This is a genomic window from Streptomyces sp. DH37, assembly GCF_029813835.1.
In the GTDB taxonomy this organism is placed as follows: domain Bacteria; phylum Actinomycetota; class Actinomycetes; order Streptomycetales; family Streptomycetaceae; genus Streptomyces.
This window is the reverse complement of record NZ_JARVKV010000015.1, coordinates 1-56419: the sequence shown is the minus strand read 5'-3', so window position 1 is coordinate 56419 and position 56419 is coordinate 1. Positions and strand designations below refer to the sequence as shown.

Here is a 56419-nt window from a genome sequence, read left to right as displayed (position 1 = left end):
CACGACGACCGCGCTGCCGGACAGCGCAGCCGCAAGCTTCTTGTTCACTCCGGACCGATCCCTTCGTGGGTGTTCGGCCCGGAACATACACGCAGGAGGTTCACCGACCGTGAGCCAGGAGGGTGAATCGGCGGCTTTTGATGCGGTGTCCGCCTGTTTGGGTCGAGCGCATCTCACATCGTTCGCCCCGGCGGACAGCGGACGGCGGACGGCGGCGGGCGGCGCACCGGCCGCGCCGCCCGCCGAACCGGTCCCCGGGTCCTCCGGTCCCGCTACGGGGCCGCCACCGGGGCCCCCGGCTCCGACGGTCCCGGGGAATCCGGCGAGCCCGACGATCCCGACGAGCCCGACGCCCCGGACGTACGGCCGGCCGCGCCGCCCGCGCCCTCTCCCGCCTCTCCGTCCCCCTCGCCGCCGACCGCGATGCCGCGCCGCTTGGAGACGTAGACCGCGCCGACGATGACGGCGAGGGCGAGGCCCGCGATGACGGCCCGCACGCCGGCGCTGGCGTCGTCGCCGTAGCTGAACTGCACCACCGCGGGCGCGATCAGCAGCGCCACCAGGTTCATCACCTTCAGCAGCGGGTTGATCGCGGGGCCGGCGGTGTCCTTGAACGGGTCGCCGACCGTGTCGCCGATGACGGTCGCGGCGTGCGCCTCGCTGCCCTTGCCGCCGTGGTGGCCGTCCTCGACGAGCTTCTTGGCGTTGTCCCAGGCGCCGCCGGAGTTGGCGAGGAAGACCGCCATCAGCGTGCCCGCGCCGATGGCTCCGGCGAGGAAGGAGCCGAGCGCGCCGACGCCGAGCGCGAAGCCGACGGCCATGGGCGCCATGACGGCCAGCAGACCGGGGGTGGTCAGCTCGCGCAGCGCGTCCTTGGTGCAGATGTCCACGACGCGGCCGTACTCGGGCTTCTCGCTGTAGTCCATGATCCCGGGCCGCTCGCGGAACTGGCGCCGGACCTCGAAGACCACCGAGCCCGCCGACCGGGACACGGCGTTGATCGCCAGCCCGGAGAAGAGGAAGACGACGGAGGCGCCGAGGATCAGGCCCACCAGGTTGTTCGGCTGCGAGATGTCCAGGCTCAGGCCCAGCTCCCCGGCCCTGGCGTTCACGTCCGCCACGGCGCCGGCGATCGCGTCGCGGTAGGAGCCGAAGAGGGCGGAGGCGGCCAGCACCGCGGTGGCGATGGCGATGCCCTTGGTGATGGCCTTGGTGGTGTTGCCCACGGCGTCGAGGTCGGTGAGCACCTGGGCGCCCGCGCCCTCGACGTCCCCGGACATCTCGGCGATGCCCTGGGCGTTGTCGGAGACGGGGCCGAAGGTGTCCATGGCGACGATGACGCCGACGGTGGTGAGCAGGCCGGTGCCCGCCAGGGCGACGGCGAACAGCGCCAGCATGATGGAGGTGCCGCCCAGCAGGAAGGCGCCGTAGACGCTGAGCCCGATCAGCAGCGCCGTGTAGACCGCGGACTCCAGGCCGAGGGAGACGCCGGAGAGGACCACGGTGGCGGGTCCGGTCAGCGAGGTCTTGCCGATGTCGCGCACGGGCCTGCGGCTCGGCTCGGTGAAGTAGCCGGTGAGCTGCTGGATCAGCACGGCGAGCACGATGCCGATGGCGACCGCGACCAGCGCCAGGACGCGCGGGTCGCCGGCGTGGCCGGAGATGGCGGTGTCGGTGACGCCCTCCAGCTCCCCGTAGCTGCCCGGCAGGTAGACGAACACGGCGACGGCGACGAGGACGAGCGAGATCACCGCGGAGATGAAGAAGCCGCGGTTGATGGCCGTCATGCCGCTGCGGTCGGCGCGGCGCGGCGCCACCGCGAAGATCCCGATCATGGCGGTGACGACGCCGATCGCCGGGACGAGCAGGGGGAAGGCCAGGCCGTAGTCGCCGAAGGCGACCGTGCCCAGGATGAGCGCGGCCACCAGGGTGACGGCGTAGGACTCGAAGAGGTCGGCGGCCATGCCCGCGCAGTCGCCGACGTTGTCGCCGACGTTGTCCGCGATGGTGGCCGCGTTGCGCGGATCGTCCTCGGGGATGCCCTGCTCGACCTTGCCGACGAGGTCGGCGCCCACGTCGGCGGCCTTGGTGAAGATGCCGCCGCCCACGCGCATGAACATCGCGATCAGGGCGGCGCCCAGGCCGAAGCCCTCCAGCACCTTGGGGGCGTCGGCCGCGTAGACGAGCACCACGACGGCCGCGCCGAGCAGGCCGAGGCCGACGGTGAACATGCCGACGACCCCGCCCGTACGGAAGGCGATCTTCATCGCCCGGTGGGAGACGTCGGTCAGGTCCTTCGCGGGCTCTCCCTCGCCGGGAGTCGCCTCCCGCGCGGCGGCCGCGACCCGTACGTTGCTGCGCACGGCGAGCCACATGCCGATATAGCCGGTGGCCGCCGAGAAAGCGGCACCGACCAGGAAGAACACCGAGCGGCCAATTCGCTGACCCATACCGTCGGCCGGGAGCAACATCAACAGGAAGAAGACCACGACGGCGAATACGCCGAGAGTGCGAAGCTGCCGTGCGAGGTAGGCATTCGCGCCTTCCTGTACGGCGGCGGCGATCTTCTTCATGCCGTCGGTGCCCTCACCGGCCGCGAGCACCTGGCGCACCAGCACCACGGCGAGCACCAGGGCCGCTACGGCGACGAGCGCGATCACCAGCACCAGGCCGCGGTTGCCGCCGGTGAGCACGGCGTCGGCCAGTTGCAGGCGGTTCTGGGAAGGGATGTGGTGCCCCGCCATTCGTCCTCCTTGACGTTTGGCACATGGGCGCGCGCAAGCACGCTCAGGCATCCTGCTGCAAAGATGTGGACGGATTGTAGGGAGCTGCTTCGGATCACAACAGAGTGCGGTATTCGCTATTGGTCCGCACCCGCAGAGATCGAATAGCGGGCACCCGGATAATTCCCCTGAACGGCCGAGTTACTCCTTCGCCGCGGTATAAGGAAAACGATCTCGGAATATCCGGCGGTCTCCTGGTCAGGGCAGGTGGACGCGGATACCGGCGGGCGGGGTGCGCCCGTGCGGAGGGCGGGCCGGGGGCCGTCCGGGGAGAACGGGAGAGAGGCCGCGAACAGTCCGGAAACAGGCCTGTGGGCGGGCCGGAAACAGGCCGGGGAAGCCGGGGAGGGGCCGGAAACAGGCCGGGGGCGAGGTCCGGGCGGGCGACGGCGCGGTGCCGGCGGCGGGGTGCGCGGTGCCGACGGCGGGACGGAAGCCGGCGGGGTGGGAGCCCGCGGGGCCGTTGCCGGGCGTGAACGAGGCGCCCGGGTGAGGGGCGCCCGGGGCCGTTCGGGGGACGTGCGGGACCGGCCGTGCGGCCACTCCGCGCGGAGCGGCTAGACGAGCGGCTCCGGGCTGGTCGGCCAGCTCATCCGGATGAGGCCGCCGTGCCCGTCGGCGATCACCTCGACGTCGTCCACCAGGCCGCTGATCACCGCGAGTCCCATGTCGACCTCGTCGTCGCCCTCGGCGCCCTCCCCGTTCGCGGAGGAGCCGTGGACCGGGCCGTGCGCCGCCCTGGGGGCGTCGTCGCCGACCTCGATGCGGAAGGCCTTCTCGTCCTCGGTCAGCGCCACCCGGACGGGCGTGTCGAGACCGTGGCCGATGTGGAGGCCGACGGCTCTGCTGCACGCCTCACCGACCGCGAGGCGCACCTCGTCCAGTACGGCCTCGTCGACACCGGCCCGGCGTGCGACGGCGGCCGCCACCAGACGCGCCGTCCTCACGTGCTCGGGCAGCGCGCTGAAGCGCAGTTCGACGGTAGCCATGCATCCCCCTCGATGGTGCGCGCGGTCACCCGGTGACCCGCTGCCTGACGGCCCTCCAGGGGCACCGGACCGACGCGTGCGGGTCCGGCGCCCCTGGAGGCCGTGTACGGGCTTGTTCGGACTCGACCCTCAGTCGGTGGCCGCCACGGCCTCGTCGACCGAGGTGTGGATGGGGAACACCTTGGTCAGGCCGGTGATACGGAAGATCTTGAGAATGCGCTCCTGGTTGCAGACCAGGCGCAGCGAACCCTCGTGGGCACGCACGCGCTTGAGTCCGCCGACGAGCACACCGAGGCCGGTGGAGTCGAGGAAGTCAACGCCCTCCATGTCCACGACCAAGTGGTAGCTGCCGTCGTTCACCAGCTCGACCAGTTGCTCACGCAACTTGGGCGCGGTGTATACATCGATCTCGCCACCCACCGAGACGATCGTGCGATCGCCGACGGTACGGGTCGACAGGGACAGGTCCACGGATCCTCCAGCACCTTGCTATCGAGCGGTCCGCCCCCCTTGGCGTCTCCCCACCGAAGGTGGGGACGGGGTCTTCCCCACCGAAGGTGGGGATGTGACTCCCCGCCGAAGGTAGGGGACGGATCGGCAGCCGCAGAAGCATTCAATCACTTACCCGGGGGCCTGCACGACGCCTTGCGACCATTGTCCGTCGCGCCGGTGACACACTCGATTCCGATGGCCACCGACCACCGCGCGGCGTCTGCAGGCGCACGCCCCTCGCCCCCGTCTCCCCGAACGGTCCTCGAAAGCCTTGCCGCGAGGGCGGACCGGGCCGTGCGCATCACCCATGTGGAGCACTTGCCCCCACGGAACGGTCGCCATGCGGACTGGCCTGGTCAGATTCGGCCGGAAGTGGTCGACGCCATACGCGCCGCGGGCATCGGCCGTCCGTGGGAACACCAGGCCCGTACCGCCGAGTACGCCCTGCGCGGCACATCGGTGGTCGTCGCCACCGGCACCGCGTCGGGCAAGTCCCTCGCCTACACGGCCCCGGTGCTCAGCGCGCTGCTGGAGGGCGCGCGGGCTCCGAACGGGCGCGGCGCCACCGCCCTGTACCTCGCCCCGACCAAGGCGCTGGCCGCCGACCAGCGGCGGGCCGTGGGCGAGCTGGCGGCCCCGCTGGGCAACGCCGTCCGCCCGGCGGTCTACGACGGCGACACCCCCTTCGAGGAGCGCGAGTGGGTACGGCAGTACGCCAACCACGTGCTCACCAACCCCGACATGCTGCACCGCGGGATACTCCCCGCCCACCCCCGCTGGTCCTCCTTCCTGCGCGCCCTGCGCTACGTGGTCGTCGACGAGTGCCACACCTACCGCGGCGTGTTCGGCTCCCACGTCGCCCAGGTGCTGCGCCGGCTGCGGCGCGTGTGCGCCCGCTACGGCTCCGAGCCGGTCTTCCTGCTGGCATCCGCCACCGCGGCCGAACCGGGCGAGGCGGCCACTCGCCTCACCGGCCTGCCGGTCACCGAGATCACCGAGGACGCCTCTCCGCGCGGCGAGGTGGTCTTCGCCCTCTGGGAACCCCCGCTGACGGAGATGCACGGCGAGCGCGGCGCCCCGGTGCGGCGGACCGCCACCGCCGAGACCGCCGACCTCCTCACCGACCTCGCCGTACAGGGCGTACGGACCGTCGCCTTCGTACGCTCCCGGCGCGGCGCCGAGCTGATCTCGGTGATCGCCCGGGAGCGGCTGGCCGAGGTGGACCGCGTCCTGGCCGGTCGGGTCGCCGCCTACCGCGGCGGCTACCTTCCCGAGGAGCGCCGCGCCCTGGAGCGGGCCCTGCACTCCGGCGAACTCCTCGGGCTGGCCGCCACCACCGCCCTCGAACTCGGCATCGACGTGTCCGGTCTCGACGCGGTGATCCTGGCCGGCTATCCCGGCACCCGGGCCTCGCTGTGGCAGCAGGCCGGGCGGGCCGGACGGGCGGGCCAGGGCGCCCTGGCCGTCCTCGTCGCCCGGGACGACCCGCTGGACACCTACCTCGTCCACCACCCCGAAGCGATCTTCCGCCGCCCCGTGGAGTCCACCGTCCTGGACCCGGACAACCCCTACGTCCTCACCCCCCATCTGTGCGCCGCCGCGGCGGAGATCCCCCTGACCGAGGCCGACTTCGAACTGTTCGGACCGGCGGTGCCCGAGCTGATGCCGCTCCTGGAGCGGCGCGGGCTGCTGCGCCGCCGGGGAACGGGCTGGTACTGGACCCGCCGCGAGCGGGCCAGCGACCTCACCGACATCCGCGGCCAGGGTGGACGGCCGGTCCAGGTGGTGGAGGCCGCCACCGGGCGGCTGCTGGGCACCGTCGACGCCGCGGCCGCCCACACCGCCGTCCACGACGGCGCGGTCCACCTCCACCAGGGCCGCACCTACGAGGTCCGGCACCTCGACCTGGACGACTCGGTCGCCCTGGTGGAGGAGGCGAGCCCGCCGTGGACGACGATGGCCCGGGACACCACCGCGGTCTCCGTCCTGGAGACCGACACCGAGGTCCCGTGGGGCGAGGCCCGGCTGTGCTTCGGCTCGGTCGAGGTCACCAACCAGGTGGTCTCGTACCTGCGCCGCAAGCTCGTCACCGGCGAGGTGCTCGGCGAGTCCAAGCTGGACCTGCCGCCGCGCACCCTGCGCACCCGCGCGGTGTGGTGGACGGTCACCGAGGACCAGCTCGACGCCGCCCGGATCGGCCCCGAGGTGCTGCCGGGCGCCCTGCACGCCGCCGAACACGCCTCCATCGGCATGCTGCCGCTCTTCGCCACCTGCGACCGCTGGGACATCGGCGGCGTCTCGGTGCCGCTGCACCCCGACACCCTCCTGCCGACGGTCTTCGTCTACGACGGGCACCCCGGCGGTGCCGGCTTCGCCGAGCGCGCCTTCCACACCGCCCGCGACTGGCTGACCGCGACCCGTCAGGCCATCGCGGCGTGCGAGTGCGAGAGCGGCTGCCCGTCGTGCATCCAGTCGCCCAAGTGCGGGAACGGCAACGATCCCCTGCACAAGCGCGGGGCGGTACGGCTCCTCACGGAGTTGCTGCGGCAGGCCCCGCCCGGGCCCTCACCCCGGCCGAGTACGGCCCCGCCCGCACCCGCACCGTGAGGTCGGCGACCTCCCCCAGCACCTGGCAGCGCACCACCCGCGCCCGCTGCGCGGCGGCCACCCGCCGGGCGGCGGCGCACGCCTCCCCGGCGCCCCGGAGGGCGTGGTCGGCCGCTGCGAGGGCTGCCGCGTCCGCCGCCGCGCCCGCGCGGTGACGCGTGACGACGGCCTGCCCCAGCGCCAGTGCGCCCACCGCCACCGCGCACAGCACGAGTCCGCACAGCGCGGCCCACACCGTGGCCGAGCCCCGGTCCCCGAGGCCGCGCCGGCGCCGCCCGTCACCCCGGTTCCGCATGTGCCACCGCCTCCGCCTCCAGGTCCACGCCCAGCGGGCCGGGACCGGCGGCCCGCGCCGTCACCCGTACGCGCACCAATTCGCCCTCCCGCGACAGCTCCACCTCCGCTCCCCGCGGCGCGACCACCCGCACGGCCCGGCGAATCCTCTCGGGCGGCTCGTCCCTCGCGGCCGCCCGCGCTCCCGCGCTCGCCGCGTCCACGCAGCGGACCTGTGCGACCACGGCCGCCCCGCCCCACAGCAGCAGTCCGAGCAGAGCGATCAGGGACGGCACCACCACGGCGGTCTCCGCGGTGACATAGCCCCGCTCCCTCGTCTCAGAAGCCCGCATCGAGCGCTCGCTCGATCAACTGCCGCATCGCCGTGGAGACCGGTCCGCTGGTGACGATCTTGTAGAGCACCGCCGCGAACCCGGCGGCGGCGATCGTGCCCACCGCGTACTCCGCGGTGCTCATTCCGGCCTGCGCGTCCCGGCTCCACGCTCCGCGCGCGGTCCGGCCCAGACGCGTGGGCACCCGCCCCCACACGCTCCTTCCCCACACGGCCCGTCCCCGCGTGAACCGCCCCGGCATGATCCGTTCCGACATGATCCGTTCCGACATGGTTCTCCCCTTCGTCTCGTCGTTCGTCCGTCGGCCGCGTCCGGTCCGGACGCGGCCCGTCCCTCGTCGTCCACGGCGGTTCACAGCAGTGACCGAGCCAGGCCGACGACCACCGGGACCACACCGGCCAGCAGGAAGGCGGGCAGGAAGCACAGCCCCAACGGCCCGGTGACCAGGACCGCCGCCCGCCGCGCCCGTTCCGTGGCCGCCCGCGCCCGGCGTGCCCGGCACTCGGCGGCCAGCCGCCCCATCGGCTCCACCGCGGGCACCCCCGTCGTCCCCGCCCGTTCCAGGCACCGCGCCAGCCCCGCCGCTCCCGGCGACTCCGCCAGCCGCCCCCAGACGGCCGCCGGGTCACCGCCCAGGCGCAGTTCGGCCGACGCCCGCACCAGCCGCCGGCCGAGTGGGCCGCCCACCGAGCCGCCCACCGCCCCGGCCGCCTCGCCCGGTCCCGACCCGGCCGCCAGACAGGCGGCGAGCAGTTCCGCGATGATCGGCAACTGACCGGCCACCCGCGACTCGGCGCCCTCACCGCCCGTTTGTTGCCTTTTATCCCTGTATGATCGCCTCGCCGGCCCGTCCCGCCCCTTCCGGCCGCGCAGCAGGCACCGGACGCCGTACGCCGCGACCAGTCCGAGCAGGCAGCCGGCCGGACCGCCGACCAGGGCCACCCCCAGAGCGACGGCCCCGGCCATCGCCGCCGCCTCGCGGAGCGGTGGCCGCCATCGCACCGCGGCCGTACGCGCCGGCGTCGGCGCACCGGCTCCGGCGTCCAGCAGTGCCGCGGTCCGCCGCCGGCACCGCACCCGTCTCACCGCCGGCGCCCCGCCCGCCAGACACAGGGCGACAGCCGACAACGACAGCGCGGGTAGCGGGGGCAGCGGGGGCAGTGCGGGCAGCGACAACGAGGAGGAGAGGAGGAAGGAAGGGGAGAGGGAGAGGGAAGGCTCCGCACATGTTGTCCACACCCTGTGGACAGTCTCGCCGCTCATCCCGATCCGCCCCTCTCGGCCGTTCGGACGATGCGGGAGACCCAGGCCAACCCGGCCCACTCCAGCAACCCGGCGCCCGCCAGGCAGGCCCATCCGGCCGGACTGTGCAGCAGCACGTGCAGTGGACGCGCCCCCATGGCGCCTCCCAGCAGCAGTCCGAAGGCCGGCAGCAGCGCCAGGACCAGCGCCGTGGACCGCGGGCCCGCCAACTGGGCGCGCAGTTCCTCCCGTTGGTCGCGCTCCGCGCGCAGCGAACCGGCCACCCGGTCCAGCCCGTCCGCGAGCCCCGCGCCCCCGTCCACCGCCACCTGCCAGCAGGCGGCCACCCCGCCGAGCCCGCCCGCGCCCTTCTGCCGGGCCGCCTGCCGCAGCGCGTCCGGCACGTCACCGCCGAAGCGGGCCGCCGCCAGCACCGCCGCTCCCGCGTCCCCGAAGCCGGGCATGCCCGTCGCCAGCAGAGCCCGCTCCGGCGTACGACCCGCCCGCAGCTCACCGGCCACCGCCGAGCACAGGTCGATGACGGCGGCCTCCCTCGCCTCCTCCGCACGACGCCGTTCACGCCCGCGCAGCCGGCGCCCGAGCAGCGGTACGGCCACCGCACCGGCCAGCAGCGGCAGCACCGACTCCCCCAGCACCGCCAGCAGCGCCCCGGCCGCCAGGCACCACCCCGCGCGGCCCACCCGAGCCCCGAGCCGGCGCGCCGTCCGTGCGACGGCCTCCACCGCCGGGCCTCCCGGGCCGCTCCACCGGGGCACCGGTTCGGCACCGTCGGCGCACAGCAGCCGAGCCCGCCGCAGCCCCTCCCCGGGACGGCCCAGCAGCCGGCCCACCACTCCGGCACACGCCATCGCCGCGCACACCGACCCCGCGTACACCGCCTCGGGCTGCGACCCGATCTGCGTTCCGGCCGCCGTCACAGCGCACCGCCGCCCCGTGCGCACAGCCGCTCCAGCCGTGGCCAGCCCCGTTCCCGCAGGAAGCCGTCCGGCCCCCACACGGCCGCCGGTACGGTCACCACCAGGCCGTACCGGTCCTGCTCCAGCACGTGGATCTCGGCGATCCGCCTCCGGCCCCGGCGGTCCCTCGCCAGATGGACCACCACCGACAGCGCCGCCGCGAGCTGACTGTGCAGCGCGGCCCGGTCGAGCCCGGCCGTGGTGCCCAGCGCCTCCAGCCGGGCCGGCACGTCGGCCGCCGCGTTGGCGTGGACCGTCCCGCAGCCGCCCTCGTGGCCGGTGTTCAGCGCGGCCAGCAGATCCGTCACCTCCGCGCCGCGCACCTCGCCGACCACGAGCCGGTCCGGCCTCATGCGCAGCGCCTGCCGTACCAGGTCCCGCAGGGCGACCCGGCCCGCGCCCTCCTGGTTGGCCGGACGGGTCTCCAGCCGCACCACGTGCGGATGGTCGGGGCGCAGTTCGGCGGAGTCCTCGGCCAGGACGATCCGCTCCCCCGGCCCCACGAGCCCCAGCAGGGTCGACAGCAGCGTCGTCTTGCCCGAACCCGTACCCCCGCTGACCAGGAACGACAGCCGGGCGTCCAGGACCGCCCGCAGCAGCCCGTCCCCGCCGGGCGGCACCGTCCCGGCCGCCACCAACTCCGGCAGGGCGAACGCCCGGGGCCGCACCACCCGCAGGGACAGGCACGTGCAGCCGACCGCCACCGGGGGCAGCACCGCGTGCAGCCGCGTGCCGTCCGGGAGCCGGGCGTCCACCCAGGGACGGGCGTCGTCCAGCCGCCGCCCCGCCGACGTGGCCAGCCGCTGGGCCAGCCTGCGCACCGCCGCAGCGTCGGGGAAGCGGACCGCGGTGCGCTCCACCCCGCCGCCCCGGTCCACCCAGACCTCGTCCGGAGCGGTCACCAGGACGTCCGTCACGTCCGGCTCGGCCAGCAGCGGTTCCAGCGGCCCGGCTCCGACCATCTCCGACCGCAGCGCCTCGACCACGCCCAGCACCGCGCTGTCCCCGAGCAGCCGTCCCTGGGCCCGCAGCGCCGCCGCGACCCGGGCGGGAGTGGGCTCGGCGCCGGTCTCCGCCAGCCGCAGGCGCACCGCGTCCACCAGTGTCCGCGGAGCGACCGCTCCGCCACTCGCCTCCGTGCCCCTGCGCGCGCCCGCGCGGATCTCCGTACGCGCGCTCATACGGCCACGCTCCCCCGGCCGCCGGAGGGCCGTGCCCCGCCGCCCTCCGGCAGCGCGCGGGCCCAGAACTCCGCGCAGAACCGGGCCAGCGGGCCGCGCGCGTCCCCGCCGGGCGGCCGTCCGGCGTCCACCGCCGCCGGCAGGCCGCCCTCGGCGGGGAGCTCGCCGGCGAGCCGCAGTCCGAGCAGCCGGGCGATCTCCTCACCGTCCAGCCCCGGCCCGGAGGGGTCGCGCACCACCACCCGCAGGTCCCGCAGCACCATGCCCACCCGGGAGGCGATCCGCTGCGCCGCCGCGACCGCCCGCAGCTCGGCGGGTACGACCAGCAGGCCGAGGTCGAGCTGCGCCAGCGCCTCGGCGACCGCCTCGTCCAGCCGCCGCGGCAGGTCCACCACGACCACACCGCCGCGCCGTCTGGCCGCGCCCAGGACCGCGCGCACCGCCTCGGGCGGTACGGCCGCGCTCTCCCCCCTGTCCCAGCTGAGCACCCGCAGGCCGTGCGCCCTGGGCAGGGACTCCTCCAGCGCCACGCCGCCGACCCGGCCGCGCGAGTCGGCGAACGCGGGCCAGCGCAGGCCCTCCGCCCGCTCTCCACCGAGCAGGATGTCGAGTCCGCCGCCGAGCGGGTCGCCGTCGACGAGCATCGTGCGGTGTCCCGCGCGCGCCGCCGTGACCGCCAGGGCGCAGGCCAGGGTCGAGGCCCCGGCTCCGCCCCGGCCGCCCATCACCCCGACGGTCAGCGCCTGCCGCCCCGCTCCCTCGGCCGCGTCGGCGATCCGGCCGGTGAGCCAGGACTCGCCGTCGGGCAGGAGCACCACGTGCTCCGCGCCGATCCCCATGCCGCGCCGCCAGACACCGGGGTCGTCCAGGTCCCGGCCGACGAGCAGCACCCCGGGCCGGCGCGCGGGCGCACGCGCCGCGCCGGCCAGCGGGCCGGCCCGGTCGTCGCCGACCAGCACCAGCGGGGCGCTCTCCCAGCCGCCCGGCACCGGCGGCCCGCCGTGCGCCACCTCCGCCTCGGCCCCGGCCGCCGCGCACAGGCGCAGCAGGTCGTCCAGCAGTTTCTCGTCCTCGGTGACGATCAGGATGCTTCCGGTCACGTCCCGTTCCCCTTCCGGATTCCTGCTCTCCAGTTCGCGGGAGATCCGCGAACGCCGTGCTCAATCACCGTGCCGGGGAACGGAAAAACTCGATGATCTTGACCCAAATGCGTGGACAACTCGGCAGTTGTGAATAACTCGCTCACCCAAACGAGTGGCCCCATACAAGCGGAGTGACGAATACGCAGAGTGACGGATCATGAGGGCCGGGGAGCCGCGCCGCCGAAGGCCGGAGAGAGCCGGGGAGGGGGCCGCCCGAGGGCCCCGAGGACGCGAAACGCGTCCGGACATGCGACGACCCCCGCCGGGGGGGAGAGCGGGGGTCGTCTCCACGGCCGACTCGGGGGGGGAGGAGCCGGACCGGGGTAGCACGGTCGCGAACGATCCGTGACTTCCATGGTGTACCCGAGAGCCTTCTCAGGCAAACCCACGCGCCCCACCTTACGCCGAATGGTGGGCGCATATGCTCAGCTCGTGGAAAACCACTCGCTGCCGCGCACCGCTGCCTTCTTCGACCTGGACAAGACGGTCATCGCGAAGTCGAGCACGCTCACCTTCGGCAAGTCCTTCTACCAGGGCGGGCTGATCAATCGGCGCGCCGCGCTGCGCACCGCGTACACCCAGTTCGTGTTCCTCGTGGGCGGCGCCGACCACGACCAGATGGAACGGATGCGCGCCTACCTGTCCGCGCTGTGCCGCGGCTGGAACGTCCAGCAGGTCAGGGAGATCGTCGCCGAGACGATCCACGAGCTCATCGACCCGATCATCTACGACGAGGCCGCCTCCCTCATCGAGGAGCACCATCTCGCCGGGCGCGACGTCGTGATCGTGAGCACCTCGGGAGCGGAGGTGGTGGAGCCGATCGGGGAGCTGATCGGCGCGGACCGCGTCGTGGCGACGCGCATGGTCGTCGAGGACGGCTGCTTCACGGGCGAGGTGGAGTACTACGCGTACGGTCCGACCAAGGCGGAGGCCGTGCGCGAGCTGGCGGAGTCCGAGGGATACGACCTCTCGCGCTGCTACGCCTACAGCGACTCGGCCACCGACATACCGATGCTGGAGGCGGTCGGCCACCCGCACGCCGTCAACCCCGACCGGACGCTGCGCCGGGAGGCGGTGGCCCGGGACTGGCCGATCCTCACCTTCCAGCGCCCGGTCCGCCTCAAGCAGCGGGTGCCCGCGTTCACCATGCCCCAGCGCCCCGCGGTGGCGGCGGCGGTGGCGGTGGGCGCGGCGGCGGCCACCGCCGGCCTGGTGTGGTACGCGAGCCGGCGCCGCGCCCGTTTCGGCGCCGTGTGAGCCCTGCGACCGGCAGGAATCAGCAGGGATCAGCAGGGATCAGCGGAGATCAGCAGGGAACCTCGGGGAAGTGTTTGAGGGGGAAAGTGAACGTCCACGGGGAAAGGTTCCACTTCCTCCCGTCGTGGAGTACAAAGGAATCAACGGCCCGCGAGACCTGACCGGCAGCCTCCGAGAGGAGGTCCGGTACGGACAGAGGCCCCACGGACCGAGTGCGGAAGCCGGGAACCCACGCGCAGCAGACCCGCGATAGGGCCGGCCGCACCGGGGTCGGGCGGAGTCCCCCCTGGTGTCGGCAGATACCGTGCACGCCTGGTACCCCGGCTGACGTGCCAGCGACGGCACCGGCCCCGCGCCGGTGCCGCCGCATTTCCGTGTGCGGACGCATTCCCGTGTGCGGGCGCCCTCCCGGCGCCCCGCCGGTCTCCCCGGCGTCAGGCCGCCCCGCGCTGGAGCGCCTCGCAGACCGCCGTGCTCTCGCGCGCCCCCAGTTCCACCGCCCGGGCGCAGTGCGCGATCCACTCCGCCACCCCCTCCGGGGTCCCGGAGACGTAGGCCCGCAGGCCGGCGACGTAGGCGTCGGCGCCCTGCTCGGCGTGGCCGACCTCCGGGGGGCAGACGGACTTCGGGTCCAGGCCGCCGCCGATCAGGACGATCCGCTCCGCCGCCCGGGCGACCAGGCCGTTGTGCGTGCCGAAGGGCCGCAGGACCATCAGCTCGCCGTGCACCACCGCCGCCGTCACCAGCGCGGGCGCGGAGGTGCCCGCGACGACGAGCTGGGCCAGGGCGTCCAGCCGGGCCGAGACCTCGGCGGCGTCCGGCAGCGCCGGGCCGGCCGCCAGCGGCTCCGCCACCGGTTCGCCCGCCAGCCGCGGCCGCCCCACCCGCTCGTCCTCCGCGTCGCCGCCCGCCGCCACCAGGTGGAGCCGGGCCAGCACCCGCAGCGGCGACTGCCGCCACACGTCCAGCAGCCGACCGGCCTCCGCGGTCGTCCGCAGGGCCGCGCCGACCGTGCGTGCCTCGGCGTCCGCGCCGAAGTCGCTGCGGCGGCGCACCTCCTCCAGCGGCCAGTCGGCGCCGCCGAGCGCGGCGGAGGCGCGGGCGCCCCGCAGCACCGCCTCGGCGGTGACCTCGCTGCTGCGCCGCCGCATCACCCGGTGTCCGTAGACCCGGTCCACGGCCTTGCGCACCGATTCGACGGAGTCGGCGACGCCGGGCAGCGCGCCCAGCGCGGCGAGGGGATCAGCAGTCGTAGACATGCCTAGACCCTACGCACCCCCGACCGGCGCGAACGCCCCACGAACGAGTGGTCTTCTTCACGCGATGCCCCTCCGCGCCACGGGCGCCCCACTACGCTTCCGACCATGAAAATCGCTTTCGTAGGAAAGGGCGGCAGCGGCAAGACGACGCTGTCCTCGCTGTTCATCCGTCACCTCGCCGCCCAACGCCTGCCCGTCGTCGCCGTGGACGCCGACATCAACCAGCACCTGGGCGTCGCGCTGGGGCTGGACGAGGAGGAGGCGGCCGCCCTGCCCGCGATGGGCGCCCGCCTGCCGCTGATCAAGGACTGGCTGCGCGGCACCAACCCCCGGATCGCCTCCGCCGAGACGATGATCAAGACGACCCCGCCGGGCGAGGGCTCCCGGCTGCTGCGGATCACCGAGGACAACCCGGTGTACGACGCCTGCGCCCGCCGCGTCCGGCCGGGCGGGGTGTCCGGCGGCGGGGACGTACGGCTGCTGGCCACCGGCCCCTTCACCGAGGCGGACCTGGGCGTGGCCTGCTACCACTCCAAGGTCGGCGCCGTGGAGCTGTACCTGAACCACCTGGTCGACGGGCGCGGCGAGTTCGTGGTCGTCGACATGACGGCGGGCTCCGACTCCTTCGCCTCCGGGATGTTCACGCGCTTCGACACGACCTTCCTCGTGGCCGAGCCGACCCGCAAGGGCATGGCGGTCTACCGGCAGTACAAGGAGTACGCCCGGGACTACGACGTCCAGCTGCGCGTGGTGGGCAACAAGGTGCAGAGCCAGGACGACCTGGACTTCCTGCACGCGGAGGCCGGGGACGACCTGCTGGTGACCGTCGGGCACTCCGACTGGGTGCGCGCGATGGAGAAGGGCCGCCGGCTGCCCTTCTCCGAACTGGAGGACGCCAACCACAAGGCGCTGCGCGTGATGCAGGAGGCGGTGGACGCGTCGTACGGCCTGCGCGACTGGGAGCGCTACACCCGGCAGATGGTGCACTTCCACCTGAAGAACGCCGAGAGCTGGGGCAACGCCAGGACGGGCGCCGACCTGGCGGCCCAGGTCGACCCCGCCTTCGTGCTCCGCGAGGAGCCGGCCCCGGCGTCCCGGCCCGCCTGATCCGCGGCGTGGTCCGGCCGTTCCGGGGCCGCCGCCGCGCGGTGGGTGCGTCCGGTGCACCGGACGCACCCACCGCGCCGTGCGTGTCGTGCGTGCAGCGCGTGCCGTGCGTGCCGTGCGGCCGGGTCCGGGGGTGCCGGACGCGCCGGCCTAGGCGCCGGACGTCCGGGAGGAGGCCGCCGTCGAGGGGGCGGTCAGGAACTTCTCCCAGCCCCTCTCGGGCGCCTGCCCCACGCCCAGGGTGCGCAGCTTCTCCAGGACCGCGGGGTCCTGCCCGTCGAGCCAGTCGACGAGCTGCCTGAAGGAGACGCAGTGCACGTCCTCCATGGGGCACACCTTCTTGATGACGTCCTCGACGGCCTTCATGTAGATGCCGCCGTTCCAGTCCTCGAAGTGGTTGCCGATGATCATCGGCGCCCGGTTGCCGTCGTACGCGCGGTCGAAGCCCTCCAGCAGGCCGTCGCGCATCTGCCGCCCCCAGGCCTCGCGCTGGGCCGGGTCCCCGTTGACCGTTCCCGACTGGTTGGCCAGGAAGTTGTAGTCCATCGCGAGCGTCTCGAAGGAGCGCCCGGGCATCGGCACCTGCTGGAGCGGCAGGTCCCACAGGCCGCCCTCCTTGTCGGGCCAGACCTGGGTGCCGTTGCCGGAGGAGTCGTAGCGGAAGCCCATCTCCCTCGCGGCGGGGAGCAGGTTCGCGCGGCCCTCCAGACAGGGAGTGCGGCCGCCGACGAGTTCCCGGTCGTAGTCGAAGGGGAGGGGCTCCAGGTCCTTCCAGCCGGTCGTGGTCTTCCAGTTCTGCACGAACCACTTGGCCTGTTCGATCTCGCTCCTCCACTGCTCGGGCGTCCAGCTGCCGACGCCGTTCGCCCCGCAGAAGTGGCCGTTGAAGTGGGTGCCTATCTCGTTGCCGTCGAGCCAGGCGCCGCGGAGCTGTTCCAGCGTGGCGCGTATGTTCTCGTCCTTGAGGTAGCCGATGTCCGAGGCTCCGCGGCCGCGGCCGGGCGGCCGGTAGTGGTGGGCCTTCGTCTCGGGGAGCACGTACACGCCGCTGAGGAAGTACGTCATGTACGCGTCATACTTCTTGCCCACCTCGCGGAAGTGGGAGAAGAGCTTCTTGCCGTCCTCCCCCGCACCGTCCCAGGAGAAGACGACGAACTGCGGAGGCTTGCGGCCGGGCTCGAGGCGCCCGAACTCGGGCTGGTTCGGCTGGGCGCCTATGTAGGCGGTGGAGCCGTCGCCTATGAGCGTGACCTTGCCCGCGGGCTTCCCCCGCTGCCCGTCCTTGTTCGCGCGTCCCTCGTCCTTCGACGTGCCCGGGGCCGGGCCCGAACAACCGACCGCCAGCACGACCAGCACGGCCGCTCCCGCGACGCCTCTGGTCAACCTCCTTGCGGCTCCCATGATTTCCACCTCATCACTTCTGTGCCCTTGTGGCCGACGTGTTCGACCTGCGACCAACCTCACACGCACAGTGAGAGGCGCAACCGCAGCAGGTGGTTCCCCCGGCTTGTTCACCCCCAGGTGTGAACAGTGGGGCCGATTGCCCCACCCCCCTTCCTTGATCCTTTACGCGACATTACGATTCGTTTACCGAAACTTTGTGTAGTCAGCTTCATACGGACCGTAACGGAATCCCCGGACGGAGACGGAAATGTCCGCCTGCGCCACCGATCGTTCCCCCGACGCCGATCCCACCGGCCGCAACAGCCGGTCCGACCTCCCACTCCCCTCCCTCCGCTCCCGCGCGGGGGACCGTCTGCGCCGCTCCCTGCGCGGAAGCGGGCCGGAAGGCACCCGGTCAGCCGATCTGTCGGCCTCCGTGGCCGTCTTCCTCATCGCGCTGCCCCTCTCCCTGGGCATCGCCCTGGCCACCGGGGCGCCCCTCCAGGCCGGGCTGGTGGCCGCGGCCGTCGGCGGCATCGTCGCCGGCCGGTTCGGCGGCGCCCCCCTCCAGGTCAGCGGACCGGCGGCGGGCCTGACGGTGGTCGTCGCCGAACTGATCCAGCTCTACGGATGGCGCACCACGTGCGCCATCACCGTCCTCGCCGGACTCGCCCAGCTCGGCCTGTCCGCGCTGCGGGCGGCCCGCTCCGCCCTCATGGTCAGCCCGGCGATCGTGCACGGCATGGTCGCGGGCATCGGGGTGACGATCGCCCTCGCCCAGCTCCACGTCGTGCTCGGTGGGAGCCCGGAGAGCTCCGCCGTCGCCAACGTGCTCGCCCTGCCCGGCCGGCTCGCCGACCCGCGCGCCGACGCGCTGACGATCGGGGCCGTCACGGTGGCCGTCCTCCTGCTGTGGCCGCGGCTGCCCGGCAGGGCGGGCGGGCTGACGCGCAGGGTGTTCCCCGCCGCACTGGCCGCGGTGGTGCTGGCGACCGCGGTGGCCTCGCTCTCCGGCCTGCGGCTGCCGCGCGTGGACCTGCCGTCCTGGCACAGCCACGCCCTGCCCTCGCTGCCCGACGGGCCGGTGCTGGGGCTGCTGGCCGCCGTGCTGACCGTCACCCTGGTGGCCGGTGTGGAGTCGCTGCTGTCGGCGATGGCCTCCGACAAGCTGGCCGTCGCCCGTACGCTCCCGGAGCACCTGTCGGGCGTACGGATCCCGCGCGCGGACCTGGACCGGGAGCTGCGCGGCCAGGGCCTGGCCAACATGGTCTCCGGGGCCCTGGGCGGACTGCCGGTCACCGGCGTCGCGGTGCGCACCGCCGCGAACATCCAGGCCGGCGCGGTCAGCCGCCGCTCCACCGTGCTCCACGGGGTGTGGGTGCTGATCGCCTCCGGGCTGCTGGTCGGGGCGCTGGAGCTGATCCCGCTGGCGGCCCTCGCCGCGCTGGTGATGGTGGTCGGCGTGCAGATGGTCAAGATCGTCCACATCCGCAGCGTCACCCGGCACCGCGAGGTGCTCGTGTACGCCGCGACGACCGCGGGCGTGGTGCTGTCCGGCGTGCTGGAGGGGGTGGGCGCCGGCATCGCGGTCGCCGTCGCGGTCGCCCTCCACCGGCTGGCCCGCACCCGGATCACCTGCGAGGCCGCCGAGGACGGCGGCCCGGACGGGGCGGGAGCCGTCCACCGGGTGCGGGTGCGCGGCCAGCTCACGTTCCTCGCGGTGCCGCGGCTGAGCCGGGCGCTGGGCCGGGTGCCCGAGGGGAGCCGGGTGGTGGTGGAGCTGGGCGGCTCCTTCATGGACCACGCGGCGTACGAGACCCTGCGGGACTGGGAGACCTCCTACACGGCGCACGGCGGCAGCGTGGAGATCACCGGCCGCTCCGCGCCCTGTGTGCGGGAACCGTCCGCCCCGCACGGCTGCACCCCCTGGACGCCCTGGCGCAACCACCAGTGCACCCGGCCCCGGCCCGGCCGGAGCGGGGTCGGGGGCCAGCTCCTCGGCGGGCTGAGCAACTTCCAGCGCACCACCGCGCCGCTGGTCCGCGAGGAGCTGGCCAGGCTGGCGCGGGAGGGGCAGCGGCCCTCGCAGCTCTTCCTCACCTGCGCCGACTCCCGGCTGGTCACCAGCATGATCACTTCCAGCGGGCCCGGGGACCTCTTCACCGTGCGCAACGTCGGCAACCTGGTGCCGCCACCCGGCTCCGGGGCGAGCGACGACTCGGTGGCGGCGGCGATCGAGTACGCCGTCGAGGTGCTGCGCGTGGAGTCGATCACCGTCTGCGGGCACTCGGGCTGCGGCGCGATGCAGGCACTGCGCGCCTCGGGGACGGACGCCGGCGCGCCCGCCCCGGACACCCCCCTGCGCCGCTGGCTGACCCACGGCCGCCCCAGCCTGGAGCGGCTGGCCGCACGGCACGGCTCCGGTCCGCACGCCGTCCCCCGCGTCGGCGGCCCGGAACCGCTGCCGCGCGAGGCCGACGGGCTGGAGGCGCTGTGCCTGGCCAACGTGGTGCAGCAGCTCGACCATCTGCGGGTCCATCCGTGCGTGGCCCGGCGGCTGGCCGAGGGTTCGCTGGAGCTGCACGGGATGTACTTCCACGTCGGCGAGGCCCAGGCGTACGTACTGGACCTTCCGGGTGATGCGGACAGCGGCGGGACGCCGGTCTTCGCCCCCGTGCAGCCCGGCGCGGCGGTGGCCTGAACGGTCCCGCCCGCACGCGGGGAACAGCGGCCGGCGGCGGGGCGAAGGGTGCGGAAACACGCCGTTCGACCGCTCGTCGGCCGCTCACCGACACGCGCCGACCCCTGGGCGCAAAAGGTCTACACCACTTGACCGACAAGTCTTGTCAGGGGGCGACGGGGGCTGGTCTGCTATGACGCGGGACACACCAGACACCCTGGGAAAGGGAGATGTCGTGAGCAACGAAAGCCTGGCCAACCTGCTCAAGGAGGAACGGAGGTTCGCGCCGCCCGCCGAGCTGGCAGCGAACGCCAACGTCACGGCGGAGGCGTACGAACGGGCGAAAGCGGACCGGCTGGGCTTCTGGGCCGAGCAGGCCCGCCGACTGAGCTGGGAGACCGAGCCGACCGAGACCCTGGACTGGTCCAACCCGCCCTTCGCCAAGTGGTTCAAGGACGGCCGGCTCAACGTGGCCTACAACTGCGTCGACCGCCACGTCGAGGCGGGTCTGGGCGACCGGGTCGCCATCCACTTCGAGGGCGAGCCCGGCGACACCCGCGCGATCACCTACGCCGAGCTGCAGCGCGAGGTCTCCAAGGCCGCCAACGCCCTGACCGAGCTGGGCGTGCGGAGCGGCGACCGGGTCGCGATCTACCTGCCCATGATCCCCGAGACGGTCGTGGCGATGCTGGCCTGCGCCCGCATCGGCGCCCCGCACTCCCTGGTCTTCGGCGGCTTCTCCGCGGACGCCCTGGCCACCCGCATCCAGGACGCCGACGCCCGCGTCGTCATCACCGCCGACGGCGGCTACCGGCGCGGCAAGCCCAGCGCCCTGAAGCCCGCCGTGGACGAGGCCCTGGACCGCCCGGGCACCGAGAACGTGCGCAGCGTCCTGGTCGTACGCCGCACCGGCGAGGAGACGGCCTGGACCGAGGGCCGGGACGTGTGGTGGCACGAGCTGGTGGACCGCCAGTCCGAGGAGCACACCCCGCAGGCCTTCGAGGCCGAGCACCCGCTGTTCATCCTCTACACCTCCGGCACGACGGGTAAGCCCAAGGGCATCCTGCACACCTCCGGCGGCTACCTCACCCAGGCGGCCTACACCCACCACGCCGTCTTCGACCTCAAGCCGGAGACGGACGTCTACTGGTGCACGGCCGACGTCGGCTGGGTCACCGGCCACTCGTACATCGTCTACGGCCCGCTGGCCAACGGCGCCACCCAGGTGATGTACGAGGGCACCCCCGACACCCCGCACAGGGGCCGCTGGTGGGAGATCGTCGAGAAGTACGGGGTCACGATCCTCTACACCGCCCCGACCGCCATCCGCACCTGCATGAAGTGGGGCGACGACATCCCGGCGAAGTTCGACCTGTCCTCGCTGCGGGTGCTGGGCTCGGTCGGCGAGCCGATCAACCCCGAGGCGTGGGTCTGGTACCGCCACAACATCGGCGGCGACCGCACCCCGGTCGTGGACACCTGGTGGCAGACCGAGACCGGCGCCATCATGATCAGCCCGCTGCCGGGCGTCACCGAGGCCAAGCCCGGTTCGGCGCAGGTGCCGCTGCCCGGCATCGCCGCCACCGTCGTGGACGACGACGCCAACGAGGTGCCCGACGGCTCCGGCGGCTACCTCGTCCTGACCGAGCCCTGGCCGTCGATGCTCCGGACGATCTGGGGCGACGACCAGCGGTACCTGGACACCTACTGGTCGCGCTTCGAGAACCGCTACTTCGCGGGCGACGGCGCCAAGAAGGACGACGACGGCGACATCTGGCTGTTGGGCCGGGTGGACGACGTGATGCTGGTCTCCGGCCACAACATCTCCACCACCGAGGTCGAGTCCGCGCTGGTCTCGCACCCGAAGGTGGCCGAGGCCGCGGTCGTCGGCGCCACCGACCCGCAGACCACCCAGGCCATCTGCGCCTTCGTCATCCTGCGCGGCAGCGCCGCCGAGGACGAGGGGCTGGTCGAGGAGCTGCGCGGCCACGTGGCCAAGCACCTCGGCCCGATCGCCAAGCCCAAGCGCATCCTGCCGGTCGAGGAGCTGCCCAAGACCCGCTCCGGCAAGATCATGCGGCGTCTGCTGCGCGACGTCGCCGAGAACCGGGCGCTGGGCGACGTCACCACCCTCACCGACTCCACGGTGATGGACCTCATCCAGTCCAAGCTGCCGGGAGCCGCCTCCAGCGAGGACTGATCCGGCACACAGGGCTCCCGGGGGCGCGGGGAACCGGTCCGGGCACCGACCGGGTCGTGCGCGGCGGCGGCTCGCCGCGGCCGCACGCGACGGCGGGGACCGCGGTCCGGCATGATGCAGAGCCACCGGCACCCCACGACGAGAGGAAGCATGCGATGAGCCCAGCCGACGACGGCCGCAGCATCGGACAGCTGGTCGCCTCGGCGACGACCGAGCTGTCCGCACTGGTCCACGAGGAGATCGCGCTGGCCAAGGCCGAGCTGCGGCAGGACGTCAAGCGCGGCGCGATCGGCAGCGGCGCGGCCGTCGCCGCGGGGATCCTGCTCCTCTTCTCGCTGCCGGTCTTCAGCTTCGCCGCGGCGTACGGCATCCACAACCTCGGGCTCGGGCTCGCCTGGTCGTTCACCGTCGTGGGCGGCGCGTACATCCTGGTCGCGCTCGTGCTCCTGCTGCTGGCCAAGGCCAAGCTGTCCAAGGTCAAGCCGCCCAAGCGCTCGATCGCGTCGGCCAAGCAGTCGGCGGCCGTGCTGTCGGGCGTCAAGCCGCACCCGCGGGCCGTGCCGGGCGCGCGTACGGAGCCCAAGGCCGTCGAGGCGGAGCCCATGGCCGTCGAACACGTGTCACGCTCTTCCGCATGACGGACAGTACGGGCAGCACGGACGGCACCGGCACGGCAGGCACGACGGGCACCACGGGCATGGCGGACACGGCAGGCACGGCAGGCACCACAGGCACAGCGGACACGGCAGGCATGACAGGCGCGCACCACTCCGGCACCCCCTCGTCCGTCGTCCGGATGGACGGCCCCTGGACGCACCGGGACGTCGCCGCCAACGGCGCGCGCTTCCACATCGCCGAGATGGGCGAGGGCCCGCTGGTCCTGCTGCTGCACGGGTTCCCGCAGTTCTGGTGGACCTGGCGGCACCAGCTGCCCGTCCTCGCCGAGGCGGGCTACCGCGCCGTCGCGATGGACCTGCGGGGGGTGGGCGGCAGCGACCGCACGCCCCGGGGCTACGACCCGGCCAACCTCGCGCTCGACGTCACCGGCGTGATCCGCTCCCTGGGCGAGCCGGACGCCGCGCTCGTCGGCCACGACCTGGGCGGCTACCTGGCGTGGACGGCGGCGGTGATGCGTCCGAAGCTGATCCGGCGCCTGGCCGTGGCCTCGATGCCGCACCCGCGCCGCTGGCGCGCGGCGATGCTGGGCGACCTGCGGCAGACGACGGCCGGCTCGTACGTGTGGGGCTTCCAGAGTCCCTGGGTCCCCGAGCGGCGGCTGGCGGCGGACGGCGGGGCGCTGGTCGGCCGCCTGCTGCGGGAGTGGTCCGGACCGCGGTCGCCGGAGGACGAGGCGGTCGAGGTCTACCGGCGGGCGATGTGCATCCCCTCCACCGCGCACTGCTCGATCGAGCCGTACCGCTGGATGGTTCGCTCGCTGGCGCGTCTGGACGGCTTCCAGTTCAACCGCCGCATGAAGCGCCCGGTCCGCGTCCCCACCCTCCATCTGCACGGATCGCTCGACCCGGTGATGCGCACCCGCAGCGCGGCGGGCTCGGGCGAGTACGTGGAGGCCCCGTACCGCTGGCGCCTGTTCGACGGGCTGGGGCACTTCCCGCACGAGGAGGATCCGAAGGCGTTCACGAGCGAGCTCGTCGACTGGCTCAAGGACCCCGAACCCGACCGATGATATGGGCACGTGACGCTCGCATAGGCCAATTGACGGACCATTGGGCGATTACCGACCTTGGGGCACGGGCAGAGTGCGGAGTATGGGTTGGACGCACGACTACCGTGACGTGTCACGCGACATCCGGGAACAGAACAGCGCGCAGGGCTCGCCCCCGCGCCCCTCGCGAGACCATCGCGGTCTCGGCGATTTCGGGGATCCCCGCGACCCCCAGCTCGGCATCCCCCACATCCTGCGCCGCCGTGCCCGCTGGGTCGGCGCGCGGCTGCGGCATACGCGCGGCTGACGCCGCCCGCCCGCCGTAACGCCCGCCTCCCGGTCCCGCACCGCCCGGCGATCCGAGCCGTGGCCGGACGGCGGGGCCGGGGGCGGGGGTTCACATCGCGCATCCCTGGCTGTCCACCGGACCCCGTGCCGCGCGCCCCCGCAGGATGTCCTGGCGGATCTCGTCGTTGGTGAGCGCGTAGCCGGTGCTCTCGTCCTCCAGGGACTTGGCGAAGATGACGCCGTACACCCTGCCGTCGGGCGTCAGCAGCGGGCCGCCGGAGTTGCCCTGCCGGACCATGGCGTGCAGGGAGTAGACGTCGCGGCGCACCGTGTCGCGGTGGTAGATGTCCGGGCCGGTCGCCTGGATGCGGCCGCGCACCCGGGCGGAGCGGACGTCGAACCCGCCGTTCTCCGGGAAGCCCGCGACGATCGCGTCGTCGCCCGTCTCGGCGTCGCCCTCCGCGAACCGCAGCGCGGGCGCCCGGAGTGACGGCACGTCGAGTACGGCGATGTCGCGCTCCCAGTCGTAGAGGACGACCGTGGCGTCGTGGAGCCTGCCCTCGCCGCCGACCTGCACGGTCGGCTCGTCGACGCCGCCGACCACGTGCGCGTTGGTCATCACCCGGCCGCGGTCGAAGACGAAGCCGGTGCCCTCCAGCACCTTGCCGCAGCTCTGCGCGGTGCCCAGGATCTTGACGATGGACTGCTTGGCGCGGGCGACGGCCGGGCTGTCGGCCAGTGCCGGGTCCGGCGGTTCCACGGAGGTGATCGGCTCGTTGGCGAACGGCGAGAAGACCTGGGGGAAGCCGTTGCGCGCGAGCACCGAGGTGAAGTCGGTGAACCAGGTGTCGGCGTCGTCCGGCAGCGCTCTGGAGACCCCGTGCAGCACCGTGGAGCCGCGGACCTCCCGGGCGACGACGGGCACGGCCGTGGAGGCCAGCAGCGTGCCGATCAGCCAGGCGACCAGCAGCATGGCCACGACGTTCACCAGCGAGCCGCCGGTCGCGTCCAGGGCCCGGGCCGGCGACCAGGTGATGTGGCGGCGCAGCCGGTTGCCCAGGTGCGTGGTGAACGCCTGGCCGACCGACGCGCACACGATCACCACGACCACCGCCGCGATCGCGCCCGCCGTCCCCGCCGACGCCCCGTCGGTGACCTCGTTCCAGACGACCGGCAGCAGTTGGACCGCGACGAGCCCGCCGCCGAGGAATCCGGCGACCGACAGCACGCCGACCACGAATCCCTGGCGGTAGCCGATGATCGCGAACCACACGGCGGCGAGCAGCAGCAGTATGTCCAGCACGTTCACGTCGTCCACCGTCTCATGCGCGCCAGTCGAGGGGGACGCTGCGGTCGGTGTCCCACGGCCGTTCCCAGCCGGCGAAGTGCAGGATCCGGTCGATGATCCCGGCCGTGAAGCCCCACACCAGCGCGTCGCTGACGAGGAAGCACGGGCCGCGGTAGCCGCTGGGGTGCCTGGCGGTGGCGCGGTTCGCCGGATCGGCGAGGTCGGCCACGGGCACGGTGAAGACCCGGGCCGTCTCGGCCGGGTCCACCGGGGCCACCGGGGTCGGCTCCCTCCACCACCCCAGTACGGGCGTGACGACGAATCCGCTCACCGGGATGTAGACGCGCGGCAGCCGCCCGAAGAGCTGCACCCCGGACGGATCGAGCCCGGTCTCCTCCTCGGCCTCCCGCAGCGCGGCGCGCAGCGGCCCGTCGCTCTCCGGGTCCCCGTCCTCCGGGTCGAGGGCGCCGCCGGGGAAGGACGGCTGCCCGGCGTGCGAGCGCAGGCTGGTGGCCCGCTCCATCAGCAGCAGTTCGGGCCCGGCGCCCCCGCCGCCCTCGCCGAAGAGCACCAGGACGGCCGACTGCCGCCCGCCCCCGTTCCGCGGCGGCAGGAAGCGGCTGAGCTGCTGCGCCCGCACCGTCCTCGCCGCGTCGGCCACCGGGCGCAGCCAGTCCGGCAGCCCGTGGTCGGTGACGGCGACGGGGCCGGCGGCCGGGGCCCGGTGCCTCTCCTGTGCTTCCCTCATCCGCGCCTCACTCCGCGCCCAGCGGCGGCGCGGGCTGTCCGGGGTAGTCGGCCGGGGGCTTGAGCCGCTGGCCCGGCAGACCGCCCATCTCGTACTTCAGCAGCTTCTTCGCCTTCTCCGGGTCCGTCTCGCCCTCGCCGTACGAGGGGCACAGGTGCGTGATCGGGCAGGCGCCGCAGGCGGGCTTGCGGGAGTGGCAGATGCGGCGGCCGTGGAAGACGACCCGGTGCGAGAACATCGTCCACTCGCTCTTGGGGATGATCTCGGCGATCTCGGCCTCGACCTTCTCCGGATCGGTCTGCTCCGTCAGCTTCCAGCGGCGCACCAGCCGTCCGAAGTGGGTGTCCACCGTCAGACCCGGCCTGCCGAAGGCGTTCCCCAGCACCACGTGGGCCGTCTTACGGCCGACACCGGGCAGGGAGACCATGTCCTCCAGGTTGTCCGGCACCTCGCCGCCGAAACGGTCGCGCAGGGCCGCCGAGAGCCCGAGGAGGGACTTGGCCTTGTTCCGGAAGAACCCGGTGGGCCGGATCAGCCCCTCCAGCCGCTCGGGGTCGGCCGCGGCCATCTCCTCCGGAGTGGGGTAGGCGGCGAAGAGGGCGGGGGTGGTCTGGTTGACCCGCAGGTCGGTGGTCTGGGCGGAGAGGACCGTGGCCACCAGGAGCTGGAACGGATTCTCGAAGTCCAGCTCGGGATGGGCGTAGTAGTACACCTCGGCCAGTTCGCGGTTGATGCGCCGGGCACGGCGCACCATGGCCAGCCGCGTCTCCGGTTTGCCGCTCCCGCCCCCCTTGGCCGCTCTCGTCGGCTTCGCCTCCGCCACTCGTTCGGCGGACTCGCGTTCGCCCACAGCGGAATCCTGGGATGAGCCACGGGACACCGTCACCCGTACGCCCCCTTTCCGTCCGGTCCCACCGGCGTGTTGGACACCCGGCCAGCGTACGGGGGAGCGCCGACATCCGCCCCGCTCACCGCGGATTCGGGGCCCGATCGGACCCCTGGCGCACGCGCCGGACGCCGGGTGCGTCAAACTTGTGATTGATCGCACTGTTTCACCGTCCGGCATCATGGGGGCGTCAGACCCGTGGGCACGTGGACAAGGAGAGAACTCGTGGACGACGTTCTGCGGCGCGCCCCGCTCTTCGCGGCGCTTGACGACGAGCAGGCCGCCGAGCTGCGTGCCTCCATGACGGAGACGACGCTCGCACGGGGTGAGGCCCTGTTCCACGAGGGAGACCCCGGCGACCGCCTCTACGTCGTGATCGAGGGCAAGGTCAAGCTGCACCGCACCTCCCCCGACGGCCGCGAGAACATGCTGGCCGTGCTGGGCCCCGGCGAGCTGATCGGCGAACTGTCCCTGTTCGACCCCGGCCCCCGTACGGCCACGGCCACGGCGCTGACCGAGGTCAAGCTGCTCGGCCTGGGCCACGGCGACCTCCAGCCCTGGCTGAACGCCCGCCCCGAGGTCGCCACCGCGCTGCTGCGCGCCGTCGCCCGGCGACTGCGCCGCACCAACGACTCGATGTCCGACCTGGTCTTCTCCGACGTCCCCGGCCGCGTCGCCAAGGCGCTGCTGGACCTGTCGCGCCGCTTCGGCGTGCAGTCGGAGGAGGGCATCCACGTGGTGCACGACCTCACCCAGGAGGAACTGGCCCAGCTCGTCGGCGCGTCCCGCGAGACGGTCAACAAGGCGCTGGCCGACTTCGCCAGCCGCGGCTGGCTGCGGCTGGAGGCCCGCGCGGTCATCCTGCTGGACGTGGAACGCCTGGCGAAGCGCTCGCGCTGACCCCGGCTCACCCGCCCGGGCGGACGGCCCGGTCCGCCGGGAGCACGGCCCGTCACACCAGGCCGTGCTCCTCCAGGTACTCCAGCTGCGCCCGCACCGACAGCTCGGCGGCGGGCCACAGCGAGCGGTCCACGTCCGCGTAGACGTGCGCCACGACCTCCCCGGCCGTGCGGTGCCCCCTCTCCACGGCCGCCTCCACCTGCGCCAGGCGGCCGGCCCGGTGCGCCAGGTAGTACTCGACGGCCCCCTGCGCGTCCTCCAGCACCGGCCCGTGCCCCGGCAGCACCGTGTGCACGCCGTCGTCCACGGTCAGCGAGCGCAGCCGCCGCAGCGAGTCCAGGTACTCGCCCAGCCGCCCGTCGGGGTGGGCCACCATCGTGGTGCCGCGCCCCAGGATCGTGTCGCCGGTCAGCACCGCCGCGTCGGCGGGCAGATGGAAGCTGAGCGAGTCGGAGGTGTGGCCCGGCGTCGGCACCACCCGCAGCTCCAGGCCGCCCGTGGTGACCACGTCCCCGGCCGCCAGGCCCTCGTCCCCCAGCCGCAGCGCCGGGTCGAGCGCGCGTACGGCGGTGCCCGTCAGCTCGGCGAAGCGGGCGGCGCCCTCGGCGTGGTCCCAGTGGCCGTGGGTCAGCAGCGTCAGCCCCACCCGCCGGCCGGACCGCTCGACGGTGTCGATCACCTGGCGCAGGTGCCCCTCGTCCAGCGGGCCGGGGTCGACGACGACCGCCAGCGGCGAGTCCGGCTCGGCGACGATCCAGGTGTTGGTGCCGTCCAGCGTCATCGGCGAGGGGTTCGGCGCGAGCACGCAGACCGCGCGGGCGGTGCCCGTGCCGTCGATCGCGCCGCCGCGCGGCTGCCCGGGCAGGGCGGAGGCGTCGGTCACGGCGCGTCCCCCGCCGTCCGCCGGCGCGCCGACACGTGCCTGGTGAACTCCTCGTGTCCCGGCCAGCTCAGCACGACCCGCCGCCCGCCGGCCCCGTCGTCCTCCAGGCGGGCCCGGGCCAGTACGGGCGTCAGGTCCCGCTCACCGGAGGCCGCGAGCGCCGCGGCGGCGTCGGCGTACGGCCGGAGCTGCCGCAGGGTGGCGATCGTCGGGGGCATCATCGTCAGCTCGCCCCGGTCGTAGGCGGCGGCCGCGTCGGCCGGGCGGATCCACACCGTGCGGTCCGCCTCGGTGGAGGCGTTGCGGGTGCGCTGGCCCTCGGGCAGGGCGGCGACGAAGAACCAGGTGTCGTAGCGCCGCGCCTCGAACTCCGGGGTGATCCAGCGCGCCCAGGCGCCCAGCAGGTCGCTGCGGAGCACCAGCTCGCGGCGGGTGAGGAAGTCGGCGAAGGAGAGTTCGCGGGCCACCAGGGCCGCCCGGTCCGCCTCCCAGTCCTCGCCGGTTGTGTCGGCGACGACCGTGTCCGGGTCCGGGCCGGCCAGCAGGACGCCCGCCTCCTCGAAGGTCTCGCGCACCGCGGCGCACACGACGGCCTGCGCGACCGGCTCCTCCACCCCGAGCCGCCGCGCCCACTCCTCGCGCGCCGGGCCGGCCCAGGCGACCGCGCCCTCGTCACGGGGGTCGACACCGCCGCCGGGGTAGGCGTACGCGCCTCCGGCGAAGGCCATGGAGGCGCGGCGGCGCAGCATGTGGACGGCCGGGCCGCCGTCGGCGTCCCGCAGCAGCATCACGGTCGCCGCCCGGCGCGGGGCCACGGGCGTGAGCCGCCCCTCGGCCAGGGCGCGGATGCGCTCGGGCCACTCGGGCGGGTACCACTGCCCGTCGCGCGGGGGCGTGGAGGACGTGGACGGCGGCGTTGACGGCATGGCCGGATCGTACGGCCGCGGGCCGCGATGTTCGAGTGCGGGCCCCGGACACCGGGGCCCGCACCGATCCGTCCGGGCGCGCGGCGGCTCAGTCCGCCAGCTCGACCTGGATCTCGACCTCGACCGGCGCGTCGATCGGCAGCACCGAGACGCCCACCGCGCTGCGCGCGTGCACGCCCTTGTCGCCCAGCACCTCGCCCAGCAGCTCGCTGGCCCCGTTGACGACGCCGGGCTGGCCGGTGAAGTCCGGGGCGGAGGCGACGAAGCCGACCACCTTGACCACCCGGGCGATCCGGTCCAGGTCGCCGGCGACCGACTTCACGGCCGCCAGGGCGTTCAGCGCGCAGATGCGGGCCAGCCCCTTGGCCTCCTCCGGCGTGACCTCGGCGCCGACCTTGCCGGTCACCGGGAGCTCGCCGTCGACCAGCGGAAGCTGCCCGGCGGTGTGGACGTAGGGGCCGGACCGCACGGCCGGGACGTACGCCGCCAGCGGCGCCGCCACCTCCGGCAGGGTCAGCCCCAGCTCGCCCAGCCTCGCCTCGACCGAACCGCTCACCGCTTCTCCCGCTTCAGGTACGCCACGAGCTGCTCCGGGTTGTTCGGGCCCGGCACCACCTGGACCAGCTCCCAGCCGTCCTCGCCCCAGGTGTCCAGGATCTGCTTGGTCGCGTGCACGAGCAGCGGTACGGTCGCGTATTCCCACTTCGTCATGGGGCCGACCTTAGCCCCTCCCGCGCGCCGTCCCCCAGCGTCCCCCGGCTCCCCGGCCTGCCGGCCCGCCCCGACCTGCCCCGGCCCGCCCCCGGGAGCCCGCGCCGCACCTCCATGGCCCATCCGCACGCGTACTCCCCCGGCCCGGTGGTTAGGCTCCGAAGGGTGAGCAGGCTGCATGTGGTGACCGGCAAGGGCGGGACCGGGAAGACGACGGTCGCCGCCGCACTCGCGCTCGCCCTCGCCGAGGAGGGCAGACGCACGCTCCTGGTCGAGGTCGAGGGGCGGCAGGGCGTCGCCCAGCTCTTCGAGACCGAGGCGCTGCCGTACGAGGAGCGGAAGATCGCCGTCGGGCCGGGCGGCGGGGAGGTGTACGCGCTGGCCGTCGACGCGGAGAAGGCGCTGCTGGACTACCTGCAGATGTTCTACAAGCTCGGCGGCGCGGGGCGGGCCCTGAAGAGGATCGGCGCGATCGACTTCGCCACCACCATCGCGCCCGGCGTGCGCGACGTGCTGCTCACCGGCAAGGTCTGCGAGGCGGTGCGGCGCCGCGCCCGCAGCGGCGGCTTCGTCTACGACGCCGTGGTCATGGACGCGCCGCCCACCGGCCGGATAACCCGCTTCCTCGGCGTCAACGACCAGGTGGCCGGGCTGGCCCGGGTCGGTCCGATCCACAACCAGGCCCAGGCCGTGATGCGGGTGCTCAAGTCGTCCGAGACGGCCGTGCACCTGGTGACCCTGCTGGAGGAGATGCCGGTGCAGGAGACCGTGGACGGCGTCGCCGAGCTGCGTGCCGCCGGGCTGCCGGTCGGCAGCGTGTTCGTCAACATGACGCGTCCGGCGGTACTGGACCGGGAGTCGGTGCGGGCCGCCGAGGAGTCCCGCGCCGAGATCGCCAGGGCGCTGTCCCGGGCGGGCCTGGGCGGCGCGCGGCGCGGCGGCAGGGCCGAGCAGCTGATCGGCCCGCTGCTGCACCAGGCCCACGAGCACGCCGAACGGCTGGCGCTGGAGGGCGAGCTGCGATCGGAGATAGCCGGGCTGGGACTGCCCGTGCACGAGCTGGAGCTGCTGGCCGAGGGCGCCGACCTGCCCGGCGTCTACCTGCTCGCCGGCGAGCTGCGCGAACAGGGGGTTGCGGAGTGACGGCACGGACGGCCGACGCGGGTACGGCACAGACGCTCGGGACGCTGCCGGCGCTGGACGTCGACGCGCTGATCGACGACCCCGGCACCCGGATCGTGGTCTGCTGCGGCGCGGGCGGCGTCGGCAAGACGACGACCGCCGCGGCCCTGGGCGTGCGCGCGGCCGAACGCGGCCGCAGGGTCGTCGTCCTCACCATCGACCCGGCCCGCCGGCTGGCCCAGTCGATGGGCCTGACCGAGCTGGACAACACCCCGCGCCGGGTGAAGGGCGTCGACGGCGCGTCGGGCGGCGAACTGCACGCGATGATGCTCGACATGAAGCGGACCTTCGACGAGATCGTCGAGTCCCACGCGGACCCCGAGCGGGCCCGCGCGATCCTGGAGAACCCCTTCTACCAGTCGCTGTCGGCCGGTTTCGCGGGGACGCAGGAGTACATGGCCATGGAGAAGCTCGGCCAGCTCCGCGCGGGCGACGAGTGGGACCTGATCGTCGTGGACACCCCGCCGAGCCGCTCGGCGCTGGACTTCCTGGACGCGCCCAAGCGCCTGGGGTCGTTCCTGGACGGGCGGTTCATCCGGCTGCTGACGGCCCCGGCGAAGGTCGGCGGCCGGGCCGGCCTGAAGTTCATGAACCTGGGCGTGTCCGGGCTGTCGGTGTTCACCGGTCTGCTCAACAAGCTGCTGGGGACGGGACTGCTGCGCGACATGCAGACGTTCGTGGCGGCGATGGACACGATGTTCGGCGGCTTCCGCACCCGCGCCGACGCCACGTACCGGCTGCTCCAGGCGCCGGGGACGGCGTTCCTGGTGGTGGCGGCGCCGGAGCGCGACGCGCTGCGCGAGGCGGCGTACTTCGTCGAGCGGCTGGCAGCGGACCGGATGCCGCTGGCGGGGCTGGTGCTGAACCGGATGCACGGCAGCGAGGCGGCGCACCTCAGCGCGGAGCGGGCGATGGCCGCCGCCGAGAATCTCGAGGACGGCGGCATTGTCGATCATCCCACCGGGAAAGGTGGTGATGGACGGTCCGCCCCGCGGTCCGCGTCCGGCTCCGACGACACCTCGAACAGCTCCGGCGGCACCGACGGCTCTCCCGACGAGGACTCCCCCTCCTCCCCCACGGCGGCCGAGCGGCTGGCCGCGGGCATGCTGAGGCTGCACGCGGAGCGGATGCACGTGCTGGCGCGCGAGCGGCGCACGCGCGACCGTTTCGCCGCGCTGCACCCGGAGGTGCCGGTGGCCGAGGTCGCCGCGCTGCCGGGCGACGTGCACGACCTGGAGGGGCTGCGGGCCATCGGCGAGCGCCTCGCGGAGCAGCCCGGCGTCGAGCCCGCCTGACCGCGGACCGGGCCGCGGAGGGGCGGTGGACCGACCGCGCGGGGGCGCGCGCACCGGCGGCCGTACGGCCGTCGGCCCGGCCCGTGGGCCGACCTGCGCCCGGACGCACCGGACGCACTGGACACACACTGGCCACAGCGGACGCGGCGGACAGCCCGGAGTCAGCCCGCCGCGGCGTAGTCGCCGCTGTACCGCCGCGCGTCGTGCTCGCGCATGTCGACCTCCACGGGCAGCAGGCCCGCGCCGCGCTCGTACTCGGTGCGCGCGGTCTCCAGGAGCCGCCGCCAGGAGGTGACCGTCGGGCGGCGGCGCAGCAGCGCCCTCCGCTCGCGCTCGGTCATCCCGCCCCAGACGCCGAACTCCACGCGGTTGTCGAGTGCGTCGGCCAGGCACTCGGTGCGCACCGGGCACCCGGTGCAGACCGCCTTGGCGCGGTTCTGGGCCGCCCCTTGTACGAACAGTTCATCCGGATCGGTAGTGCGGCAGGCCGCCTGCGCACTCCAGTCGGTAACCCAGCTCATGCCGGCGCCGTCCTCTCCCGAATCGAGGCTCCCCCACGGCGGCAGACGGCATATTCACCGCTGCCAGTGCAGGACGTTACGGAAGGCGGCCAGGGCGCAACACCCCCGACGGGCCCAATCTTGAATGGCCCGAACGGACTATGGGTACGCGGCAGATCACCCAACGGAGTGACCCGAGGACGAGACGGCCCTCTCGCCCATAAAGGGACATTCCACCCACGACTCAACAGGCTGCGCCTGGAGTTTTCCTGACACAGGATTGCAATTCGGTCACATCTCAACACCCGAGAGAGTGACTTGGGAGTTGACAAGGAACCGAACGACCGTGTCAGGCGTGATACAGCGTAGGCGAACACACGCACACCTGTCCGGCGATTGAGAACGTAGGCTGCCCTCATGGCAAACAAGCGCTCGGGTGGCGGGCTGACCGGGACCCAGCAGACCGCCAAGTTCCTCGGTGTCAGCGTGCTCGCGGGAGCCGTGCTGGCGGGCATCGCGCTGCCCGTGGCCGGCGGCCTGGGGCTGGCCGCCAAGGGCACCGTCGAGAGCTTCGACGAGATACCCATTGACTTCAAGCGTCCCCCGCTGAGCCAGAAGAACCGGATCCTCGACTCCGAGGGCAACCTGATCGCGACCGACTACTACCGCGACCGCACGGTGGTGCCCCTGGAGAAGATCGACCCGCTCATGCGGAAGGCGATCGTCGCGATCGAGGACTCGCGCTTCTACGAGCACGGCGCGATCGACCTCAAGAGCGTGCTGCGCGCCCTCAACAAGAACGCGCAGCAGGGCGAGGTCGCCGAGGGCGGCTCCACCCTCACCCAGCAGTACGTCAAGAACGTCTTCGTGGAGCAGGCCGGCGACGACCAGAAGAAGGTCGCCGAGGCCACCCAGCAGACCATCGGCCGGAAGATCCAGGAGCTCAAGTACGCGATCAAGGTCGAGGAGGAGCTGAGCAAGAAGCAGATCCTGGAGAACTACCTCAACATCACGTACTTCGGGCAGCAGGCGTACGGCATCGAGGCCGCCGCCCGACGCTACTTCTCCAAGAACGCCGCCGACCTCGAGCTCCACGAGGCCGCCATGCTCGCCGGTCTCGTCCAGTCCCCCACCTACTACGACCCGGTCAACTACCCGGACCGCGCCCTCAAGCGCCGCAACGTGGTGCTCAACCGCATGGCCGAGACGGGCGCCGCGGACAAGGCGGAGGCCGCCGAGGCCAAGAAGAGGGACCTGGGCCTGAAGGTCAGCAGGCCCAGGAGCGGCTGCATCACCGCGACCGACAAGGCCGGCTTCTTCTGCGACTACGTCCGCCGGATCGTCCTGGAGGACCCCGTCTTCGGCAAGACCGAGGAGGACCGCCGGGCCCTCTGGAAGCGCGGCGGTCTCACGGTCCGCACCACGCTGTCGCCCAAGGCGCAGAAGGCCGCCGCCGAGGCCGCCACCAGCAAGGTCCACAAGGACGACCCGGTGGCCGCCTCCGTGGTCCAGGTGGAGCCCGGCACCGGGAAGATCCTCTCGATGGCCCAGAGCCGGCCGTACGGCCTGGACCCGAACAAGCACGAGACGCTCCTCAACCTCTCCGTCAACAACAGCATGGGCGGCAGCACCCACGGCTTCCAGGTCGGCTCCACCTTCAAGCCGATCACGGCCGCCGCCGCGCTGGAGAAGGGCATCAGCCCCGCCGAGAGCTACGGGAGCGACTGGAAGACCACCTTCAAGAAGGAGGCCTTCAAGACCTGCGAGGGCAAGCCCTCCGGCTATGGCGACTGGCCGGTCCAGAACGAGCTGGAGTCCGAGAAGGGCACCTGGGACATGTCCAGCGCGCTCGCGAAGTCGATCAACACCTACTTCGTCGAGCTGGAGCGCAAGGCCGGCCTGTGCGAGACGCTGACCATGGCGGAGAAGATGGGCGTCGAGCGCGGCGACGACAAGCCCCTCGGCCAGAACGCCTCGGTGACGCTGGGCGGTGAGGAGAGCAGTCCGCTGACCATGGCGGCCGCGTACGCCACCTTCGCCAACCGCGGCACGTACTGCTCCCCCATCGCGATCGAGAAGGTGACGGACGCCGACGGCAAGAGGCTGCCGGTGCCCAGGACCAAGTGCGAGCGGGCGATGTCCGAGTTCACCGCGGACAGGATCAGCAAGATGCTCAAGGGCGTGGTCGAGGACGGCACCGGCACGAGGGCCGGTCTCTCCGACCGCGACAACGCGGGCAAGACCGGTACGACGAACGACCGCAAGGACGCCTGGTTCGTCGGCTACACCCCGAACCTGTCCACCGCCGTCTGGGTCGGCGACGACGTCGGCAAGCGCGACGGCATGTACGGCATCACCATCGGCGGCCAGTACTACGACAAGGTCTGCGGTGGCTGTCTGCCCGGCCCGATCTGGCGGACCGCCATGACCGGCGCCCTCCAGGGCGAGCCCGTCGAGTCCTTCAACGACGTCCCGGTGCCGCGCGGCAACACGGGCGGCGGCGAGGGGCGCGAGCAGGGCGGCGGGGACGACGACAAGCCCGGCGACCGCCGGCCCGGCAACCCCTTCCCCGAGATCACCCTCCCGCCCGGCATCATCGGCGGGGGCGGCAACGGGGGCCCGGGCGGCGGCGGAGGCACCAGCACCATGGGCGGCACCACCGACGGCACCACGGTCGGCACCTCCGTCGGAGGTACCACCGGCGGCGACAGCGTCGGCGCCACCTCCACCACCGGAGGCTGGGACATCGGCGGCGGCAACAGCAACGGCACGAACGGCAACGGCGGTTGGCAGACCTCCGGCCAGGACGGCGGCTGGACCCCGAGGTAGCCGGCGCGGCACCGCCGCGGCGCACACCGGAACGCACGGAAGGGACCCCGCACGGGGTCCCTTCCTCGTTTCTCCTCCGGCCTCCGGGCTCCGGCCTCCGGTCAGCCCGCCAGGCGCTTCTTGACGGCGGCGGCCACCCGGCCGCCCTCCGCGCGTCCCGCCACCTTCGGGTTCACGATCTTCATCACGGCGCCCATGGCCCTCGGCCCCTCGGCCCCGGACGCCTTCGCCTCCGCCACGGCCTCGGCCACCAGCGCGTCCAGCTCCTCGTCGGTGAGCTGCTTGGGCAGGTACTCGGCGAGCACCTCGCCCTCGGCCCGCTCCCGCTCGGCCTGCTCGGCACGCCCGCCCTTGGCGAAGGCGTCCGCCGCCTCGCGCCGCTTCTTGGCCTCACGGGTGATGATCTTCTCGACCTCGTCGTCGGACAGCTCACGGGCGGTCTCGCCCGCCACCTCCTCCTTCTGGATCGCGGTCAGCGTGAGGCGGAGGGTGGAGGAGCGCAGCTCGTCGCGCGCCTTGATCGCCGCGGTGAGGTCGTCCTTGAGCCGGGTCTTGAGCGTGGTCATGCCGGAAGTGTGCCAGGACGCGGCGCCCGGCGCCCACCGCATTGTGCCGCGCCGCCGCCCGCGTGCCCCTCGCCCGGCCCCGCCCGGCCCCCCGTACGTCCGCACTCCGCCCGCGCGTCTGCGACGATGGGCCCATGCGTGCGCGATACCCGCTCTCCCTCACGATTCCCGTCGGCATCACGGCAGTCGGCGCGGCCTGCGTCGCCTACTCGGTGGGCATCGAAGCCCGTTCGTTCCGCCTCCGACGCGTCACCGTGCCCGTACTGCCGCGCGGAATGCGGCCGCTGCGCGTGCTCCAGGTCTCCGACATCCACATGGTCGGCGGCCAGCGCAAGAAGCAGCGCTGGCTCCAGTCGCTGGCCGGGCTGCGTCCGGACTTCGTGGTCAACACCGGCGACAACCTCTCCGACCCGGAGGCCGTCCCCGAGGTGCTGGACGCGCTCGGCCCGCTGATGGAGTTCCCCGGCGCGTACGTCTTCGGCTCCAACGACTACTACGGTCCCCGGCTGCGCAACCCCGCCCGCTACCTGATGGAGAAGGCCAGCGGCCGCCACGGCCTCAACGGCAACCCGCCCGCCGTCGGCGCCGTCCACAACCCGTGGGAGGGCATGCGCGACGCCTTCGACGCCGCGGGCTGGGTCGGCCTGTCCAACACCCGCGGCCGGATCAAACTCGACTCCGGCGAGGAGATCGCCCTCACGGGCCTGGACGACCCTCACATCAAGCGCGACCGCTACGACGAGGTGGCCGGCGGCCCGGAGCGCGACGCGGACCTCCCCCTCGCCGTCGTCCACGCCCCGTACCTGCGCGTCCTGGACGCCTTCACCGCAGACCGCTATCCGCTGATCCTGGCCGGCCACACCCACGGCGGCCAGCTCCGCGTCCCCTTCTACGGCGCCCTGGTCACCAACTGCGACCTGGACACCGACCGCGCCCGCGGTCTGTCCCACCACGAGGTGGACGGCCACCGCTCCTACCTCCACGTCTCCGCGGGCTGCGGCGCCAACCGCTACACCCCCTTCCGCTTCGCCTGCCCCCCGGAAGCCACCCTCCTCACCCTGATCGAACGCCCCTGACCGACCTCTCCGTACGCCGGGAAACCGGATTTCTCCTGAGCGCGGGCGTGGGCTAAAGTAGTCCTCGTTGCACCGGGGTGTGGCGCAGCTTGGCAGCGCGCTTCGTTCGGGACGAAGAGGTCGTGGGTTCAAATCCCGCCACCCCGACACAGGTCAGAGGCCCTGCCGGAGGATTCCGGCAGGGCCTCTGAGCGTTTTCCGGGCAGAGGGGCCGGCCCCGTTTCCGTCAGGGTGTCAGATGGCGTGCCCTACTGGATGGGAGAGGCCCCCGGGGGGCCCGACCCGTGTCCGCCGCCACGGCGTGTGCGGGTGGCGCTTCGGGGAGGCGCCGTTCCCGGTCTGCCCGCCGTTCCTCGCCTGCGACCGCACCCCGGCCCTCCCCGCACCCGGCCTCCCCACCCCCCGCCGGGCATGATGGGTCACGACCACGACCATCCCCGGGGGGATCCATGCGCGCACGTGTCACCGCCGTCTTACCGGTCGTCTCCGTCCTGCTCCTGGCCACCGCGTGCAGCGGCGGAGGCGGCGGTGACGGTGACGGCGGGCCGGACGACGGTGCGGGGCCGACGGCGGCCTCCTCCGCGCCGCCCGCTCCCCGTACCCCGGGGCCCGCGGAGACCGCCGCGCTGGAGGAGGCGGTGCGCCAGTACGTCGACGCCTACTTCGAGCCGGACGCCGCCGCCGCGTACGCGATGCACTCCGCCCGCTGCCGGGAGGAGGGGACCGAGGAGGGGCTCGCCGTGTCCCTGGAGCGGGCGGGGCAGGCGAACACCGGGGGCAGACGGTACGTCCTGGAGAGGTTCTCCGTCGACGGGTTCTGGGGAGACGACACGGCGTACGTGACGTACGGCGTGGGCGGCGACCCGAGGTTCGACCACAGGAAGCAGCAGTGGACCCGCGAGGAGGGCGGCTGGCGGTACGACGCCTGCTGAGCCGGCGGCCGCCCCGGCCCCTCCCCGGCCGCCCCCGTGACGCGGCCGGGGAGGAGGTCACCGCGGTGGGGACCGGTCGTCGAGCCGGGCCAGGACCGTGCCGTCGGGGCCGTACGCGGTGACCGTGGCGCGGGTGTCCGGTGCGGAGCGGCCCGCGTCGACGTGGTACACGCCCCAGCCCGGGTCGCCGGGCAGCCGCACCATCTGCGCCTCCCGGGTGCGGCCGTCCGCCCTCACCGTGATGCGCGCCGGCTCGGTGTCCGTGCGGAAGGCGCCCGTGTAGAGGGTGCCGCGCTCCGGGGAGTGCTGGTACCCGAGGCTGAGGCCGCCGGGACGGATGCTGTCGCCCACGACGCCCCTGGCCCGCTCGACGCTCTCCCGGAAGTCCTCCGGGCCGCCCCAGGCCACCACGTAGTTCTGCCTGCCCTCCGGCAGCAGGCCCAGCAGCGCGCCCCGGCCGATCTCCACCGGCTCGTACGGCTCCACCACCCGCACCACCGACACGGACGGCCCGGACGGCCCGGACGGCTCGGGGGAGGCGGCCGGAGCGGGAACGGCGGGCGGGGGCTGCGCGGAGGGGAGCAGTACGGCGGCGAGGCAGGCCAGTACGGCGGCCGCCGCCGCGCCCGTCACGGCCCGGCGCCGCCGCCGCGCCCTGCGCCGCCCCTCGCGCACCACGGCGTCCACGGGCGGCGGGCCCGCGGTCAGGGCGCCGGCCTCGCGGCGCATGGCCTCCGCGAGACGGGCGGCCTCGTCGTCCACCGGCACCGTTCCCCCTCCCCTCCGGTCCGCCCCGCCGCCCGGTGCCCCGGTCCCGGTCTCGGTCCCGCTCATCCGCTCACCGCCGGCGCCCTGCCGCGTCCCATGCCCAGGACGGCGCCGTCGCGGCGCAGCTTCGCCAGGGCGCGGGCGGTGTGGCTCCTGACCGTGCCCACCCTGGTGCCCAGCACCGCCGCCACCTCGCTCTCGCTGCGGTCCTCCAGGAAACGCAGGACCACCACCGCCCGCTGCCGCGGGGGCAGCCGGCCCAGGGCCTCCATCAGCAGGCTGCGGTCGACGATCTGGTCGGCCCGGTCCGCGGCCTGCCGCTCGGGGAAGCGGGTGGTCAGCCACTCCCGGACCCTCAGCCTGCGGAGCCGGTCCACATTGGCGTTGATCATGATGCGCCAGACGTAGGCGTCGGGGTCGTCGGTGCGCCGCACACGCTCCCATCCGGTGTACGCCTTCGCAAGCGCCACCTGCGCCAGGTCCTCGGCGTCGTGGTGGTTGCCGGTGAGGAGGTACGCGGTCCGGAGCATGCGCGGCCAGCGGCTGGCCACGTACTCCCGGTACTCCGCTTCCGCGCTCGTCTTCAAACGGGTGCCTCGGTTCGCCGTGGGGGCCGCCGCCGGACCGGGCCGTTCGCCCGGCCCGGCGGCGCGCGTCCGTGGTCTGGGTGCGCCGGCCGGTGGCCTACCGCGTGTGCGGCGTACGGGGGGAGGTCATCGTCAGGGTGTCGATGACGCGGCCGTCGGGGGCGTAGGCGGTGACGACCACGTCCGACTCCAGGGCGTCGGTGCGGCCCGCGTCGTGGTGGTAGACGCCCCAGCCCGGGTCGCCGGGCAGCCGCACCATCTGCGCGTCGAAGGTGCCGTCGGCGGTCTCGAGGGTGATCCGGCCCGGCACGGTGTCGGTGCGGAACGCGCCGGTGAACATGACCTCGCCGCCGTCCGAGGAGGTGTAGCCGCCGCTGACGGTGTTCGGGCGGATGTCGTCGCCCACCATGTCCCTGGCCCGCTCGACGCTCTCCCGGAAGTCCTCCGGGCCGCCCCAGGCCACCACGTAGTTCTGCCTGCCCTCCGGCAGCAGGCCCAGCAGCGCGCCCCGGCCGATCTCCACCGGCTCGTACGGCTCCACCACCCGCACCACCGACACGGACGGCGCGCCGCCGTCCCCGGTCCGCTGGAGGTACGGGGCGGCGGAGCGCGCGGTCTCCCGGCTCCGGTCCTGGTCATGGCCCTGGCCCTGGCCTTGGAGGGCGAAGGCGGTGCCGCCCAGGCCCGCCAGGGCGACGGCGGCGACTCCGGCCGCGACGAACCGCTGCTTGCTCATGCTTCCTCCACGTCGTGGGCGCCGCGTCCGCGGTGGACGTGCGTGCGCCGTTCCTCGTCGATGTCGTCATGGATCAGACGGGGAGGGAGGGCGGGTTCTATGTCAGCGCGCGGAGGAATCTCCGGACGGCGCGGGGGTGGTGGGGGTGGTGGGGGTCCCGTCCGGCGACGGCGTCGGGACCTCCTCGACGCCGATGCCGAGGGCGCGGTCGCGGACGGTCTCCGTCTCGCGGCGGAACAGCCGGTACCACATGAAGAGGACGAAGCCCGCGAAGACGAACCACTGGGCGGTGTACCCCAGGTTCTGGAAGGCCTTCAGGTCCAGCCCGGTGCCCGCCGGCGCGACCGGCGGCACCGCCTCCATCGGCTCCCGCACCCGCTGGACGGTGATCCACGCGTCGTACACCTCGTACGGCACCATGTTGACCAGCGTGGCCGCGCTGATGATGCCGAGCCGGCCCGACGGCAGCGCGCCGGCGTGGACGCCGGGGGAACTGCGGCTCTCCGGCGCCTGGAGCACGCCGGTGACGGTCACCTCGCCGCCGGGCGGCGGCGGCACCCGTGCCGGGTCGGCCTCGCCGGGCAGCCAGCCGCGTACGACGGGCAGGGCCCGGCCCTCGCCGGTGCGCAGCGGGGTGAGCACGTAGAAGCCGTCCCGGTCGCCGAGGCGGCGGCCGGGCACCAGGAACTCGTGGCCGGTGTCGTAGCGGCCGGTGGCGCGGGCGGGCTGTCCGACGGTCTCCTGGGTGAGGGGCAGCAGGTCGTCCAGGGGCTTGGCGAGGGCCTCGGCGGCCCCCTCCGCCGAGCGCTCCTGCCGGGCCTGGTGGGAGTCCACGCGGTCCTCGAAGCGGCTCAGCTGCCAGCTCCCCATGAAGAGGCAGACGGGGACCGACAGCAGCACGAAGAGGTTGATCACCCACCAGCGCGGGGTCAGCAGGAACCGGTACACGCCCCCAACGGTACGGGGGCGGGCCGGGCGGGACCCACTCGCCCCCGCCCGGCCCGCCCCGTGCGCGGTCTCGCCGCCCGCCGGCGCCCGCCGGCGCCCGTCAGCTCGCCGGGATGGGGCCGGTGCGGTACACCGTCCCCGCGCAGGCGCCCGTGATCTCGACCTTGCCGATGCGCGGCTCCCCGGCCGCCGGTACGTAGCGCAGGACCACCGAGGCCGCCGTGGCGCCTCCGCCGGCTCCTCCGGTGTCGTACGCGAGCTGGGGGCTGATGCCGCCGCCCTCGACCGGCTCCTCGACGGTGTCGCCGCCCTCGCTGCCCTGGCCGCTGTCGGGGGGCGTCGTGCCGCCGCCGGTGTCGGTGCCGCCCGTGGGATCGCCGGTGCCCCCGGCGCCGCCGTCGGTGCCGCCCGTTCCGCCCGTTCCGCCGCCGGTGTTGGTGCCGCCCGTGGGGTTGCCGGGAGTCGGGCTCGGGCCGGGGGTGGCCGCGCAGCCGGTGGTGCCGCCGCCCTCGCGTGGCACCCAGGCGAACCGCACCGCGTACGACTGACCGGGCTCCAGGACGAACGAGCCGGGTTCGAGGCGCGGGTCGGGCAGCCGGGACGCCCTGTCCCCCGTGGTGTGGTCGACCACGCTGAAGCCGGTCGGTTCGGCACTGCCCGCCGGGGCGGCGGTGACCGTGTCGGGGCCCTGCACGCGGCAGGAGGAGTCCGAGATGTTGGTGACCGTGAACGAGCCGTACACATGGCCGTCCGCGTCGGCGGGGCTCACGGTGGAGCCGCCGTCGCCCAACTGGGAGCGCATGCAGCTCGGGGAGGTGGGGCCGAGGGTGTCGTTGGTCTCGGGGGCTGCGGTGGCGTCCTCCTCGGACCGGTCCTCCGGCTCCGCCCGGTCCTCCCCGCCGTCGCCGCCCCCGGTGTACCGGCCGGCCTCCTGCTCCGTGGCGCTGCCGCCCTGGCCGCCCGCCTTGGCCTCCTCCTGGTGGCGCTGGCTGCTGGCGGCGTTGGTGGTGTTGCCGTCCAGGACCCGGGTGATGACGCCGCTCTGCATCAGGACGGGGGTGGCGACGCCGATGACCAGGGCGGCGGCCACCGCGCCGGCCGTCAGCTGCCGGCGGCGGGCACGGCGGGCGGGTACGGCGTGGTGGAGGCGTTCGAGGGCGTCGGGGGCCGGCTCGACGTCCTCCACGGCGCCGCGCAGCATCAGCCGCAGCGCCCGCTCGTCCAGCTCCGTCAGATCAACCGGGCCGGGGCCGACAGCGCCGGCGGGGCCGGCGGACGCGGCAGGGGCGGCGGGCACCGCGGAATCGGGAGAACCGGGGGAACCGGGAGAACCAGCAGGACCGCCCTCGCCCGGCCCCTCCCCCGGGCCGTTCGCGTCCCGCTCCTCCCGCCCCTCCGTTTCGCTCCCGGTCCGTCCGGGGAGGTCCGGCTCCGGCGCCGCCTCCCGGTCACCGCACGGCTGGTGTCCGGACTCGTTCTCCCCGTGCGGGTCGCGCCGTTCCTCGTGTCGTTCGCCGCCGCTCATGCGGGCGCCTCCATCGCGACGCGCAGGGCGGCGATGCCCCGCGAGCCGTAGGCCTTCACCGAGCCGAGCGAGATGCCGAGCGCCTCGGCGACCTGGGCTTCGGTCATGTCCGCGAAGTACCGCAGGACCAGTACCTCCCGCTGACGGCGCTGGAGTTTGCGCAGCGCCTTCTTCAGCTCGTCCTGCTCGATGCGCGCGTACGCGCCCTCCTCCGCGCTCGCCATGTCCGGCATCGGCTTGGAGAGGAGCTTCAGCCCCAGGATGCGGCGGCGCAGGGTGGAGCGGGAGAGGTTGACGACGGTCTGGCGCAGGTACGCCAGGGTCTTCTCCGGCTCCCGCACCCGCCTGCGCGCCGAGTGCACGCGGATGAACGCCTCCTGCACCACGTCCTCGCAGGAGGCCGTGTCGTCGAGCAGCAGGGCGGCCAGCCCGAGCAGGGAGCGGTAGTGGGCGCGGTAGGTCTCGGTGAGGTGGTCGACGGTGGTGCCCGCCACTGTGGTGCCCGCTGCCATCGCGCCGTCAGCGTCCCTCGCCTGCGGGGACAACTGCGCGGGGCGGGATGCCGACCAGGGGGCGATCACGGGCATACCCCTGCCCGACGCGCCGCCACGTCCGGGAGCCCGTACGGGCGCCGTTGCGATTCCGAGTGCCTCTGCCACGCCTGTTGGACACGCTGCCCCCCGTCAGGGTTGTACGCGTGGACCGCCGTTCTCTCCGACGAGCCGAACGACCGCATGCGCACTACCTCTTCCTCTCCGCCGCCGAGCAGGCGCCTTCGGCTTCCGGCAGTGGAATGGGAGACGCCCGCGCCCGGACAGTGGTTCCGGGCACGCGGAGAGAAAATCCTCATCCAGAAGGTTGGTCCGTATCAAGCAGTTACGAGATATGACTTCATCACAAGTCCTTCACGACTCGCGTACGGAGCGTACAGATCAGGCCATACGGGACCGCTCCCACCGGCCCGCCGCCCGTCGCGCCGCACCTTTCGCGCCGCCTCCTCCGCACCCGCCCGTATCCGCCGCCTCTGCCGCACCCGCCGTGAGCACCGCCGGGCGACCGCCGCCGGCCTCCGGTCACCCCTCGGCCGGCTCGCCCGCGATCAGCTCGCCGATCTGGGCCGTGTTGAGCGCGGCGCCCTTGCGGAGGTTGTCGCCGCACACGAACAGCTCCAGCGCCTGCGGATCGTCCAGCGAGCGCCGCACCCGCCCCACCCAGGCGGGGTCGGTTCCCACCGCGTCGGCCGGGGTCGGGAACTCGCCCGCGGCCGGGTCGTCGCACACCACCACGCCCGGCGCGTTCGCCAGGATCTCGTGCGCCTTCTCCACCGAGACCTCGGTCTCGAAGCGGGCGTGCACCGCCAGCGAGTGGGTGGTGACGACGGGGACGCGTACGCAGGTGGCGGTGACGCGCAGCCGCGGCAGCCCCAGGATCCTGCGCGTCTCGCCGCGGATCCTCAGCTCCTCGGTCGTCCAGCCGTCCTCGGCGAGCGCCCCGGCGAAGGGCACCACGTTGAGCGCGATCGGCGCCGCGTACGGACCGGTGTCGCCCACCGCGCGCCGTATGTCGCCGGGGTGGGTGCCCAGTTCGGTGCCGGCCACGGCGGCGAGCTGATCGCGCAGGGTGGCCACGCCCCGGCGGCCGGACCCGGAGACGGCCTGGTAGGAGGAGACGATCAGCTCGTCCAGGCCCCACTCCGCGTGCAGGGCGCCCATCGCGACGATCATCGACAGCGTGGTGCAGTCGGGGCTGGCGACGATCCCGCGGGGGCGGACCCGCGCGGCGTGGGCGTTGACCTCGGGGACGACGAGCGGGACGTCCGGATCCGCCCGGAACGCGCCGGAGTTGTCCACCACCACCGCGCCCCGGGCCACCGCCACCGGCGCCCAGTGGGCCGCGACCTCGTGCGGCACGTCGAACATCGCGACGTCCACGCCGTCGAGGACCTCCTCGCTCAGCGCGAGGACCTCGACCTGCTCGCCCCGTACGGTCAGCTTGCGGCCCGCCGAGCGCGGCGAGGCGATGAGGCGGATCTCGCCCCAGACGTCCGCGCGCTCCGACAGCAGGCCCAGCAGGACGGTGCCGACGACACCGGTCGCGCCGACCACGGCCAGGGTGGGCCGGTCGGCGCGACCGATGGCGGCGCGGGGGAAACCCCCGGCGGGGGTCATCGCCCGGTGCCCCCGTAGACGACCGCCTCGTCGCTCTCGCTGTCCAGGCCGAACGCGGTGTGCACGGCGCGGACGGCCTCGTTGACGTCGTCCTTGCGGGTGACGACCGAGATGCGGATCTCGGAGGTCGAGATCAGCTCGATGTTGACCCCGGCGCCCGACAGCGCCTCGAAGAAGGCGGCGGTGACGCCCGGGTTGGTCTTCATGCCCGCGCCGACCAGGGAGATCTTGGCGATCTGGTCGTCGTAGCGCAGGGAGTCGAAGCCGATGCCGGTCTTCGCCCTCTCCAGCGCCTCGATGGCCCGGCGCCCGTCGGTCTTGGGCAGGGTGAAGGAGATGTCGGTCAGACCGGTGGAGGCGGCGGAGACGTTCTGCACCACCATGTCGATGTTCAGCTCGGCGTCCGCGATCGCCCGGAAGATCTTCGCGGCCTCGCCCGGCTTGTCCGGCACTCCGACGACCGTGATCTTCGCCTCGGAGGTGTCGTGCGCGACGCCCGAGATGAGTGCCTGCTCCATCGGCTGGTCCCCTTGCGGCTGGTTGCTGACCCACGTGCCCTGAAGCCCGGAGAAGGACGAGCGGACGTGGATCGGGATGTTGTAACGGCGTGCGTACTCGACGCAGCGGTGCAGCAGCACCTTGGAGCCGGAGCTGGCCAGCTCCAGCATGTCCTCGAACGAGATCCAGTCGATCTTGCGGGCCTTCTTCACGACCCGCGGGTCGGCGGTGAAGACGCCGTCGACGTCGGTGTAGATCTCGCAGACCTCGGCGTTCAGCGCGGCGGCCAGCGCCACCGCGGTGGTGTCCGAGCCGCCGCGGCCCAGGGTGGTGATGTCCTTCTTGTCCTGGGAGACGCCCTGGAAGCCGGCGACGATGGCGATGTTGCCCTCGTCCAGCGCGGCCTGGATGCGGCCCGGCGTGACGTCGATGATGCGGGCCTTGTTGTGGACGGAGTCGGTGATGACGCCCGCCTGGCTGCCGGTGAACGACTGCGCCTCGTGGCCGAGGGTTTTGATCGCCATCGCCAGCAGCGACATGGAGATCCGCTCTCCCGCGGTCAGCAGCATGTCGAACTCGCGCCCCGACGCGATCGGGGACACCTCTCCAGCGAGATCGATCAGCTCGTCCGTCGTGTCACCCATCGCCGACACCACGACGACCACCTGGTGGCCGTTCTTCTTGGCTTCGACGACTCGCTTGGCGACGCGCTTGATGCCTTCGGCATCGGCAACGGAGGAGCCGCCGTACTTCTGCACGACAAGGCCCACGTGCGCTCCTCGTAACTCTGTCTTCCGGGGTTCCCGTACAGGAACCCAGCGGTCGGCTCAGTTTACCGAGCAGGCCTTTTTCCGACCCCGCCTCCACCACATCGTGAGATGTACCGCCCACGGGCGGCGCGGCGCGGCGCCACGTCGCACCGGCTCAGCGGGCACCCATGCCCGATCGACGCGCTTTCACACGGAAACGTTACGCAGGTCACACCCGCCGCGCGACCGCGGTGAGGTCGACATCCACCGGAAACGGCACATCCGTCCCGAGCCGGTCGCGGTGGGTCCCGGTCGCGGCGTACTCGCGCGGCCCGGTCTCCCGGTCGCGCGCCGGGGAGTCGTCCGGCACCGCCTCGACGGCCGGGACGACGTCCTCGGGGCGGCAGCCGGTCCGCCGCAGGCCGGTGTCGGCATCCGCGCGCACGACCATCACGTACGACCATGGCGTCCGGTTCCGGACGGTCCCGCTCCCCGAGGGTGACGGTCATCTCGCGGACGACCTCCAGCCCGGGTGGGGCCGCCTGGAGGGGGCGGCGCTCCAGCGGGCGCGTCACGCGCACGTGGAGCCGGGACCGCGGACCCGCGAAGACGAGGCTCCCGTCGATCAGCTCCGTGTGCGGGGGCGGATCGGGGATCCGGTCCAGGTCCTCGGCGGTGTACCCGCCCGCCGGCGGTCGCGGCCACGCGTACTGGGGCCCAGGGGCCCAGCACCCGTCACCGCTCCCATGAGCCGCATCCTCGCCGACTCCCTCGGCCTGCCCAGCGGCTTCCCCGTTCCCTCGCCCGTACGGGTGAACCCGCCGAACCCTCCGCCGAACAATCCGCCGAACCCTCCGTCCGGCCGCCCCGCCCCGCCCCGCGCATGGCCACCGCCCTACGGGGGTACCCCGGACAGCCTCATGACGACGGCAGCGACGGCAGACGAAGCGGGAGGCGGAAAGCCATGAACCAACTGGCACGCACGGCACTGGTCCTCGCGGGCGCGGGGGCCGGCGCGGCGGTCCTGCGCAGGGCCGCGTCCTCACGGCGGGACGCGCGGCACGGCGACCGCTGGCTGGTGGTGACCATCAACCGCGCTCCGACCGACGTGATGCCCCACGACACCCCGCCCAGGCCGCTGGACGAGTTCGGCGACGCGCTGGAGATCACCGTACGGCCCGCCCCCGGCGACCGCGGCACCGAGCTGGCGGCGCGGCTGCGCGACCCGGCGTCGCCCGCCTCCACCTCGCTGCCGTCCCGGCTGGCGGGCAAGGACCCGCGCCAGGAGGTGCGGCGCGCGCTGCGCGAGGCCAAGTCGCTGCTGGAGACCGGCGAGGTGATGCTGCCGGACGCGCCGCCGACCGGGCGGAGCGACACGGTGGGCGGCAAGGTGGTCGGGCTGGCCTCGAAGCGCGCGGGCGGGGAGGGAGTGCTGTGAGGGCTCTGTGCTGGGAAGGCGTCAACAAGCTGTCGGTCGAGCAGGTCCCCGAGCCGGAGATCCGCAACGACCAGGACGTCATCGTGCGGCTCCTGCTGAGCACCACCTGCGGTTCCGACCTGCACCTGATCGGCGGCTACATCCCCGCCATGCAGGCCGGCGACGTGATCGGGCACGAGTTCGTCGGCGAGGTGGTCGAGGTCGGCTCGGGGGTGCGCCGCCACAAGGTCGGCGACCGGGTCGTGGTGTGCTCCTTCATCGGCTGCGGCCGCTGCTGGTACTGCCAGAACGACATGTGGTCGCTGTGCGACAACACCAACACCAACCCCGGCATCGGCCAGGCCCTCTTCGGCTACGAGACCGCCGGGATCTTCGGCTACTCGCACGCCATGGGCGGCATCCGCGGCAGCCACGCCGAGTACGTACGGGTGCCCTTCGCCGACTACGGCGCCTTCCCCGTCCCCGAGGGCGTCGACGACATCAGCGCGCTGTTCGCCTCCGACTCCGTCCCCACCGGGTGGATGGGCGCCGACCTGGGCGGGGTGAAGCCCGGCGACGTGGTGGCGGTGTGGGGCTGCGGCGCGGTCGGGCAGATGGCGGCGCGGGCGTCGATCCTGCTGGGCGCCGAGCGCGTCATCTGCATCGACCGGATCCCCGAGCGGCTGGCGATGACGGAGACGCACATCGGCGCCGAGACCATCGACTACACCACCACCGACGTCGCCGCCGAACTGCGCGAGCGCACCGGCGGCCGGGGCCCGGACGTGTGCATCGAGGCCGTCGGCATGGAGGCCCACAGCAGCGGCCCGGGTCACCTGTACGACCAGGCCAAGCACCAGCTCCGCCTCCAGACGGACCGGCCCACCGCCGTACGCCAGGCCATCCACGCCTGCCGCAAGGGCGGTTCGGTCTTCGTCCTCGGCGTCTTCGCCGGGGCGGTGGACAAGTTCCCGCTGGGCATGGTCGTCAACAAGGGGCTGACGCTGCGCGGCGCGCAGATGCACGGCCAGCGGTACATCCCGATGCTGCTGGAGCGCATCGCCGCCGGTGAGATCAGCACCGCCCACCTGGCCACCCACTCCATGTCCCTGGACCGGGCGCCCAAGGGCTACGACATGTTCAAGCACAAGAAGGACGGCTGCGTACGGGCGGTCTTCCACCCGTAGCGCCCCGACCCCGCCCGGTCCCGGCGGGCCCCGGCCGTGCGGGGCCGGGCGCCGGGGCTGGGCGGCAAAGCGCCCCGGCCCGCCGTCAGGCCGGCGCGCCGGTGGGCGCGGGCCGGAGCTCCGGCACCTCCGGCATCTCCGGCACCTCCGGCTCCTCCGGCCCGCGGGCCGTCCCCGCGCGCCTGCCCGCCAGACGGCAGCCCAGGCAGCCGCCGTGCCCCGTCATGGGATCCTTGACGCGCCAGTCCCACTGGTCCGCCGGGCGAGGGCCGCTCGGCTTGCCCCACCCCGTCAGGTGCAGCACCCAGGTGACCAGTCCGCCGGCGGCGACCACCGCCAGACCGATCCCGATGCCGGGACGCCACGCCGCGCACAGGGCGGCGCCCGCTCCCGCGAAACCGGTCAGCGCGATGGCGGTGCCCGTCCATCCGGCGACGGTGTGGCCCATGTCGTAGGTGCCGTGCAGGCCGCTCATGGCTCTCCTCGGGTGGTCCGGTGGAAAGTATCTTAGCTCGCTTACTAATTATCTTAGATTCTAAGGAGATTCGGATGGAGGGCAAGTCCCGCCCCGATGCGTCGGCCGATCAGGCACTGGCCGCCATGGACCGGCTCATCGCGCTCAGCCTGGTGGGACAGCACGACATCGCCCAGCGGCTCGGGCTGAACGTCACCGACCTGACCTGCCTCGGCCACATCCTCGGAGCGGCGGGGAACGGCCGGCCCCTCAACGCCGGGGACCTCGCCGCTCTGGCGAACCTCACCAGCGGCGCGGTCACCGGCGTCCTCGACCGCCTGGAGCGGGCCGGTTACGCCCGCCGGGAACCCGACCCGGCGGACCGCCGACGCGTCCGGATCGTCCCCGACGACTCCGCCGCCGAACGCGTCACGGCGGTGTACGAGCCCTTCTACCAGGGGCTCTCGGAGCTGTTCGCCGACTACGGCACGGACGAGATCGCCGTGCTCAACGACTGGTTCACCCGCGCCGCCGAGCTGATGGGGGAGCGGCTGGAGGAGATCCGGCGGGGCGGCGCCGACTGACCGCGGCCGGGCCCGCCGGCGGCCGGGAGGGAAGGGGGGAGCGGGCCGCGCCGAGCCCGGTGACCACCCTCGACCGCGCGGTCGCCGCCGCCCGCCGCACCGCCGGCTCCCCGCCGCCCGCGCGGCCCGCCCGGACGCGGTGGAGGGCCGGCCGCGGGGAGGTGGCCGCCCGTACCTGCGTCGCCGCGCCCTGCCCGGACGTCCGGTGGAAGCCGGCCCGGTCGCCGTCCTCGTCCACGAACCCCGGGGCGACCTTTTCCTCGTCGCTCCTCGTCGCTCCTTGTCGCTCCTCGTCGCTCCTCGTCGGCCACGTGGCGGGCCGGCGGGGTGTCGATGACGCCGGGGAGCACCGCGAACGCCCGCTCCCCCGACGGACCTCCCACCGCGCCCGCCCATGTCGGGTCCGGACCCGTGTCCGGGCCCGGGTCCGTGTCCAGGCCCCGGGTCACGAGCGCCGGGCGCGCCCCAGCAGCAGCTCCCGCTCGCGCTCGTTGCGGGTCAGGGACGCCGCGCGCTCGAACTCCGCGCGCGCCTCCTCCCCGCGCCCCAGGCGCTCCAGCAGATCGCCGCGGACGCTCGGCAGCAGGTGGTAGCTCCGCAGGGCGGGTTCGCCGGCGAGGGCGTCCACCAGCCCCAGTCCCGCCTCGGGCCCCTCGGCCATCGAGACGGCCACCGCCCGGTTCAGCTCCACCACCGGCGAGGGCGCCAGCGCGGCCAGCCGCCCGTACAGCGCGGCGATCGTCGTCCAGTCCGTGTCCTCGTACCTCGCCGACCGCGCGTGGCAGGCGGCGATCGCGGCCTGGAGGCAGTACGGGCCGTAGGGGCCCCGGCCCGCGCGGCTCAGGGCCTCCAGACCGCGCAGGATCAGCATGCGGTTCCACGTGGCGCGGTTCTGGTCGGCGAGCAGCACCGGCTCGCCGCCGGGCCCGGTGCGCGCCGCGATGCGCGACGCCTGGAGCTCCAGCAGCGCCGCCAGCCCGTGGACCTCGGGCTCGTCCGGCATCAGCCCCTCCAGCACACGGGCCAGGCGCAGCGCGTCCTCGCACAGGGCCGGGCGGCACAGGTCGTCGCCGGCCGTGGCCGAGTAGCCCTCGTTGAAGACCAGGTAGACGACCTCCAGGACGGACGACAGCCGCTCGGCCCGGTCCTCGCCGTACGGCACCTCGAAGGGCACCCCGGCGGCGGCGAGCTTCCGCTTGGCGCGGACGACGCGCTGGGCGACGGTCGGCTCGGAGGTCAGGAACGCGCGGGCGATCTCCTGCGTCGTCAGTCCGCCCAGCAACCGCAGGGTGAGGGCGATCCGGGACTCGGTGGCCAGCACGGGGTGGCAGGCGGTGAAGATCAGCCGCAGCAGGTCGTCGTCGATGTCGTCCGGACCGGCGGGCTCGGGCGGGGGCGGGGCGTCCTCCAGCGTCCGCCCGACCTCGGCCAGCTTGCGCGCGTACGTCTCACCACGGCGCACGAGGTCGATCGCGCGGCGCTTGGCGACGGCCGTGAGCCAGGCGCCCGGCCGCTCCGGTACGCCTGACTCCGGCCACTGCTCCAGCGCGGCGACCAGGGCGTCCTGCGCGATCTCCTCGGCCAGCCCGACGTCCCGCACGACGCGGGCGACGGCGGCGATGATCCGCGCGGACTCGATCCTGAACACCGCTTCGACCGTCCCGGCCGTCCTGGTCGCCTCTGCTCCCGTCACGGCCACCCATCAGAGCAGCCGTGCGGGAACGGTTCAAGCGGATGCGGGCGGCCGGGACGGCCGGGGGCCGGTTCAGCCCCCGATGATCTCGCGGACCTCGACGGTGAAGGACACGTTCTCCGGGTGGCACTGGAGGAACCGCCTCGTCCACTCCATGGCCTCGGCCTTGTCCTTGCACTGGGCGATGCAGTAGCCGCCGATGACCTCCTTGCTCTCGGTGAAGGGGCCGTCGGTGTAGCTCACCTTCCCGCCGGACCAGGTCATCCGGGTGGCCTCGGAGGTCGGGGCGAGCCCGGCCGTGTCCAGCATGGCCCCGGCCTTGGTCATCTCCTCGAACAGCGCGCCCATGCGCTCCTCGAACCCGGCGTCGAACTCCTGCTCGGAGAGGTTCCGCTCGTCGATGCGGACCAGCGTCATGAAGCGCGGCACGGTGACTCCTCGGTTCGGTCGGAGGGCGGGGTCCCTCCCCGCCTCTCACCCATGCGTCGAACGGGGGGCGACCGGATCGACAGCTCCCCGGAAACTTTTTCCGCGGGATTCCCCGGCCCGGCGGGAGGTCAGATCCGGCCCCTCCCGACGGCCTCCACGAAGGGCACCCAGCCGGCGGCGGGGAACACCACCACCGGGCCGGACGGCCGCTTGGAGTCGCGCACGGGCACCAGGCCGGGGAGGTTGTCGGCGACCTCCACGCAGTCGCCGTTGTTGCCTCCGCTGTGGCTCGACCTGCGCCAGCGTGCACCGGTCAGATCACGCTTCACACCCACGCCCGTACTCCTTCGCCGCCGACTCGATCATGGCCAGGGAGACGTCCGGCGACAGCGCGGACGCCCTCGCATGGTCGAAGGAAGCCCGGCACTTGCCCACCACCGCCGGATCGTCCAACAACTCCCCGCTGAAGGGGCCTTCAACGTACGCCACGGGCGGTGCGTCCACGAACGTCATCACGGTCAGGTTCCCCTCCAGCAGCGCGTGCGCCCGCGCGCTGAACGGCAGCACCTGCACGAGGACCCGGTCGCCCTTGGCGAGTTCGGCGATGTGCTCGAGCTGTTCCGCCATGTCGGCATCGCTGCCGATGGGGCGCCACAGGACGCTCTCGTCCAGGATCACCCACAGCTCCGGGGCTGTTGGGCCCTCCAGGAGCCGTGCTCGCGCCATCCTGTTCCGGACCCCCTCCTCGTTCTCCCCGGCCGGGCGGAACGGCTGAGCCGCGCGGAAGACCGCGCGGGCGTAGCCCTCCGTCTGGAGGAGTCCGGGCACCAGCGTCGGCGAGTAGGCGCTGATCGTGGTGGCGAGCGTCTGGAACTCCGCCGCCTCCGTGAAGTAGTCGGCGAACGGCGAACTGTTGATCAGCTCCTCGCACATCCGGGCGAAGTAGCCGTCCGTCTCCAGCTCCTCGTCGAAGCGGCGGGCCAGCTCCAACTGCGGCTTCCGGATCGCCGCCTCGAACTGGCCGATGTACGAGCCCGAGCAGAACACCCGCTCACCCAGCTCCTGTTGGGTGACGCCCGCCGCCTCGCGGCGGCGTCTCAGCTCCGAACCGAAGAACTCCCAGCCGATCTTCGGCCGCCCGGGACGGCCCGGTCCGCTTCCACCACTGGCCATGGCGTCACTCCCCTACAAGGGTCACTGCAACGGTCTAACCCTGGCGAGCGTAGCCAGCAGCCGCCACTCTGGGTGCTGGTTCGGAAACTCTCGGTGCAGACAGGAGGTCAGTCATGGTCGCGGCAGGGCGACAGGCCGATCATGAACGGCTCAGGATCGCGGAGGAGGCGGTGGACGAGCTGCGGAGGGCGCTGCGCGGCGCGGACGTCACGCTGCCGTCGCTGCGCGTGGACCTCGTCTCGTACGCGGGCGAGGCCTCCGATCCGCCGCTGGTGGAGCTGGGGCGCTGCACGCCCGCCACGGCGCTGCGGCTGGCCGCCGCGCTCGTGCGGGCGGCCGTGGACGGTGAGGGGCGGTGAACCCCGCCGTCGGCTCGTACGCCGTGGACAGCCGCAGCGACCGGGTGGGGCAGGTGACGGGGACGGCGGGCGGGCTGGTGCGGCTCCGGCCGCCCGGCGGGGGCCGGGAGTGGGACTGCCCGGCGGACGCGCTGCGGCCCGCCGGGACGGGCGAGGAGCTGCGGGCCCGGGTGACCGAGATCAACCGCGACCGTACGAGGAGACTGCCGTGAGCGTGCGCACCGTGATCCGTTTCGCGAGCTGGACGCTGGAGCCCGACCGCGAGCCCGACGCCGAGCCCGTCACGTACGCGATGGAGTGCGCGGTGTGCGGCCGGCGCTCCGAGGCGAGCGTGGACTTCCAGGAGGCCCAGCGCTGGACGTTCGCCCACGCGGGCCGCAACCCGTCGCACCTCACCTACCGCGAGGTCATCACCCGCCCCTGGCGGGCGTGGATGCGCTGACGGCCTCCCGGCTGGCCCGGCGGGGGCCGGCGGTGCCAGTGGGGCGGGGCGGCCGAGCGTTGTCGCGGTCGGCCTCGTCCGCGGGGTCACGGCACCTCCGAGCCGGACGACTGAGCCGGTCGACTGAGCTGATCGGCCGAGCCGGTCGGCGCCGGGTCGGAGCACCGGGACGCCGCCCGCGTCCCGGGCGGCGGCTCGGACGACGGCTTCGCGGACCGGTCCGGCCCCTCGCCCCGGCTCCACCGGACACGACCGGGCGCGCCCGGCCCGGGAACCGGCTGCCCTGTCATGACCGCGTACAACCTTCGGGAGCCCCCGGCGGTCTTGTGTGCGCGGCACGCCCGGCCCGCCCTCATGCACCGGCTTGCGTCCCCTCGCGGGTGGCCGGCGGCGGAACCGCACACCCCATCGGCCGGGGGCCCGCACCACGCCCCCACAGGCAGCAGGAGCGCCTCCATGCACCAGCACGTCCGCCTCGCCCTGGCGGCGATCGTCGCGGCCTCGCTGACGACCGGTCTGCTCACCCTCGGCCAGGCTCCGGCGTCGGCGGACACCCCGCAGGAGGTGGTGGTCCCGGCCACGCGGCGCTCCGCGGACCTGTCCGCGTCGCTGTTCCCCGCGACCAGCCCGTCGGACGCGGACGGGGCCGGGGCCCAGGGCGCCTTCCACCGTCTGGAGGGCCACTCCGACCTGGTCTGGACGCGTTACTCCGACGGCAGGACCTTCCCCGTGTCCAAGCCGGAGGGGGACCACTTCTACGCCGAGGCGACCGGCGGGGACACCCTCGCCTACCGGGTGGGGGACCAGGTCGTCCTGTGGGACGCGGTCCGGCGGGCCACCCGTACCGTGCGGATCCCCCAGGAGGACGCGTACTACCGGACCCTCGGGGACACGGTCGTCACCCGCCGCCTGGTCACGGCCGAGGACGGGTCGAGCGTCCGGGTGATGCACCTGCTGACCGCGGAGCCCGACGGCACCACGCGGGACGTGGCGGTCGAGGGGATGCCCGCGGGCTCGGTCGTCGGCAACCCCGTGGCGGCCGACGAGGGGACCCTGGTGTTCACCGCGCAGATCGACGGGCAGCGGCGGATGGTCCTCGTCGACCGCGTGACCGGGCGGGTCGAGAGCTGGACCGCGCCGATTCCCAGCGGCTACCACCACGCGCTCCTCACCGAGGGCCGCCTCGTGATGTACAGCACCTCCGCTCCGGCCGTCCTGACGGTGCCCCGCGCCGACCCGGCAGCCGCCCCGTCCGAGGTCCTGCTGGAGGGCGGGGCCGTCCAGCCGACGCTCCACCTGGCCGCGGTGGGCGACTGGCTGGTCTACCGGCAGAGCGCGGGGACGAACCTCGTGGTGGTCAAGGCCGCGCCCATGGCGGGCGGCGAACCGGTCACGCTCCTCGAGCAGGCGCGCACCTGGGTCTCCGCGGCACCCGGCGACACCGCCGTCGTCATCGCCCGGGACACCACGGGCGAGTGGGCCCTGCAGCGCCTGGCGGCGGACGGCGACGGCCGCCCCGCCGCCACCGTGTTCAAGCCCCTGCCGCGTCCGCCCCTGACCATTCGGGGACTGGCACTGGCCCACGGCCGCCTGGTCGTCACCGACAGCGCCGCGGGCGACAGCCGGCGGCGGAGCTGGGTGCGCACGCTCCCCGCCACCGGCGCTCCCCAGGTCGGCGAGCGCGTCCAGTTCCTCGACCACAACTCGTTCATCCCCGCCTGCCGCACGCAGGACGTCGGCTGCGAGCGGATCCTCAGCCCCGCGGACGGGCGGATCGCCTGGCTGAGCCGGGACACCTCGACCGACGACCGGCTCTACGCCAACGGCCCCTGGTCGTACGACCACCACCACGACTACTTCAGCGACGACGTCCCCTCGGGCGGGCGGATCACGGACGTGTCCGGCCGGTACCTGATCCACACCACCTCCCAGCGGCAGACCGTGGTGAGGCTCGACAACGGAGTCCCCACCCTCACCCGTGAGCCGGGGCCGGCCGCCGTGTGGGGCGATCTGCTGTGGACACCGGGGGCCGCGCCGGGCGTGGTCACCGCCTACGACCTGGCGGCGGGGAGGACCGTGGCGACGGTGGACACCGGGGCGG

The 56419-nt window shown here is 73.8% G+C and carries 55 protein-coding genes, 1 tRNA gene and 2 pseudogenes (1 of these 58 cut by a window edge); 22 read left to right on the top strand and 36 right to left on the bottom strand.

Annotation, left to right across the window (positions count from 1 at the left end; translation table 11 throughout):
• The 4 genes from QC029_RS10940 to bldG form a co-directional block, all read right to left on the bottom strand.
• A protein-coding gene (locus tag QC029_RS10940; protein ID WP_279555350.1) for a small secreted protein crosses the window boundary here: on the bottom strand, positions 1–48 show its start. Its footprint begins 534 nt before the window's first position; 48 of the gene's 582 nt are visible here — the first part of the coding sequence; the start codon lies at positions 46–48; its stop codon lies off the left edge, out of view.
• Positions 49–272: 224 nt separating this feature from the next.
• A complete protein-coding gene (locus QC029_RS10935; protein WP_279555349.1) occupies positions 273–2744 on the bottom strand; it encodes a sodium-translocating pyrophosphatase in 2472 nt (823 codons plus the stop codon).
• A 596-nt stretch (positions 2745–3340) separates the two neighbouring features.
• Positions 3341–3772 carry an ATP-binding protein gene (locus QC029_RS10930; RefSeq protein WP_279555348.1) on the bottom strand — a complete coding sequence of 144 codons (432 nt, stop codon included), beginning with the start codon at positions 3770–3772 and terminating at the stop codon, positions 3341–3343.
• 129 nt (positions 3773–3901) lie between these two features.
• A complete protein-coding gene (bldG, locus tag QC029_RS10925) occupies positions 3902–4243 on the bottom strand; it encodes an anti-sigma factor antagonist BldG (RefSeq protein WP_093657489.1) in 342 nt (113 codons plus the stop codon).
• Between the two features lie 162 nt (positions 4244–4405).
• On the opposite strand from bldG, the gene QC029_RS10920 reads away from it, so the two are divergent.
• Positions 4406–6871 (top strand): DEAD/DEAH box helicase, encoded by a 2466-nt coding sequence (locus QC029_RS10920; RefSeq protein WP_279555384.1) that lies wholly within the window; start codon positions 4406–4408, stop codon positions 6869–6871.
• Here the strand turns inward: QC029_RS10920 and QC029_RS10915 are convergent.
• The 7 genes from QC029_RS10915 to ssd all read right to left on the bottom strand — a co-directional run bounded on the left by QC029_RS10915 (position 6795) and on the right by ssd (position 11997).
• Positions 6795–7166 carry an Rv3654c family TadE-like protein gene (locus QC029_RS10915; protein WP_279555347.1) on the bottom strand — a complete coding sequence of 124 codons (372 nt, stop codon included), beginning with the start codon at positions 7164–7166 and terminating at the stop codon, positions 6795–6797. The two genes, QC029_RS10920 and QC029_RS10915, sit on opposite strands and share 77 nt — an antisense overlap.
• Positions 7150–7497 carry a TadE family type IV pilus minor pilin gene (locus QC029_RS10910; protein ID WP_279555346.1) on the bottom strand — a complete coding sequence of 116 codons (348 nt, stop codon included), beginning with the start codon at positions 7495–7497 and terminating at the stop codon, positions 7150–7152. Before QC029_RS10910 ends, QC029_RS10915 begins: the two co-directional genes overlap by 17 nt.
• Positions 7484–7753 carry a DUF4244 domain-containing protein gene (locus QC029_RS10905; RefSeq protein WP_279555383.1) on the bottom strand — a complete coding sequence of 90 codons (270 nt, stop codon included), beginning with the start codon at positions 7751–7753 and terminating at the stop codon, positions 7484–7486. Before QC029_RS10905 ends, QC029_RS10910 begins: the two co-directional genes overlap by 14 nt.
• A gap of 95 nt (positions 7754–7848) precedes the next feature.
• Positions 7849–8463, bottom strand: a complete 615-nt coding sequence (locus tag QC029_RS10900; protein ID WP_336621574.1) for a type II secretion system F family protein — start codon at positions 8461–8463, stop codon at positions 7849–7851.
• A 293-nt stretch (positions 8464–8756) separates the two neighbouring features.
• Entirely contained in the window at positions 8757–9677 is a 921-nt protein-coding gene (locus QC029_RS10895; protein WP_279555345.1) for a type II secretion system F family protein, read from the bottom strand.
• The gene (locus QC029_RS10890) at positions 9674–10897 is read right to left on the bottom strand and encodes a TadA family conjugal transfer-associated ATPase (RefSeq protein ID WP_279555344.1); all 1224 of its coding nucleotides are present in this window, start codon (positions 10895–10897) and stop codon (positions 9674–9676) included. The genes QC029_RS10895 and QC029_RS10890 overlap by 4 nt, the downstream gene beginning before the upstream one ends.
• Positions 10894–11997 (bottom strand): septum site-determining protein Ssd, encoded by a 1104-nt coding sequence (gene ssd / locus QC029_RS10885; RefSeq protein WP_279555343.1) that lies wholly within the window; start codon positions 11995–11997, stop codon positions 10894–10896. The genes QC029_RS10890 and ssd overlap by 4 nt, the downstream gene beginning before the upstream one ends.
• A gap of 450 nt (positions 11998–12447) precedes the next feature.
• Between ssd and QC029_RS10880 the strand changes: the two genes are divergently transcribed.
• Complete coding sequence (locus QC029_RS10880; protein ID WP_279555342.1) at positions 12448–13296, top strand: HAD family phosphatase; 849 nt, start codon at positions 12448–12450, stop codon at positions 13294–13296.
• Between the two features lie 434 nt (positions 13297–13730).
• Here QC029_RS10880 and QC029_RS10875 read toward each other — a convergent pair whose 3' ends face one another.
• Entirely contained in the window at positions 13731–14555 is an 825-nt protein-coding gene (locus QC029_RS10875; RefSeq protein WP_279555341.1) for an oxidoreductase, read from the bottom strand.
• A gap of 105 nt (positions 14556–14660) precedes the next feature.
• On the opposite strand from QC029_RS10875, the gene QC029_RS10870 reads away from it, so the two are divergent.
• Positions 14661–15662 (top strand): ATP-binding protein, encoded by a 1002-nt coding sequence (locus tag QC029_RS10870; RefSeq protein WP_279555340.1) that lies wholly within the window; start codon positions 14661–14663, stop codon positions 15660–15662.
• A 150-nt stretch (positions 15663–15812) separates the two neighbouring features.
• Here the strand turns inward: QC029_RS10870 and QC029_RS10865 are convergent, their stop codons facing one another.
• On the bottom strand, positions 15813–17063 hold the full coding sequence (locus QC029_RS10865) for a hypothetical protein (protein ID WP_279555339.1): 1251 nt from the start codon (positions 17061–17063) through the stop codon (positions 15813–15815).
• 250 nt (positions 17064–17313) lie between these two features.
• Between QC029_RS10865 and QC029_RS10860 the strand changes: the two genes are divergently transcribed.
• The 5 genes from QC029_RS10860 (at position 17314) to QC029_RS10840 (ending at position 23898) form a co-directional block, all read left to right on the top strand.
• A complete protein-coding gene (locus tag QC029_RS10860) occupies positions 17314–19746 on the top strand; it encodes a SulP family inorganic anion transporter (protein WP_279555338.1) in 2433 nt (810 codons plus the stop codon).
• 214 nt (positions 19747–19960) lie between these two features.
• Positions 19961–21925 carry an acetate--CoA ligase gene (acs, locus tag QC029_RS10855; protein ID WP_279555337.1) on the top strand — a complete coding sequence of 655 codons (1965 nt, stop codon included), beginning with the start codon at positions 19961–19963 and terminating at the stop codon, positions 21923–21925.
• Between the two features lie 155 nt (positions 21926–22080).
• Positions 22081–22563: a phage holin family protein gene (locus QC029_RS10850; RefSeq protein WP_279555336.1), complete on the top strand. Its 483-nt coding sequence runs from the start codon at positions 22081–22083 to the stop codon at positions 22561–22563.
• A 113-nt stretch (positions 22564–22676) separates the two neighbouring features.
• Complete coding sequence (locus QC029_RS10845; protein ID WP_279555381.1) at positions 22677–23612, top strand: alpha/beta fold hydrolase; 936 nt, start codon at positions 22677–22679, stop codon at positions 23610–23612.
• Positions 23613–23694: 82 nt separating this feature from the next.
• Positions 23695–23898: a hypothetical protein gene (locus QC029_RS10840; RefSeq protein ID WP_279555335.1), complete on the top strand. Its 204-nt coding sequence runs from the start codon at positions 23695–23697 to the stop codon at positions 23896–23898.
• Positions 23899–23988: 90 nt separating this feature from the next.
• Here the strand turns inward: QC029_RS10840 and QC029_RS10835 are convergent, their stop codons facing one another.
• From QC029_RS10835 to nth, 3 genes are read right to left on the bottom strand one after another with little or no spacing between them, the layout of a single operon-like run.
• Positions 23989–25188: a MarP family serine protease gene (locus tag QC029_RS10835; RefSeq protein ID WP_279555380.1), complete on the bottom strand. Its 1200-nt coding sequence runs from the start codon at positions 25186–25188 to the stop codon at positions 23989–23991.
• A 13-nt stretch (positions 25189–25201) separates the two neighbouring features.
• Complete coding sequence (locus QC029_RS10830; protein ID WP_279555334.1) at positions 25202–25915, bottom strand: CoA pyrophosphatase; 714 nt, start codon at positions 25913–25915, stop codon at positions 25202–25204.
• A 7-nt stretch (positions 25916–25922) separates the two neighbouring features.
• Entirely contained in the window at positions 25923–26765 is an 843-nt protein-coding gene (gene nth / locus QC029_RS10825; protein ID WP_279555333.1) for an endonuclease III, read from the bottom strand.
• Between the two features lie 261 nt (positions 26766–27026).
• Between nth and QC029_RS10820 the strand changes: the two genes are divergently transcribed.
• A complete protein-coding gene (locus tag QC029_RS10820) occupies positions 27027–27701 on the top strand; it encodes a Crp/Fnr family transcriptional regulator (RefSeq protein ID WP_279555332.1) in 675 nt (224 codons plus the stop codon).
• 52 nt (positions 27702–27753) lie between these two features.
• Here QC029_RS10820 and QC029_RS10815 read toward each other — a convergent pair whose 3' ends face one another.
• The 4 genes from QC029_RS10815 to QC029_RS10800 all read right to left on the bottom strand — a co-directional run bounded on the left by QC029_RS10815 (position 27754) and on the right by QC029_RS10800 (position 30221).
• Positions 27754–28584: an MBL fold metallo-hydrolase gene (locus QC029_RS10815; RefSeq protein WP_279555331.1), complete on the bottom strand. Its 831-nt coding sequence runs from the start codon at positions 28582–28584 to the stop codon at positions 27754–27756.
• On the bottom strand, positions 28581–29510 hold the full coding sequence (locus QC029_RS10810; RefSeq protein WP_279555330.1) for an NUDIX hydrolase: 930 nt from the start codon (positions 29508–29510) through the stop codon (positions 28581–28583). Before QC029_RS10810 ends, QC029_RS10815 begins: the two co-directional genes overlap by 4 nt.
• A gap of 88 nt (positions 29511–29598) precedes the next feature.
• Complete coding sequence (locus QC029_RS10805) at positions 29599–30066, bottom strand: RidA family protein (protein WP_279555329.1); 468 nt, start codon at positions 30064–30066, stop codon at positions 29599–29601.
• Entirely contained in the window at positions 30063–30221 is a 159-nt protein-coding gene (locus QC029_RS10800) for a DUF4177 domain-containing protein (RefSeq protein WP_010470378.1), read from the bottom strand. The genes QC029_RS10805 and QC029_RS10800 overlap by 4 nt, the downstream gene beginning before the upstream one ends.
• Positions 30222–30386: 165 nt before the next feature.
• Here QC029_RS10800 and QC029_RS10795 point away from each other — a divergent pair, with 165 nt between their 5' ends.
• Together QC029_RS10795 and QC029_RS10790 are read left to right on the top strand one after the other, a co-directional pair.
• Entirely contained in the window at positions 30387–31364 is a 978-nt protein-coding gene (locus QC029_RS10795; protein ID WP_279555328.1) for an ArsA-related P-loop ATPase, read from the top strand.
• Positions 31361–32698 carry an ArsA family ATPase gene (locus QC029_RS10790; RefSeq protein ID WP_279555327.1) on the top strand — a complete coding sequence of 446 codons (1338 nt, stop codon included), beginning with the start codon at positions 31361–31363 and terminating at the stop codon, positions 32696–32698. Before QC029_RS10795 ends, QC029_RS10790 begins: the two co-directional genes overlap by 4 nt.
• A 161-nt stretch (positions 32699–32859) precedes the next feature.
• Here the strand turns inward: QC029_RS10790 and QC029_RS10785 are convergent, their stop codons facing one another.
• Positions 32860–33219, bottom strand: coding sequence for a WhiB family transcriptional regulator (locus QC029_RS10785; protein WP_279555326.1), 360 nt, complete (start codon positions 33217–33219; stop codon positions 32860–32862).
• Between the two features lie 396 nt (positions 33220–33615).
• On the opposite strand from QC029_RS10785, the gene QC029_RS10780 reads away from it, so the two are divergent.
• Positions 33616–36027 carry a transglycosylase domain-containing protein gene (locus QC029_RS10780; RefSeq protein ID WP_279555325.1) on the top strand — a complete coding sequence of 804 codons (2412 nt, stop codon included), beginning with the start codon at positions 33616–33618 and terminating at the stop codon, positions 36025–36027.
• Positions 36028–36128: 101 nt separating this feature from the next.
• On the opposite strand, the gene QC029_RS10775 is transcribed toward QC029_RS10780, so the two are convergent.
• Complete coding sequence (locus QC029_RS10775) at positions 36129–36593, bottom strand: GatB/YqeY domain-containing protein (protein WP_279555324.1); 465 nt, start codon at positions 36591–36593, stop codon at positions 36129–36131.
• A 134-nt stretch (positions 36594–36727) separates the two neighbouring features.
• Between QC029_RS10775 and QC029_RS10770 the strand changes: the two genes are divergently transcribed.
• From QC029_RS10770 to QC029_RS10760, 3 genes are all read left to right on the top strand, one after another.
• Positions 36728–37669: a metallophosphoesterase gene (locus tag QC029_RS10770; RefSeq protein WP_279555323.1), complete on the top strand. Its 942-nt coding sequence runs from the start codon at positions 36728–36730 to the stop codon at positions 37667–37669.
• A gap of 73 nt (positions 37670–37742) precedes the next feature.
• Positions 37743–37816 (top strand) — tRNA-Pro (locus tag QC029_RS10765).
• A 302-nt stretch (positions 37817–38118) separates the two neighbouring features.
• Positions 38119–38601 (top strand): hypothetical protein, encoded by a 483-nt coding sequence (locus QC029_RS10760; RefSeq protein WP_279555322.1) that lies wholly within the window; start codon positions 38119–38121, stop codon positions 38599–38601.
• A 57-nt stretch (positions 38602–38658) separates the two neighbouring features.
• On the opposite strand, the gene QC029_RS10755 is transcribed toward QC029_RS10760, so the two are convergent.
• The 9 genes and pseudogenes from QC029_RS10755 to QC029_RS10715 form a co-directional block, all read right to left on the bottom strand.
• Positions 38659–39369 carry a hypothetical protein gene (locus tag QC029_RS10755; RefSeq protein WP_279555321.1) on the bottom strand — a complete coding sequence of 237 codons (711 nt, stop codon included), beginning with the start codon at positions 39367–39369 and terminating at the stop codon, positions 38659–38661.
• A gap of 62 nt (positions 39370–39431) precedes the next feature.
• Complete coding sequence (locus QC029_RS10750; RefSeq protein ID WP_279555320.1) at positions 39432–39956, bottom strand: SigE family RNA polymerase sigma factor; 525 nt, start codon at positions 39954–39956, stop codon at positions 39432–39434.
• Positions 39957–40053: 97 nt separating this feature from the next.
• Positions 40054–40692, bottom strand: coding sequence for a hypothetical protein (locus tag QC029_RS10745; RefSeq protein ID WP_279555319.1), 639 nt, complete (start codon positions 40690–40692; stop codon positions 40054–40056).
• Positions 40693–40794: 102 nt separating this feature from the next.
• Positions 40795–41640, bottom strand: a complete 846-nt coding sequence (locus QC029_RS10740; RefSeq protein WP_279555318.1) for an SURF1 family protein — start codon at positions 41638–41640, stop codon at positions 40795–40797.
• A 100-nt stretch (positions 41641–41740) separates the two neighbouring features.
• Entirely contained in the window at positions 41741–42937 is a 1197-nt protein-coding gene (locus QC029_RS10735; protein WP_279555317.1) for a hypothetical protein, read from the bottom strand.
• A gap of 224 nt (positions 42938–43161) precedes the next feature.
• The gene (locus tag QC029_RS10730; protein ID WP_279555316.1) at positions 43162–43752 is read right to left on the bottom strand and encodes a SigE family RNA polymerase sigma factor; all 591 of its coding nucleotides are present in this window, start codon (positions 43750–43752) and stop codon (positions 43162–43164) included.
• A gap of 486 nt (positions 43753–44238) precedes the next feature.
• Entirely contained in the window at positions 44239–45333 is a 1095-nt protein-coding gene (locus QC029_RS10725; RefSeq protein ID WP_279555315.1) for an aspartate-semialdehyde dehydrogenase, read from the bottom strand.
• Positions 45330–46601 (bottom strand): aspartate kinase, encoded by a 1272-nt coding sequence (locus tag QC029_RS10720; protein WP_279555314.1) that lies wholly within the window; start codon positions 46599–46601, stop codon positions 45330–45332. Before QC029_RS10720 ends, QC029_RS10725 begins: the two co-directional genes overlap by 4 nt.
• A 208-nt stretch (positions 46602–46809) precedes the next feature.
• Positions 46810–47284 (bottom strand): annotated as a pseudogene (locus QC029_RS10715) (Uma2 family endonuclease); the annotation flags it as partial.
• 260 nt (positions 47285–47544) lie between these two features.
• Between QC029_RS10715 and QC029_RS10710 the strand changes: the two are divergent.
• The gene (locus tag QC029_RS10710) at positions 47545–48018 is read left to right on the top strand and encodes a hypothetical protein (RefSeq protein ID WP_279555313.1); all 474 of its coding nucleotides are present in this window, start codon (positions 47545–47547) and stop codon (positions 48016–48018) included.
• Positions 48015–49184, top strand: a complete 1170-nt coding sequence (locus QC029_RS10705) for a zinc-dependent alcohol dehydrogenase (RefSeq protein ID WP_279555312.1) — start codon at positions 48015–48017, stop codon at positions 49182–49184. The genes QC029_RS10710 and QC029_RS10705 overlap by 4 nt, the downstream gene beginning before the upstream one ends.
• 85 nt (positions 49185–49269) lie before the next feature.
• Here QC029_RS10705 and QC029_RS10700 read toward each other — a convergent pair whose 3' ends face one another.
• A complete protein-coding gene (locus QC029_RS10700; RefSeq protein ID WP_279555310.1) occupies positions 49270–49659 on the bottom strand; it encodes an HGxxPAAW family protein in 390 nt (129 codons plus the stop codon).
• Positions 49660–49733: 74 nt separating this feature from the next.
• Between QC029_RS10700 and QC029_RS10695 the strand changes: the two genes are divergently transcribed.
• Positions 49734–50222: a MarR family transcriptional regulator gene (locus QC029_RS10695; RefSeq protein WP_279555309.1), complete on the top strand. Its 489-nt coding sequence runs from the start codon at positions 49734–49736 to the stop codon at positions 50220–50222.
• 445 nt (positions 50223–50667) lie between these two features.
• Here QC029_RS10695 and QC029_RS10690 read toward each other — a convergent pair whose 3' ends face one another.
• The 4 genes from QC029_RS10690 to QC029_RS10675 all read right to left on the bottom strand — a co-directional run bounded on the left by QC029_RS10690 (position 50668) and on the right by QC029_RS10675 (position 53517).
• A complete protein-coding gene (locus QC029_RS10690; RefSeq protein ID WP_279555307.1) occupies positions 50668–51921 on the bottom strand; it encodes an RNA polymerase sigma factor in 1254 nt (417 codons plus the stop codon).
• 66 nt (positions 51922–51987) lie between these two features.
• A complete protein-coding gene (locus QC029_RS10685) occupies positions 51988–52344 on the bottom strand; it encodes a YciI family protein (RefSeq protein ID WP_279555305.1) in 357 nt (118 codons plus the stop codon).
• Between the two features lie 128 nt (positions 52345–52472).
• Positions 52473–52679, bottom strand: a complete 207-nt coding sequence (locus QC029_RS10680) for a DUF397 domain-containing protein (RefSeq protein ID WP_279555304.1) — start codon at positions 52677–52679, stop codon at positions 52473–52475.
• Positions 52663–53517, bottom strand: coding sequence for a helix-turn-helix transcriptional regulator (locus QC029_RS10675; RefSeq protein WP_279555303.1), 855 nt, complete (start codon positions 53515–53517; stop codon positions 52663–52665). The genes QC029_RS10680 and QC029_RS10675 overlap by 17 nt, the downstream gene beginning before the upstream one ends.
• A gap of 113 nt (positions 53518–53630) precedes the next feature.
• Here QC029_RS10675 and QC029_RS10670 point away from each other — a divergent pair, with 113 nt between their 5' ends.
• From QC029_RS10670 to QC029_RS10655, 4 genes and pseudogenes are all read left to right on the top strand, one after another.
• Positions 53631–53876 carry a hypothetical protein gene (locus tag QC029_RS10670; protein WP_279555302.1) on the top strand — a complete coding sequence of 82 codons (246 nt, stop codon included), beginning with the start codon at positions 53631–53633 and terminating at the stop codon, positions 53874–53876.
• Positions 53873–54088 carry a hypothetical protein gene (locus QC029_RS10665; protein WP_279555301.1) on the top strand — a complete coding sequence of 72 codons (216 nt, stop codon included), beginning with the start codon at positions 53873–53875 and terminating at the stop codon, positions 54086–54088. Before QC029_RS10670 ends, QC029_RS10665 begins: the two co-directional genes overlap by 4 nt.
• Positions 54085–54318 carry a hypothetical protein gene (locus QC029_RS10660; protein ID WP_279555300.1) on the top strand — a complete coding sequence of 78 codons (234 nt, stop codon included), beginning with the start codon at positions 54085–54087 and terminating at the stop codon, positions 54316–54318. Before QC029_RS10665 ends, QC029_RS10660 begins: the two co-directional genes overlap by 4 nt.
• 456 nt (positions 54319–54774) lie before the next feature.
• Positions 54775–56419: pseudogene (locus QC029_RS10655) on the top strand (VCBS repeat-containing protein); the annotation flags it as partial.

Bases quoted from the DNA above. Each gene is read 5' to 3' on its own strand.
- QC029_RS10865 (WP_279555339.1), bottom strand. From the start codon at position 17,063: ATGGGAGCCGCAAGGAGGTTGACCAGAGGCGTCGCGGGAGCGGCCGTG.
- QC029_RS10675 (WP_279555303.1), bottom strand. From the start codon at position 53,517: ATGGCCAGTGGTGGAAGCGGACCGGGCCGTCCCGGGCGGCCGAAGATC.
- QC029_RS10745 (WP_279555319.1), bottom strand. From the start codon at position 40,692: ATGAGCAAGCAGCGGTTCGTCGCGGCCGGAGTCGCCGCCGTCGCCCTG.
- QC029_RS10890 (WP_279555344.1), bottom strand. From the start codon at position 10,897: ATGAGCGCGCGTACGGAGATCCGCGCGGGCGCGCGCAGGGGCACGGAG.
- QC029_RS10930 (WP_279555348.1), bottom strand. From the start codon at position 3,772: ATGGCTACCGTCGAACTGCGCTTCAGCGCGCTGCCCGAGCACGTGAGG.
- QC029_RS10860 (WP_279555338.1), top strand. From the start codon at position 17,314: ATGTCCGCCTGCGCCACCGATCGTTCCCCCGACGCCGATCCCACCGGC.
- QC029_RS10870 (WP_279555340.1), top strand. From the start codon at position 14,661: ATGAAAATCGCTTTCGTAGGAAAGGGCGGCAGCGGCAAGACGACGCTG.
- QC029_RS10915 (WP_279555347.1), bottom strand. From the start codon at position 7,166: ATGCGGAACCGGGGTGACGGGCGGCGCCGGCGCGGCCTCGGGGACCGG.
- QC029_RS10725 (WP_279555315.1), bottom strand. From the start codon at position 45,333: ATGACCCCCGCCGGGGGTTTCCCCCGCGCCGCCATCGGTCGCGCCGAC.
- QC029_RS10910 (WP_279555346.1), bottom strand. From the start codon at position 7,497: ATGCGGGCTTCTGAGACGAGGGAGCGGGGCTATGTCACCGCGGAGACC.
- QC029_RS10670 (WP_279555302.1), top strand. From the start codon at position 53,631: ATGGTCGCGGCAGGGCGACAGGCCGATCATGAACGGCTCAGGATCGCG.
- QC029_RS10850 (WP_279555336.1), top strand. From the start codon at position 22,081: ATGAGCCCAGCCGACGACGGCCGCAGCATCGGACAGCTGGTCGCCTCG.
- QC029_RS10780 (WP_279555325.1), top strand. From the start codon at position 33,616: ATGGCAAACAAGCGCTCGGGTGGCGGGCTGACCGGGACCCAGCAGACC.
- QC029_RS10730 (WP_279555316.1), bottom strand. From the start codon at position 43,752: ATGCCCGTGATCGCCCCCTGGTCGGCATCCCGCCCCGCGCAGTTGTCC.
- QC029_RS10830 (WP_279555334.1), bottom strand. From the start codon at position 25,915: ATGAGGGAAGCACAGGAGAGGCACCGGGCCCCGGCCGCCGGCCCCGTC.
- QC029_RS10785 (WP_279555326.1), bottom strand. From the start codon at position 33,219: ATGAGCTGGGTTACCGACTGGAGTGCGCAGGCGGCCTGCCGCACTACC.
- QC029_RS10900 (WP_336621574.1), bottom strand. From the start codon at position 8,463: ATGGCCGGGGCCGTCGCTCTGGGGGTGGCCCTGGTCGGCGGTCCGGCC.
- QC029_RS10935 (WP_279555349.1), bottom strand. From the start codon at position 2,744: ATGGCGGGGCACCACATCCCTTCCCAGAACCGCCTGCAACTGGCCGAC.
- QC029_RS10810 (WP_279555330.1), bottom strand. From the start codon at position 29,510: ATGCCGTCAACGCCGCCGTCCACGTCCTCCACGCCCCCGCGCGACGGG.
- QC029_RS10710 (WP_279555313.1), top strand. From the start codon at position 47,545: ATGAACCAACTGGCACGCACGGCACTGGTCCTCGCGGGCGCGGGGGCC.
- QC029_RS10840 (WP_279555335.1), top strand. From the start codon at position 23,695: ATGGGTTGGACGCACGACTACCGTGACGTGTCACGCGACATCCGGGAA.
- QC029_RS10845 (WP_279555381.1), top strand. From the start codon at position 22,677: ATGACAGGCGCGCACCACTCCGGCACCCCCTCGTCCGTCGTCCGGATG.
- QC029_RS10905 (WP_279555383.1), bottom strand. From the start codon at position 7,753: ATGTCGGAACGGATCATGCCGGGGCGGTTCACGCGGGGACGGGCCGTG.
- QC029_RS10760 (WP_279555322.1), top strand. From the start codon at position 38,119: ATGCGCGCACGTGTCACCGCCGTCTTACCGGTCGTCTCCGTCCTGCTC.
- QC029_RS10775 (WP_279555324.1), bottom strand. From the start codon at position 36,593: ATGACCACGCTCAAGACCCGGCTCAAGGACGACCTCACCGCGGCGATC.
- QC029_RS10880 (WP_279555342.1), top strand. From the start codon at position 12,448: ATGGTGGGCGCATATGCTCAGCTCGTGGAAAACCACTCGCTGCCGCGC.
- QC029_RS10800 (WP_010470378.1), bottom strand. From the start codon at position 30,221: ATGACGAAGTGGGAATACGCGACCGTACCGCTGCTCGTGCACGCGACC.
- QC029_RS10770 (WP_279555323.1), top strand. From the start codon at position 36,728: ATGCGTGCGCGATACCCGCTCTCCCTCACGATTCCCGTCGGCATCACG.
- QC029_RS10875 (WP_279555341.1), bottom strand. From the start codon at position 14,555: ATGTCTACGACTGCTGATCCCCTCGCCGCGCTGGGCGCGCTGCCCGGC.
- QC029_RS10695 (WP_279555309.1), top strand. From the start codon at position 49,734: ATGGAGGGCAAGTCCCGCCCCGATGCGTCGGCCGATCAGGCACTGGCC.
- QC029_RS10700 (WP_279555310.1), bottom strand. From the start codon at position 49,659: ATGAGCGGCCTGCACGGCACCTACGACATGGGCCACACCGTCGCCGGA.